Origin of the sequence: Micromonospora sp. NPDC023644 (genome assembly GCF_040640115.1) — a bacterium.
Taxonomy (GTDB): domain Bacteria; phylum Actinomycetota; class Actinomycetes; order Mycobacteriales; family Micromonosporaceae; genus Micromonospora.
This window is the reverse complement of sequence record NZ_JBFABA010000017.1, coordinates 1-55,990: the sequence shown is the minus strand read 5'-3', so window position 1 is coordinate 55,990 and position 55,990 is coordinate 1. Positions and strand designations below refer to the sequence as shown.

54 protein-coding genes, 4 tRNA genes, 1 pseudogene and 1 riboswitch (1 of these 60 cut by a window edge) are annotated in these 55,990 nt (G+C 73.5%); of the genes and pseudogenes, 35 read left to right on the top strand and 24 right to left on the bottom strand.

The genetic code is table 11. The features are described 5' to 3' along the window. From AB0G08_RS15655 to AB0G08_RS15645, 3 genes are all read left to right on the top strand, one after another. A protein-coding gene (locus AB0G08_RS15655) for a helix-turn-helix transcriptional regulator (protein WP_358087698.1) crosses the window boundary here: on the top strand, positions 1 to 229 show its end. It extends 578 nt beyond the left edge of the window; 229 of the gene's 807 nt are visible here — the last part of the coding sequence; the start codon falls outside the window, past its left edge; the stop codon is at positions 227 to 229. Continuing rightward, positions 216 to 407, top strand: coding sequence for a DUF397 domain-containing protein (locus AB0G08_RS15650; RefSeq protein WP_358087695.1), 192 nt, complete (start codon positions 216 to 218; stop codon positions 405 to 407). Before AB0G08_RS15655 ends, AB0G08_RS15650 begins: the two co-directional genes overlap by 14 nt. Positions 408 to 551: 144 nt before the next feature. Continuing rightward, positions 552 to 623: transfer RNA gene (locus AB0G08_RS15645), tRNA-Lys, on the top strand. 12 nt (positions 624 to 635) lie between these two features. Here the strand turns inward: AB0G08_RS15645 and AB0G08_RS15640 are convergent. From AB0G08_RS15640 to AB0G08_RS15630, 3 genes are all read right to left on the bottom strand, one after another. Further along, on the bottom strand, positions 636 to 986 hold the full coding sequence (locus AB0G08_RS15640) for a hypothetical protein (protein ID WP_358087692.1): 351 nt from the start codon (positions 984 to 986) through the stop codon (positions 636 to 638). Positions 987 to 1,345: 359 nt separating this feature from the next. Next, the gene (locus tag AB0G08_RS15635) at positions 1,346 to 1,672 is read right to left on the bottom strand and encodes a hypothetical protein (RefSeq protein WP_358087689.1); all 327 of its coding nucleotides are present in this window, start codon (positions 1,670 to 1,672) and stop codon (positions 1,346 to 1,348) included. Positions 1,673 to 2,156: 484 nt separating this feature from the next. After that, positions 2,157 to 2,450, bottom strand: a complete 294-nt coding sequence (locus AB0G08_RS15630; RefSeq protein WP_358087686.1) for a helix-turn-helix transcriptional regulator — start codon at positions 2,448 to 2,450, stop codon at positions 2,157 to 2,159. A 76-nt stretch (positions 2,451 to 2,526) separates the two neighbouring features. Here AB0G08_RS15630 and map point away from each other — a divergent pair, with 76 nt between their 5' ends. After that, the gene (map, locus tag AB0G08_RS15625; protein WP_358087684.1) at positions 2,527 to 3,345 is read left to right on the top strand and encodes a type I methionyl aminopeptidase; all 819 of its coding nucleotides are present in this window, start codon (positions 2,527 to 2,529) and stop codon (positions 3,343 to 3,345) included. A 19-nt stretch (positions 3,346 to 3,364) separates the two neighbouring features. On the opposite strand, the gene AB0G08_RS15620 is transcribed toward map, so the two are convergent. The 6 genes from AB0G08_RS15620 to AB0G08_RS15595 form a co-directional block, all read right to left on the bottom strand. Next, positions 3,365 to 3,889 carry an SMI1/KNR4 family protein gene (locus AB0G08_RS15620; protein ID WP_358087681.1) on the bottom strand — a complete coding sequence of 175 codons (525 nt, stop codon included), beginning with the start codon at positions 3,887 to 3,889 and terminating at the stop codon, positions 3,365 to 3,367. Between the two features lie 104 nt (positions 3,890 to 3,993). Continuing rightward, positions 3,994 to 4,764, bottom strand: a complete 771-nt coding sequence (locus AB0G08_RS15615) for a hypothetical protein (RefSeq protein WP_358087679.1) — start codon at positions 4,762 to 4,764, stop codon at positions 3,994 to 3,996. A gap of 219 nt (positions 4,765 to 4,983) precedes the next feature. Next, on the bottom strand, positions 4,984 to 5,658 hold the full coding sequence (locus AB0G08_RS15610) for a hypothetical protein (RefSeq protein WP_358087677.1): 675 nt from the start codon (positions 5,656 to 5,658) through the stop codon (positions 4,984 to 4,986). Positions 5,659 to 5,792: 134 nt separating this feature from the next. Beyond that, positions 5,793 to 6,212, bottom strand: coding sequence for a MerR family transcriptional regulator (locus AB0G08_RS15605; RefSeq protein ID WP_358087675.1), 420 nt, complete (start codon positions 6,210 to 6,212; stop codon positions 5,793 to 5,795). Next, positions 6,212 to 7,711 (bottom strand): SulP family inorganic anion transporter, encoded by a 1,500-nt coding sequence (locus AB0G08_RS15600; protein WP_358087672.1) that lies wholly within the window; start codon positions 7,709 to 7,711, stop codon positions 6,212 to 6,214. The genes AB0G08_RS15605 and AB0G08_RS15600 overlap by 1 nt, the downstream gene beginning before the upstream one ends. 310 nt (positions 7,712 to 8,021) lie before the next feature. Next, the gene (locus tag AB0G08_RS15595; protein ID WP_358087670.1) at positions 8,022 to 8,888 is read right to left on the bottom strand and encodes an SDR family oxidoreductase; all 867 of its coding nucleotides are present in this window, start codon (positions 8,886 to 8,888) and stop codon (positions 8,022 to 8,024) included. Between the two features lie 117 nt (positions 8,889 to 9,005). Between AB0G08_RS15595 and AB0G08_RS15590 the strand changes: the two genes are divergently transcribed. Beyond that, the gene (locus AB0G08_RS15590) at positions 9,006 to 9,623 is read left to right on the top strand and encodes a TetR/AcrR family transcriptional regulator (protein ID WP_358087667.1); all 618 of its coding nucleotides are present in this window, start codon (positions 9,006 to 9,008) and stop codon (positions 9,621 to 9,623) included. A gap of 135 nt (positions 9,624 to 9,758) precedes the next feature. Further along, positions 9,759 to 10,265: a hypothetical protein gene (locus AB0G08_RS15585; RefSeq protein ID WP_121397180.1), complete on the top strand. Its 507-nt coding sequence runs from the start codon at positions 9,759 to 9,761 to the stop codon at positions 10,263 to 10,265. Here AB0G08_RS15585 and AB0G08_RS15580 read toward each other — a convergent pair. Further along, positions 10,209 to 10,700, bottom strand: a complete 492-nt coding sequence (locus tag AB0G08_RS15580; protein WP_358087664.1) for a GNAT family N-acetyltransferase — start codon at positions 10,698 to 10,700, stop codon at positions 10,209 to 10,211. The genes AB0G08_RS15585 and AB0G08_RS15580 overlap by 57 nt on opposite strands. Positions 10,701 to 10,732: 32 nt before the next feature. Then, positions 10,733 to 13,048 carry a glycosyl hydrolase family 65 protein gene (locus tag AB0G08_RS15575; protein WP_358087836.1) on the bottom strand — a complete coding sequence of 772 codons (2,316 nt, stop codon included), beginning with the start codon at positions 13,046 to 13,048 and terminating at the stop codon, positions 10,733 to 10,735. Positions 13,049 to 13,310: 262 nt separating this feature from the next. Between AB0G08_RS15575 and AB0G08_RS15570 the strand changes: the two genes are divergently transcribed. Beyond that, positions 13,311 to 13,949, top strand: a complete 639-nt coding sequence (locus tag AB0G08_RS15570) for a phosphatase PAP2 family protein (RefSeq protein ID WP_358087661.1) — start codon at positions 13,311 to 13,313, stop codon at positions 13,947 to 13,949. Positions 13,950 to 13,977: 28 nt separating this feature from the next. On the opposite strand, the gene AB0G08_RS15565 is transcribed toward AB0G08_RS15570, so the two are convergent. Beyond that, complete coding sequence (locus AB0G08_RS15565; RefSeq protein WP_358087834.1) at positions 13,978 to 14,730, bottom strand: A24 family peptidase; 753 nt, start codon at positions 14,728 to 14,730, stop codon at positions 13,978 to 13,980. A 601-nt stretch (positions 14,731 to 15,331) separates the two neighbouring features. Here AB0G08_RS15565 and AB0G08_RS15560 point away from each other — a divergent pair. The 12 genes and pseudogenes from AB0G08_RS15560 to AB0G08_RS15505 form a co-directional block, all read left to right on the top strand. Continuing rightward, complete coding sequence (locus AB0G08_RS15560) at positions 15,332 to 15,898, top strand: hypothetical protein (protein ID WP_358087658.1); 567 nt, start codon at positions 15,332 to 15,334, stop codon at positions 15,896 to 15,898. Further along, positions 15,892 to 16,821: a hypothetical protein gene (locus AB0G08_RS15555; RefSeq protein WP_358087655.1), complete on the top strand. Its 930-nt coding sequence runs from the start codon at positions 15,892 to 15,894 to the stop codon at positions 16,819 to 16,821. Before AB0G08_RS15560 ends, AB0G08_RS15555 begins: the two co-directional genes overlap by 7 nt. Before the next feature lie 55 nt (positions 16,822 to 16,876). Continuing rightward, on the top strand, positions 16,877 to 17,533 hold the full coding sequence (locus AB0G08_RS15550; RefSeq protein WP_358087652.1) for an SAF domain-containing protein: 657 nt from the start codon (positions 16,877 to 16,879) through the stop codon (positions 17,531 to 17,533). 2 nt (positions 17,534 to 17,535) lie between these two features. Continuing rightward, entirely contained in the window at positions 17,536 to 18,336 is an 801-nt protein-coding gene (locus AB0G08_RS15545; RefSeq protein ID WP_358087649.1) for a ParA family protein, read from the top strand. Further along, positions 18,326 to 19,858, top strand: a complete 1,533-nt coding sequence (locus AB0G08_RS15540; protein WP_358087647.1) for an ATPase, T2SS/T4P/T4SS family — start codon at positions 18,326 to 18,328, stop codon at positions 19,856 to 19,858. The genes AB0G08_RS15545 and AB0G08_RS15540 overlap by 11 nt, the downstream gene beginning before the upstream one ends. After that, entirely contained in the window at positions 19,819 to 20,763 is a 945-nt protein-coding gene (locus AB0G08_RS15535; protein WP_358087644.1) for a type II secretion system F family protein, read from the top strand. The genes AB0G08_RS15540 and AB0G08_RS15535 overlap by 40 nt, the downstream gene beginning before the upstream one ends. 117 nt (positions 20,764 to 20,880) lie before the next feature. Next, positions 20,881 to 21,753 carry a type II secretion system F family protein gene (locus tag AB0G08_RS15530; RefSeq protein WP_358087831.1) on the top strand — a complete coding sequence of 291 codons (873 nt, stop codon included), beginning with the start codon at positions 20,881 to 20,883 and terminating at the stop codon, positions 21,751 to 21,753. A gap of 25 nt (positions 21,754 to 21,778) precedes the next feature. Further along, positions 21,779 to 21,982, top strand: a complete 204-nt coding sequence (locus AB0G08_RS15525) for a hypothetical protein (protein WP_358087641.1) — start codon at positions 21,779 to 21,781, stop codon at positions 21,980 to 21,982. A 9-nt stretch (positions 21,983 to 21,991) separates the two neighbouring features. After that, a complete protein-coding gene (locus AB0G08_RS15520; RefSeq protein WP_358087638.1) occupies positions 21,992 to 22,504 on the top strand; it encodes a TadE family protein in 513 nt (170 codons plus the stop codon). Further along, a complete protein-coding gene (locus AB0G08_RS15515; RefSeq protein WP_358087635.1) occupies positions 22,489 to 22,968 on the top strand; it encodes a TadE/TadG family type IV pilus assembly protein in 480 nt (159 codons plus the stop codon). The genes AB0G08_RS15520 and AB0G08_RS15515 overlap by 16 nt, the downstream gene beginning before the upstream one ends. Further along, on the top strand, positions 22,965 to 23,396 hold the full coding sequence (locus AB0G08_RS15510) for a hypothetical protein (protein ID WP_358087633.1): 432 nt from the start codon (positions 22,965 to 22,967) through the stop codon (positions 23,394 to 23,396). Before AB0G08_RS15515 ends, AB0G08_RS15510 begins: the two co-directional genes overlap by 4 nt. Positions 23,397 to 23,411: 15 nt before the next feature. Further along, positions 23,412 to 24,527 (top strand): annotated as a pseudogene (locus AB0G08_RS15505) (LysM peptidoglycan-binding domain-containing protein); the annotation flags it as partial. Positions 24,528 to 25,145: 618 nt separating this feature from the next. Here the strand turns inward: AB0G08_RS15505 and AB0G08_RS15500 are convergent. Both AB0G08_RS15500 and bluB read right to left on the bottom strand, forming a co-directional pair. Continuing rightward, positions 25,146 to 25,997 (bottom strand): Rieske 2Fe-2S domain-containing protein, encoded by an 852-nt coding sequence (locus tag AB0G08_RS15500; RefSeq protein WP_358087631.1) that lies wholly within the window; start codon positions 25,995 to 25,997, stop codon positions 25,146 to 25,148. 235 nt (positions 25,998 to 26,232) lie between these two features. Further along, the gene (gene bluB, locus AB0G08_RS15495; RefSeq protein WP_358087629.1) at positions 26,233 to 26,862 is read right to left on the bottom strand and encodes a 5,6-dimethylbenzimidazole synthase; all 630 of its coding nucleotides are present in this window, start codon (positions 26,860 to 26,862) and stop codon (positions 26,233 to 26,235) included. A gap of 38 nt (positions 26,863 to 26,900) precedes the next feature. Beyond that, positions 26,901 to 27,099, bottom strand: a riboswitch (cobalamin riboswitch). An 89-nt stretch (positions 27,100 to 27,188) separates the two neighbouring features. On the opposite strand from bluB, the gene AB0G08_RS15490 reads away from it, so the two are divergent. Both AB0G08_RS15490 and AB0G08_RS15485 read left to right on the top strand, forming a co-directional pair. Beyond that, positions 27,189 to 28,106, top strand: a complete 918-nt coding sequence (locus AB0G08_RS15490) for an EamA family transporter (RefSeq protein ID WP_358087626.1) — start codon at positions 27,189 to 27,191, stop codon at positions 28,104 to 28,106. A 42-nt stretch (positions 28,107 to 28,148) separates the two neighbouring features. Further along, the gene (locus AB0G08_RS15485; RefSeq protein ID WP_358087624.1) at positions 28,149 to 28,913 is read left to right on the top strand and encodes a crotonase/enoyl-CoA hydratase family protein; all 765 of its coding nucleotides are present in this window, start codon (positions 28,149 to 28,151) and stop codon (positions 28,911 to 28,913) included. 224 nt (positions 28,914 to 29,137) lie between these two features. On the opposite strand, the gene AB0G08_RS15480 is transcribed toward AB0G08_RS15485, so the two are convergent. The 8 genes from AB0G08_RS15480 to AB0G08_RS15445 form a co-directional block, all read right to left on the bottom strand. After that, complete coding sequence (locus AB0G08_RS15480; RefSeq protein WP_358087621.1) at positions 29,138 to 32,830, bottom strand: discoidin domain-containing protein; 3,693 nt, start codon at positions 32,828 to 32,830, stop codon at positions 29,138 to 29,140. 177 nt (positions 32,831 to 33,007) lie between these two features. Then, entirely contained in the window at positions 33,008 to 35,887 is a 2,880-nt protein-coding gene (locus AB0G08_RS15475; protein WP_358087618.1) for a discoidin domain-containing protein, read from the bottom strand. 136 nt (positions 35,888 to 36,023) lie between these two features. After that, complete coding sequence (locus tag AB0G08_RS15470; RefSeq protein WP_358087615.1) at positions 36,024 to 37,700, bottom strand: glycoside hydrolase family 13 protein; 1,677 nt, start codon at positions 37,698 to 37,700, stop codon at positions 36,024 to 36,026. Positions 37,701 to 37,797: 97 nt separating this feature from the next. Next, a complete protein-coding gene (locus tag AB0G08_RS15465; RefSeq protein WP_358087612.1) occupies positions 37,798 to 38,685 on the bottom strand; it encodes a carbohydrate ABC transporter permease in 888 nt (295 codons plus the stop codon). A 12-nt stretch (positions 38,686 to 38,697) separates the two neighbouring features. Then, positions 38,698 to 39,654, bottom strand: coding sequence for a sugar ABC transporter permease (locus AB0G08_RS15460; protein WP_358087609.1), 957 nt, complete (start codon positions 39,652 to 39,654; stop codon positions 38,698 to 38,700). 80 nt (positions 39,655 to 39,734) lie between these two features. Next, positions 39,735 to 41,114 carry an extracellular solute-binding protein gene (locus tag AB0G08_RS15455; protein ID WP_358087607.1) on the bottom strand — a complete coding sequence of 460 codons (1,380 nt, stop codon included), beginning with the start codon at positions 41,112 to 41,114 and terminating at the stop codon, positions 39,735 to 39,737. Between the two features lie 526 nt (positions 41,115 to 41,640). Continuing rightward, positions 41,641 to 42,642: a LacI family DNA-binding transcriptional regulator gene (locus tag AB0G08_RS15450; protein ID WP_121397202.1), complete on the bottom strand. Its 1,002-nt coding sequence runs from the start codon at positions 42,640 to 42,642 to the stop codon at positions 41,641 to 41,643. Between the two features lie 115 nt (positions 42,643 to 42,757). After that, entirely contained in the window at positions 42,758 to 44,233 is a 1,476-nt protein-coding gene (locus tag AB0G08_RS15445; protein ID WP_358087605.1) for an FAD-dependent oxidoreductase, read from the bottom strand. 93 nt (positions 44,234 to 44,326) lie between these two features. On the opposite strand from AB0G08_RS15445, the gene AB0G08_RS15440 reads away from it, so the two are divergent. Next, positions 44,327 to 45,391: a serine hydrolase domain-containing protein gene (locus AB0G08_RS15440; protein ID WP_358087603.1), complete on the top strand. Its 1,065-nt coding sequence runs from the start codon at positions 44,327 to 44,329 to the stop codon at positions 45,389 to 45,391. 40 nt (positions 45,392 to 45,431) lie between these two features. On the opposite strand, the gene AB0G08_RS15435 is transcribed toward AB0G08_RS15440, so the two are convergent. Then, complete coding sequence (locus AB0G08_RS15435; RefSeq protein WP_358087600.1) at positions 45,432 to 46,370, bottom strand: phytoene/squalene synthase family protein; 939 nt, start codon at positions 46,368 to 46,370, stop codon at positions 45,432 to 45,434. A gap of 65 nt (positions 46,371 to 46,435) precedes the next feature. Here AB0G08_RS15435 and AB0G08_RS15430 point away from each other — a divergent pair, with 65 nt between their 5' ends. From AB0G08_RS15430 to AB0G08_RS15375, 12 genes are all read left to right on the top strand, one after another. Next, positions 46,436 to 47,590 carry a polyprenyl synthetase family protein gene (locus AB0G08_RS15430; RefSeq protein WP_358087597.1) on the top strand — a complete coding sequence of 385 codons (1,155 nt, stop codon included), beginning with the start codon at positions 46,436 to 46,438 and terminating at the stop codon, positions 47,588 to 47,590. Positions 47,591 to 47,619: 29 nt separating this feature from the next. Next, entirely contained in the window at positions 47,620 to 49,098 is a 1,479-nt protein-coding gene (gene crtI / locus AB0G08_RS15425; RefSeq protein ID WP_358087594.1) for a phytoene desaturase family protein, read from the top strand. A gap of 34 nt (positions 49,099 to 49,132) precedes the next feature. Then, positions 49,133 to 49,753: an isopentenyl-diphosphate Delta-isomerase gene (gene idi / locus AB0G08_RS15420; RefSeq protein ID WP_358087591.1), complete on the top strand. Its 621-nt coding sequence runs from the start codon at positions 49,133 to 49,135 to the stop codon at positions 49,751 to 49,753. After that, a complete protein-coding gene (locus AB0G08_RS15415; RefSeq protein WP_358087589.1) occupies positions 49,743 to 50,693 on the top strand; it encodes a MerR family transcriptional regulator in 951 nt (316 codons plus the stop codon). The genes idi and AB0G08_RS15415 overlap by 11 nt, the downstream gene beginning before the upstream one ends. Positions 50,694 to 50,845: 152 nt before the next feature. Further along, complete coding sequence (locus tag AB0G08_RS15410; RefSeq protein ID WP_358087587.1) at positions 50,846 to 51,643, top strand: polysaccharide deacetylase family protein; 798 nt, start codon at positions 50,846 to 50,848, stop codon at positions 51,641 to 51,643. A gap of 153 nt (positions 51,644 to 51,796) precedes the next feature. Beyond that, positions 51,797 to 51,869 (top strand) — tRNA-Glu (locus AB0G08_RS15405). 32 nt (positions 51,870 to 51,901) lie between these two features. Continuing rightward, positions 51,902 to 51,978 (top strand) — tRNA-Asp (locus tag AB0G08_RS15400). A 98-nt stretch (positions 51,979 to 52,076) separates the two neighbouring features. Continuing rightward, positions 52,077 to 52,150, top strand: a tRNA-Phe gene (locus AB0G08_RS15395). 313 nt (positions 52,151 to 52,463) lie between these two features. Beyond that, a complete protein-coding gene (locus tag AB0G08_RS15390; protein WP_358087585.1) occupies positions 52,464 to 53,042 on the top strand; it encodes a DUF4303 domain-containing protein in 579 nt (192 codons plus the stop codon). Positions 53,043 to 53,198: 156 nt separating this feature from the next. Then, entirely contained in the window at positions 53,199 to 53,549 is a 351-nt protein-coding gene (locus tag AB0G08_RS15385; protein ID WP_358087582.1) for a metalloregulator ArsR/SmtB family transcription factor, read from the top strand. Next, on the top strand, positions 53,546 to 54,232 hold the full coding sequence (locus AB0G08_RS15380; protein ID WP_358087579.1) for a cation transporter: 687 nt from the start codon (positions 53,546 to 53,548) through the stop codon (positions 54,230 to 54,232). The genes AB0G08_RS15385 and AB0G08_RS15380 overlap by 4 nt, the downstream gene beginning before the upstream one ends. Positions 54,233 to 54,234: 2 nt before the next feature. Further along, positions 54,235 to 54,840: an isoprenylcysteine carboxylmethyltransferase family protein gene (locus AB0G08_RS15375; protein WP_358087576.1), complete on the top strand. Its 606-nt coding sequence runs from the start codon at positions 54,235 to 54,237 to the stop codon at positions 54,838 to 54,840. A 49-nt stretch (positions 54,841 to 54,889) separates the two neighbouring features. On the opposite strand, the gene AB0G08_RS15370 is transcribed toward AB0G08_RS15375, so the two are convergent. Continuing rightward, positions 54,890 to 55,216 carry a hypothetical protein gene (locus AB0G08_RS15370; RefSeq protein WP_358087573.1) on the bottom strand — a complete coding sequence of 109 codons (327 nt, stop codon included), beginning with the start codon at positions 55,214 to 55,216 and terminating at the stop codon, positions 54,890 to 54,892. A 94-nt stretch (positions 55,217 to 55,310) separates the two neighbouring features. Between AB0G08_RS15370 and AB0G08_RS15365 the strand changes: the two genes are divergently transcribed. Continuing rightward, entirely contained in the window at positions 55,311 to 55,745 is a 435-nt protein-coding gene (locus AB0G08_RS15365; protein ID WP_358087571.1) for a VOC family protein, read from the top strand. Positions 55,746 to 55,990 lie beyond the last annotated feature (245 nt).

The following is a 55,990-nucleotide window of genomic DNA, read 5'->3' as shown; positions in this document are numbered from 1 at the left end:
GAGGAGCGGCCTGCACGTCGGCCTGTCGGGGCCGTTCGCCCTCGCCCGCTCCCGCGACGGGGTGTGGGTCGGGCACCTCGAGAACCAGCTTGCCGGCGTCGTGGTGGACAAGGACGACGACGTGGCTGCGCTTCAAGCCAGGTGGGAGAGCGTGCGGAACGAGGCTCTGCCCCGCCGGCAGTCCATCGACCTGCTCAAGGAAGTGGAGAGCCTCCATGGACCTCAGTAGCGCTCAGTGGCGAAAGTCCACCCGTAGCGGCGCGAGCGGCGGGAACTGCCTCGAGGTGGCCGCCAACCTGCCCGGCATGATCGCCGTCCGCGACTCGAAGGACCCGACCGGCCCCGCCCTGACCTTCGCCCCCACCGCCTGGCGCGCCTTCGTCGCCCGCACCGCCGGGCGAGCCTGACCCTCTTCCGTACGACCGGAGGTGCCCGCCCGGACAGGCCGACGCCTCCGGCGGCGTTGCTGGCCGACCCCTGACCTGCTCGTATCGACGGCGACAGGAAAGCCGAGAGTCGGAACCAGCAGCCTTCCGGTAACCTGAGCGCGCGGGCCGCTAGCTCAATGGCAGAGCTGTGGACTTTTAATCCATAGGTTCAGGGTTCGAGTCCCTGGCGGCCCACTCCTCCGCAGTTCAGCGGCCCCGACCGGGTTCGCTTGTGCCATGATCTGGGGCGGTGCAGTGGCCCCCGTAGATCTCGACGGGACCGTCCGAGGGCTCCAAGCGGGACAGGTCCAAGGGTCCACGACCCGACCGGGAGATGACCGCGGCCACGGCTTCGTCGAACCCTTCGGTCATGTTATTGATCTCCACGAACTCTCCCGACACATGCGTGGCATCCATCCATACGAGGCGCTGATCGTCAGGAGGCAGCACGGAGGCGTACACGGAGACGCCGGTTACTTCCGCCCAGGGAAGCCCTACGGTCCCGTGAGGGTGCATGATCCAGATTCCCAGGTCGTCGACGGACACGCGTTCGGCCATGGAAGCGGACTGTAGCGGCTGTGCCGTCGGAGCCGTCGACAGCAACGAGCCCGGACGTGGGCAGCCGCAGCCAAGGGCCTCAGAACGATCGCCAATAGCCGGCGACGCGGACGGACGCCGCCGAACGGGGGGCGCAGGGCCCATTAGCGAGACTCTTCCGAATCAGACCAGACTCCGACGTCGTCGAGGAGTTCGCGTCGCAGAGTCCGATGGACCGTTCGGCCTGCCGATGGTGGTCGGTGGGCTGGGCTTGGTCTTGAGGGTGCGAACGGCCCGTTCTCCGACGGCTCGGATGCGGGCGTGGCGCGGTTGACAGCCCAACGCACACCCATGACCGGCACCGTCACGACGAAAAGGGATCAGTTCTCAAGCTGTCCGCGGAAGCGCTCCTCGTCGGCCCTCTTCCGGTTCTTGACGACCTCCACCGCGTTGATCTGCGGATCGCTCCTGTCGAAGACAGCCTTCTTTCCGTCAGGGCGGACGAGCAGCGGTACCGTGGCGCCGACCGCGACCCCGAGGGTGTGGTGGTCCTCCAAGACCTCGAGCTTGGTTTTCTGTCCGTTCGGCCCTGCGAACTGCACGATGTAGGCCCACCTCGCGTTCGAGTTCCGGACGCTGTGGAGCCGCGAGTCGACCACGCGACCGGTGGCCGCGACCCATTTGCGGTGAAAGAAGCGGAAGAACATGGGGCCCATTTCTGCGACAGGTCGTTGATCGGGGACTCACTGTTGGCGTTGAGTGACAGCCATTGTCAGGGTCCCGGTCAATGCCCGCGACGAGCGTGCCTGTTGCGAACGCGACGACGCTCGCGCCCTGGTCGTGGCACGGCTGCGCGCCACCACCGCGGTGTGGCACGCGTGTCCGAACCGCACTGTGCACCGGGAGCGACCGCCCCAGTAGGGCCGGAGGGGCGGCCCTCGGTGCCCACTCCGTGATCATCGGACGCGGGTCCGGTACGACCGCGCCGGGAGAGCCTGCAAGCACGTCGAGAGGCGGTGGAGGGCGCAGCCCTGGCCAGGGCCGAATCTGCCCGGTTCAGGAAGATCTATCGGCGGCGTCCTGCCTTCAGGGTTCGAGTCCCGGGCGGCCCACCGTCCACCCTTCCCGGGCTGCGGATCCGCTGAGAAAGACCATCAGGCACAACCTGGCTGCGCTCTCTGAACGGATCTCCTACTGGAGCACCTGGGCGGCGGGTCTCCGGGACGCCATGCGGATCGGCATGTCGGCCAGCCAGACGTCGGCCAGGTCGCTGAGGGGAACGTCGAGGGCCTGGCTGAGGCAGACCACGGTGCCGAAAGCCGGCGCGGGAAGGCGGCCCGCCTCGATCTTGCGCAGCGTCTCGGGGGAGATGCCGGCCGCCAGGGCCACCTCGACGAGGCTGCGACCGGCCCGCGCGGCCCGGAGGGCGACCCCGAGGCGCTGGCCCGCTGCGATCTGTTCAGCGGTGAGTGGTTGGCGAACCATGCCAGCAGGATATCCCTCCCCAGCGCCGCCGACCTGGCGTGGTATAAAAATACCGCACACGGAGAGGGAGGCAGTCGTGATCGAACTCAAGTCCGCCGAGGAGATCGGCCGGATGGCGGTGGCCGGCCAGTTCGTCGGCGAACTGCTCGCCGAGCTGAGCGGCATCGCCGCAGTCGGCGTCAACCTGATGGACCTCGAACACCACGCCCGCCGCCGGATCAAGGAACGCGGCGCCGAGTCCTGCTACTGGGACTACGCCCCTTCGTTCGGGCGCGGCCCGTTCCGTAACGTGCTGTGCCTGTCGGTCAACGACGCGGTGCTGCACGGCCTGCCGCACGACTACGTCCTGCGGGACGGTGACCTGCTCAGCATCGACATGGCGCTCGGCATCGACGGCTGGGTCGCCGACTCCGCGCTCTCCGTCATCGTCGGCACCCCCGACCCGGCCGACCTCAAGCTGATTGAGGCCACCGAGGCCGCGCTGGAGGCCGGAATCGCCGCCGCCCAGCCCGGCGGCCGCCTCGGCGACGTCTCCGCCGCCATCGGCGGGGTCGCCCGCTCCTACGGCTACGGCGTCAACGGCGAATTCGGCGGCCACGGCATCGGCCGCACCATGCACGAGGCCCCGCACGTCGCCAACGACGGCCGCCCCCGCCGTGGCCTGAGACTCGACCCCGGCCTCACCATCGCCATCGAGCCCTGGTTCTGCCGCTCCACCGACAAGATCAGGTTCGACAGCGACGGCTGGACGATCCGGTCCGCCGACGGCTCCCGCACCGCCCACTCCGAACACACAGTCGCCATCACGGCTTCCGGCCCTCAGGTCCTGACCCGCCGCCCCGCTCACGGCGCCACCTCGACCGACCCCACCAGGAAACCCGCCGCAGCCCGCTGACCAACTGCTGCCACGCTGACTAGCGGCAGAGCGAATCGATCAGCTCCGCGAAGTCGGGGAACTCCGCCCGTGCCGCGGTGATGGCCTCGGCAGGCGAGGTGCGGCGGGACGGCGCCCAGCGTTCCGCGACCTCCGTGAGACGTGCGTCCGGGCGAGAATCGTGCATGTGGCGGGGGTACATCGTCGCATCCAAGGGGCCGAAGCCGCCGGCGAGCAGCCACAGGTAGGCACCCAGGTCCTGGGCGACGACCGCCGTCTCGCCCTCCGACCCGAGGAACACCACCGGTTGCCGATCGAGCGGCTCGTCCCGGCGCACCAGCCAGAACGCGGCGAGGCCACCGCTGCCGTCCTGACCGAAGATCCGGAACTCGGCTCCGTCGAGGTCACGGTTGCCCGTCCACGCCTGCACCCAGTCGGCCGTTTCGCGCTCATCCAGAAAGCCCGGGTACGGCTCGAAGTCGACGCCGGCCCCGTCCCGGTAGTCGAAGTCGACCTCATGCGCTTCGGACAGCGGAGGCGGCACCGTACGACGATCATCGTCCACGGCAGCACCCTAACGCCGGGGACCGACGTGACCTGCCCAAGGACCGCACCGAACGGCCTCGGCGCACTCGGTCACCGACGCGTCGGCAGCAGGTCGGTCCCCGCCTACGCGGGGAGGGTCCGCACGATCGCCGCCGCGAGGGTCGTAGCCTCTTCCTTGGCCATGGCGGTGATTTCGGCAGCGGAACTCAGCTTGCGGGGCCAGAGCGTGAGCGCCTCGACGCTGATCAGCAGTGGCCCGTGCGCGAAGATCAGTCGCGCATCGCCGGGTAGGTACGTCATCCCGGCTTCGATTCCCGGGTCCACCCGGTCCACCGTTGCCGTGGTCAGCCTCGCGCTCGTCGAGCCGATGGGCACCGTGCGCGCGGCCCATCTGGCGCTGGCCTGGCCGATGACGAGGCGGAACTCGCCGCCCGGGCACCTCGCGGTGCGCACCGTGGTCGCGGCGGCACCGGCCGCAGCGGCATCGGGCAGCCTGGCCACCCTGACGTCCAGGACGGTTGTCGGGCGCCCGATGCTGCCGAAGGACGACATGGGGTTGACCTCGAGGCTGGCGGCCCACACCGCGTCGAGCGGCAACCCGCCCCCCTGCGCCCGGTTTGGCTCGGCGATGAGCAGGTCGCAGGGTTCGTATCGCGCCTCGCCGGTCTCGATCTCCCCCTGCCGAATGTCGTCACCCACACCGGCCTGTTCGGCCAGCCCGCGAATGGTCGTCATCAGAGCCTGCGGGTCGTCGGGCAGCGCGGACGGCACGGGGTTCACCGACGGCGGTGGGGGTGGCTGCGGAACGGGCTGTTCCACGCAGCCGGCGAGCCCCGCCATTACCAGCACGCTCGCGATGAACGTTCCACCGCGCGCCCGATCACCCGAATTCATCGACCCCCGCTTTCGTCAGGGGCGCAGCTTACTGTTTTCCGCCGCCGACAGTTGTCCGTGTCGACGCACGCCATCCGGGTGCTCGCCGACCGCCGCACAATTGACGACCGGCGGCGACCGGATCGGGTCGGGAAGGCGTGGTGACGTAGTTGGGCCTCGCCCAACTACGTCACCACGACCGGCACGGCGCCGCCACCCACCGACGCCGGGCTCAAAGCCTCAGGGCGTGTACGGAGCGTCCGTGTGGCTGACCTCGACGAGCCGGCTGCCGCTGAGCTGGTAGACGGCCGTACGCCGGATGGCGACCTCCGCCGAGGACGCGTCCTCGGGGCGGGTCAGGTAGACCACCGTCGCCCGTCGTGAGCTGATCGAGACCGACTCGACCGGCGTCCGGTCGCCGATGTCGAGCATGGTGACGTAGACCGGCTTGCCGTCGATGTTGCCGTACATCACGACCTGCCAGAACTTGCCGGTCCCGCCGCCGTCCATCAGCACCGGGACCAGCGCGTCGGCCGCCTCGTCGCCGGTCAGGTCGCCGATGGCGCAGGGCTGTTGCATGTGGACGACGACGCCGTCCTCGCCGGACCACATGCCGTCGACCAGCGGGATCGGTTCGGCGTAGCCGTTGTACCGCTCGGTCCCGTTACCGAGCGCGGCGGTCTTGAGCTGCTCGCAGGTGAGGGCCCGCAGCGGGTCGGGCGCTTCGGGTGTGTCCGGCGCGGCCGACGGTGCCGCGTCGGGGCTCGCTGTCTCGTCGTCCACCACACTGGTGCTGGCCGTCGGTCGTCCGGCGGCCGCCGGGTCCGGGTCGTCCGCCGGCGCGGTGATGGTGATGCATCCGCTCAGCGCAGCCACCAGGGCCAGAGCCGCGACGGGCAGCAGGGTCCTACGCATTGATCTTCCCTCTCCTCCAGGTGGCCCGGAGCGTAGTGCGCCTCCGCCACGGTCGACCCCGTCCGTGGGTGGCGCTGTCAGCTCCCGCCGGAGCGAAGTGGACGGACAGCGCACGGGAGCTGGCCCCGGGCCGATCAGGAGGGCGGGCCGCCGTGCTGGTGGAGCCGGTCGCGGAGCGTGTCGGCGAACCCCTCGGCCGTGGCGAGCTGGTCGCGCAGCGCGCCGACGCGGGCGGTGGCGGCGGCGTGGAACATGCCGAGCCGATCGAGCAGGGCGGCCCGGTCGGCGCCCTCGGCCGTGTCGAGGGCGTCGAGTACGGCGAGCAGGTCGCGCATCTCGTCGAGGGTGAAGCCGAGGGGCTTCATCCGCTTGACCACGGCGAGCCGGTCGAGGTCGGGTTCGGTGTAGAGGCGGAAGCCGCCGTCGCTGCGGGCCGAGGGCACGATCAGGCCGACGTCCTCGTAGTGCCGGATGGTGCGGATGCTCAGCCCGACCCGCTCGGCGGCCTCACCGATCTGCATGAGTCGGCCCTCCGTACGGTTGCCGGCGGCCATCAGTGGCCGACGCCGAGCCGGCCGGCGAGGGTGCCGTGGATGTGGGCGCTGGGACGGTTCAGCTCGACGATCTCCACGGTCTTGCCCCGGCTGGCGTACTTGGTGGTGATGGCGTCGAGGGCGGCGACGGAGGAGGCGTCCCAGACGTGGGCGTGCGTCATGTCGACGACCACGCTGTCGGGGTCGTTCGCGTAGTCGAACTGGTGCACGAGGTCGTTGCTGGAGGCGAAGAACAGCTCGCCGCGCACCGAGTAGATCCGGGTCGTCCCGTCGGGGTCGAGGACGCTGGTGACCTCCACCAGGTGGGCGACCCGGCGGGCGAAGATCACCATCGCGGTGAGCACGCCCGCGACGACGCCGACGGCGAGGTTGTGGGTGGCCAGGGTGGTGCCGACGGTGGTCAGCATGACGATCGTCTCGCCGTACGGCATCCGCTTGAGCGTGGCCGGGGCGACGGAGTGCCAGTCGAACGTGGACACCGCGACGATGACCATCACGGCCACCAGGGCGGCCATGGGGATCACCGCGACCACGTCGCCGAGCGCGACCACCAGGATCAGCAGGAAGACGCCGGCCAGGAAGGTCGACAGCCGCGTACGGGCGCCGGACGCCTTCACGTTGATCATCGTCTGGCCGATCATCGCGCAGCCGCCCATGCCGCCGAAGAAGCCGGTGACGATGTTGGCCACGCCCTGCCCCCACGACTCCCGGGTCTTGCTGGACGGGGTGTCGGTGATGTCGTCGACCAGCTTCGCGGTCATCAGCGACTCCATGAGCCCGACCAGCGCGATCCCCAGGGCGTACGGGGCGATCAGGGTCAGGGTGTCCATGGTCCAGGGGATCTGCGGCAGGCCGAGCGTGGGCAGGCTGTCCGGCAACGCCCCCTCGTCGCCCACGGTCGGCACCGCCGCGTGGGTGGTCACCGTGACCACGGTCAGCACCACGATGGCGACCAGCGGCGCCGGGACGGCCCGGGTGAGCCGGGGCAGCCCCACCATGATCGCCAACGCGACGGCCACGAGCGGATACACCAGCCACGGCACCCCGAGCAGGTGCGGCACCTGGGCGGCGAAGATCAGGATGGCCAGGGCGTTGACGAAGCCGACCATCACGCTGCGCGGGATGAACCGCATCAGCTTCGCCACCCCGAGCACCGCCAGCAGGATCTGGATCGCGCCGCCGAGGATCACCGCCGCGATCAGGTGGTCCAGGCCGTGCTCCTTCGCCAGCGGCGCCACCACGAGGGCGATCGCGCCGGTGGCGGCGGAGATCATCGCCGGCCGCCCGCCGCAGATCGCAATGGTGACGGCCATGGTGAACGAGGCGAACAGGCCGACGCGCGGGTCGACCCCCGCCAGGATCGAGAAGGAGATCGCCTCCGGGATCAGCGCCAGGGCGACGACGAGGCCGGCGAGGACCTCGGTGCGGAACACCTTCGGCGACAGCCAGGACGGACGGGACAGGCGCGGGCGGGAGGCCGCGGACAGCACAGACGACATGGAGCCATTTCCACTCGGGGGGCGCGGGCGCACCGCGCCCGCCCGGCAGGGGGCGGGTCGGGTCGGGGTCGCATCGCGTACGGGCACGGCCACCGACGTCGGCCGGGCGTCGTTGCCCGGTTGCCGCGCACAGGGGGTCGCGCGGCACGGCGGCCCAGCGGACTCTACTCTTCCGTGACGGAAGAGTTCGCACCCGCGTGTCGACCATCACGGCCCGCCGGCGCCCCGGCCGGCGACGGCACATCCTCGTCGAGACCGCCCGGCCGGTCAGGTCGGCGGCGGCACGTCCTCGTCGAGCGCGTCCGGCCGGTCAGGTCGGCCCGGCGCCGGGGGCCGGGACGGCCTTTTCGGCGGCGCGGCTCACCTCTTCCCAGCCCGCCCAGACGTCCATGCGTCGCTTCGATATGTCGAAGGCGAGGTCGTAGACCATGCTGCCGAGCAGCAGCCGCAGCGGCGGGTCGTCGCTGGCGACCAGCTTCAGCAGCGCCTCGGCGGCCAGCCGGGGCTCGCTGTCGACCGACCCCTCCGCCCACTGCCGCGCCAGCTCCTCCCGCAGCGGGTCGTAGGCGGGGTCCGGGGTGGCCGTCGTGCTGCTGGTGTAGAGGTCGGTCCAGTAGCCGCCCGGCTGGACGATGGTGACCCTGACGCCGAACCGGGCGGCCTCGGCGGCCAACGCCTCGCTCATGCCCTCCAGCGCGAACTTGCTCGCGCTGTAGAGCCCCGTGCTGGGGAAGCCGCCGAGCGCGCCGATGCTGGAGACCTGCACGACGTGCCCGCCGCCCTGGGCGCGCAGCTGCGGCAGGACGGCCTGGCTGACCCAGAGCGCGCCGAAGAAGTTGAGGTCCAGCTGGGCGCGGGCCTCGGCCTCGGTGAACTCCTCCACCATGCCCATGAAGAGGGCGCCGGCGTTGTTCACGACGACGTCGAGCCGCCCGAAGTGCCGGACCGCGCGGGCGACGACGTCGAAGACCGCCGCGCGGTCCGTGACGTCGAGGCGCAGCGCCAGCAGGCGGCCGGGGTGTCGGGCGGCGAGGTCGTCGAGCGGCGAGACGTCCCGGGCCGCGCCGACGACCCCGTCGCCGGCGGCGAGCGCGGCCTCGGTGAAGGCGCGACCGAGGCCGCGGCTGGCCCCGGTGATGAACCAGACCCGCGGTACGGCGGTGGCTGGGGCTTCCATGGGACCTCCGTCCTTGACGAGACGGACCGTCTCGTCTTGTTGATGAGGAGACCATACCCGACCACGCCGCACTGTCAAGACGGACCGTCTCGTCTCAGCTCTTGCTAGATTGGGCCCGTGCCCCCGCAGAAGGTCGCCCCCGACTCCAGCCGTCGCAGCGAGACGGCGCGCCGCGCCATCCTCGCCGCCGCCTTCGACCTCGTCGGCGAGGTGGGCTACGCGAAACTCAGCATCGAGGGCATCGCCGCCGCCGCCGGCGTCGGCAAGCAGACGATCTACCGCTGGTGGCCCTCGAAGGGCGCCCTGCTGTTCGACGCCTTCCTCGCGCTCACGACCGACGGCGGGCAGGACGGCCAGAGCGGCGCCCTGCCCGACACCGGCGACCTGGCCGCCGACCTGAAGCTGGTCCTGCGGGCCATCGTCGACGAGCTGAACGACCCGCGCTACGACCAGCCGATGCGCGCCCTGCACACCGAGATCGTCCACGACCCCGCCCTGGCTGCCGACTACGCGAAGCGGCTGGACGGGCCCATGCGGGAGCTGAAGAAGGAGCGCCTGCGCGCCGCCCGGCGCGCGGGGCAACTGGCCGAGGACGTCGATCTCGACGTGGCCGTCGACCTGCTGTTCGGTCCGGTCCTCAACCGGTGGCTCCAGCGCACCGGCCCCCTGACGCCCGAGTACGCCGACCAGGTGGTGGACACCGCGCTGCGCGGCCTGCGCCCCCGCCACCCGTAGGCCCCACGGCCGCACGCGGACGGGTCCCGCGTCACCGGGGGGCGACAACACCTGACCCCCGGTCGTCGTTGATCCGGTCGTACCCGCCCCACCCGCCACGACGGTGCGGGCGCCGACCGTGGAGGAGGCACGCCGATGACCAGTCAGCGCGAGACCGTGGAGGTCGACCCGGTCCTGTTCCGTGCCGTCTACGACTCACCCGCCTCGCTGCCCGGCAGGCACCGGTGGACGACCCCGGAGTCGGACGTGCGGCGCATCGAGAAGCTGCTCGGCATGCCGCTGCGCAGCATCGGCGCCCCGCTCTGGGTCAGCGGGGACGAGCCGGACTGCCCGAAGTGCGGCCGGCGGGTGAACTGGTACGACATCGTCTCCTCCGCCCTCTCCGGCGTACACGACCGGATGATGATCGCGACGGTCATCCTCGGCGACCGCAGGTACGTCAACACCGAGGTCCCGGACGCGATCGCCGGGGTGCGCTGCACCGACTGCCGCACCGCGATCGAGGGGCTGCGCAGCTTCAAGTGCCACAACTGGGCGTACGCCTTCGAGGCGCTGGAGACCGTCCGGCAGCGGATGTCCGGCGCGTCAGTCGTCGGCCGTCAGCTCTCGGGCGAGCCGCAGCCCGGGGCGCCCGTCGAGTGACACCTCGCCGACGGGCGTGAACCCGGTGCGCCGGAGCACCGCCCGCGAGCCCGCGTTGTCCATGGTGGTCTGGGCGGTCAGCCGGCGCAGCCCGTACGCCTGGCGGGCGAGTGCCACGACGCGGCGGACGCCGTCGGTCGCCACCCCGCGCCCGGCGGCCCGCTCGGCCACCCGGTAGCCCAGCTCGGCCTCGCCGTCGGCAACGTCGACCAGGTTGAACCGGCCCAGCACCGCCCCGTCCGGCTCGACCAGGACGTGGAAGTGGCAGCGGCCGGTCTCCTGCTCGGCGAGCAGCCCCGCGTGCCGCGCGGCGAAGTCGGCGAAGTACGCGTCGCCCCGGTCCGGCACCGACCGCGCGAACCACTTCCGGTTCTCCCGCTCGAAGCGCAGCAGCGCGGCGGCGTGGTGGGCGGCGAGCCGCTGGAGATCGGGCACCGCGCCACCCTACCCAGGCGCCCCCGCGCTCCTCAGCGTTCGCCGGCGGAGCGGCGGGTGGGGCGGCGGCCGGGCGGGGAGGGCGGCTCCGGGCCGGGGTCGGGCACCGCGGGCATCGGCCGCGTCACCGGCGTGGCCCCGGTGACCCGGAGCGGCTCGCCGTGGTGCCACACCTCGATGCCGGTCTCCGGGTCGGCGTCCGGCAGCTCGTAGCGGGCCTCGTCGGAGGTCAGGGTGACCCGCAGCCGGTGGCCGTGCCAGCGCAGGCTGAAGGCGAGCCGGTCGATCGCCGCCGGCAGCCGGGGGTCGAAGGAGAGCACCCCCCGGTCGTCGCGCAGCCCGCCGAAGCCCTGCACCAGGGCCAGCCACGCCCCGGCCAGCGACGCCAGGTGCAGCCCGTCGCCGGTCTTGTCGCCGAGGTCCGCCAGGTCCTGGAGCACCGACTCGGCGAACAGGTCGTACGCCAGGTCGAGGTGCCCGACCTCGGCGGCGAGCACGGCCTGCGGGGAGGCCGACAGCGACGAGTCCCGGACGGTCCGCGCCTCGTAGTAGGCGAAGTTGCGGGCCTTCTCGTCGGCCGTGAACTCCCCCGGGCAGCGCTGCATGGCGAGCACCAGGTCGGCCTGCTTGACCACCTGCCTGCGGTACAGCTCCAGGTAGGGGAAGTGCAGCAGCAGCGGGTAGCCGTCGTCGGAGGTGTTCGCGAAGTCCCACTCCGGCTGCTCGGTGAAGCCGGCCGCCTGCTGGTGCACCCCGCGCTTGCGGTCGTACGGGACGAAGACCGCGTCGGCCGCGGCCCGCCACGCCGACACCTCGGCCGGCTCGACCCCGAGCCGGGCCGCCGCCTCGGGCTGCCGCTCGGCGGCGTCGGCGGCGCCGCGCAGGTTGCGCCGGGCCATCAGGTTGGTGAAGACGTTGTCGTCGACCAGGGCGCTGTACTCGTCGGGGCCGGTCACGCCGTGCAGGTGGAAGGTGCCGGTGTCGGACCAGTGGCCGAAGCCGTGCCAGAGCCGGGCCGTCTCGACCAGCAGTTCCAGCCCGGGGCCGGCGAGGAACGCCTCGTCGCCCGTGGCGGCGACGTAGCGCAGCACCGCGTCGGCGACGTCGGCGTTGAGGTGCAGGCCCGCCGTGCCGGCCGGCCAGTAGCCGGAGCACTCGCGCCCGCCGATGGTCCGCCACGGGAAGGTCGCCCCGGTCAGCCGCAGCTCCGCCGCGCGCTCGCGCGCCTCCGGCAGGTGCGCGTGCCGCCAGCGCAGCGCCGAGCGGGCCAGCGGCGGGTCGAGGTAGGTCAGCACGGGCAGCACGTAGCCCTCGGTGTCCCAGAGCACGTGCCCGTCGTAGCCGTTGCCGGTCAGGCCCTTGGCGGGGATGGTCCGGTCGCCGTCCCCCCGGCCCGCCTGGAGCAGGTGGAACACCGAGAACCGGATGGCCTGCTGGAGTTCGGCGTCGCCGTCGAGCTGCACGTCGGCGGTCTGCCACGCGACGTCCAGCGTTGCGCGCTGGCCGGCCAGCAGGGCCTCGAAACCCTCCGCGCGGGCCGCGTCCGCCTCCGCGACGACCCGGCGCGCCAGCTCCTGCGGGGGCACGCCGTCCACCGGGGTGCAGTCGTACGCGGCGAACTTGGTCAGTTGGAGCCGCTCGCCGGCGCGCAGCGTCCCGGTGAACGTGAGGCGTAGCCGGTCCGGGGTGCAGTCGACGCCGGGGGCGAAGCCGTCCGGGGCCCGCACCTCGTGCGCGACGGCGACGGCGACCCGCTGCCCGCTGCGCCCGGTGCGGTGGACGAGGACGCCGTCGTGCCCGTTCGAGTGGCGGTACTCGGCGGTCAGCGGATCGGTGATCACCGAGGCGGCGCGGGGGTCGTCGGAGCGCTCGGGCACCCGCTCGTTGGCGAGCAGGTCGGCGCAGACCCGCACCTCGACCGGCCCGTCCAACGGCTCGACGGACCACCGGACGGCGGCCACCGCCCGCCGGGGCAGGGAGACCAGCCGGGTGCTGCGGACGCGTACGCCGTGCCCGCCCGGGGAGGTCCACTCGGTGTGCCGCTCGACCACCCCGGCGCGCAGGTCGAGCACCCGCTCGTGGGTGCGCAGGGTGCCGGTGCGCACGTCCAGCGGCTCGCCGTCGACCCAGAGCCGGATCAGGGCCGCGTTCGGCGCGCTGATCACCGTGTCGCTGAACTGCGGGAAGGCGTACCCGTCCTCGGGGTAGTTGAGCTCGCGCCGCTCGTGGAAGCCGTTGAGGTAGCTGCCGGGCATGCCGTAGGGCGCGCCCTCGTCCAGGGTGCCGCGCCAGCCGACCCAGCCGTTGCCCAACGCGAAGATCGACTCGGTCTCGGCGAGGCGGTCCATGTCCGCCTCCGTACGCCGGATCCGCCAGGCCTCGTCCTCCCCCGTGGCCTGCCCGGTCGGCGGCCGATCGGCGATGGGGGTGTCGTGCACAGCGCCTCCAAGGAAGTCCGACTTACCAGGCCAATCGAAGCAGACCGGGCTGAGAGGTCGCTGAGACGAAAGTCGGGGTCGCCACCCGACCAATGCACACTGCGCCCGGCTTCCAGGTGTTCCAGGGTTGTCTGCGAGCTAAACGAGGTATGAACGATGAGTGAGGTGAATCATGATTGATGCGGACAGGCCGGACGCTCCGGAAATCAGTGTCGAGTGGTACCAGGACATCGTCGACTTCGCGGCAGACACCCCGCAACCGGTGCAGTGGTTCGCCGAGCACTTCACCGAGGGCGCCATCCTGCTGCTCGGCGCGCTGTGGCTGATCGCGGCCGTGTCCCGGCTCCGGGGCGGGCCGCGCGACCGGGCGTACGCCCTGGTGTCGCCGGCGCCGGTGGTGCTCGCGTACGGGTTCAGCGAGCTGTTGAAGACGGTGGTGGACCAGGAACGCCCCTGCCGGGCGCTCGCCACCGAACTCGCCATCGTCGCCGCCGAGTGCCCGCCGACGGGCGACTGGTCGTTCCCCAGCAACCACTCGACGATCGCGGGCGGCCTGGCGGTGGCGACGCTGCTGCTGTCCCGCCGGGTCGGGCTGGTGGCGCTGCCGCTGGCGGCGCTGGCCGCGTTATCCCGCGTCTTCGTCGGCGTGCACTACCCCCACGACGTGGTCGTCGGCGTCCTGCTCGGCGCCCTGTTCGCCGCGCTGCTCACGCCGCTGTTCGCCCGCCCCGCCGCCGGGCTACTGCACCGCCGCGCCCGCGAGGCCGAGCGCCCCGTCCCCGACCCGGCCACCCCGACGTCCCGCCGCTGACCGCCCCGGGACGGGGAGCCCGCCCGGGTCAGGGAAGGAGGAGGGCGGCGAGGGCGCCGAGGACGAGGAACGGGCCGAAGGGGAGGTGGCTGCGCCAGCCGACGCGGCGGGCGGCCAGCAGCGCGACGCCGACCACCCCGGAGAGCAGCAGGGCGAACACCAGCCCGGCAACCAGCGCGGCCCAGCCGTGCCAGCCCAGCAGCGCGCCGACCCCGAGCGCCAGCTTCGCGTCGCCGAGGCCGAAGCCGCGCCGGCCGAGCAGCAGCGTGGTGGCGGCGAAGAAGAGCGCCAGCGCGACGCCCGCAGCGGTGGCGCGCAGCCAGGGCGCCGGGCCCGCCCCGGCGAGGGCGGCCAGCCCCAGCAGCAGCCAGGTCCCGCCCGCGGCGGGCCAGGTGAGCCGGTCCGGCAGCCGGTGCACCACCGCGTCGACGAAGACCAGCGGGATCGCCCAGCCCAGCCACCAGGCCGTGGCGACCAGCACGGCCACGGGCGGCCCGACCAGCAGCAGCACCCCGACGGCCGCCGCGACGGCGAGTTCCACCGTGCCCGGCGGCGGGCCGACGCGCGCCCCGCACCGCCCGCACCGCGCCGTCGGGCCCAACGCCGGCCAGGGCCGGGCCAGCCCGATCGGGGCGCCGCACGCGTCGCACCCGGTCCGGGTCGCCACCCCCGGCGGTACGGCGTGCCGGAGCACGGCGAGCCGGAGCGCCGGGGCGAGCGCGAGGACGGCCAGCAGTCGCGCGCCGCGCGTGGCGGCCCTCGGTGCGGTCGGCTCCGCCACCGCCGGCGACCCGGTCAGCGCCACGGTCGCTCCCGGAGCCCGGCACCGGAGGCAACCACACAGAGTAGTTGCGCTAGCGTCTGTCGGTAACGAGCGGAACGGCCCGCACCCCTCCCGCACGAGGCGTGGAATTGCGCGCGGGAATGGCGCTTCCGCGTGGGCGGGAATCCCATGTCGACGGAATGCCGATGCGCCGACCCGGGGGACGGATCGGACCAGCCGGCACGTCCGGGACACGCACCGACCGCCGCGTCGATGCCACACCCACCGGTCGCGCCTCCCACGCCGCCGCCCCGCCGGGCCTCGCCGCCTCTCCCGCCCCCACCAGCCGAAACCACCCGCCGCCCACCACCCGTCATCACTCACAGTGTTTGAATGAATTGCCTCTGTTGCATCGCCGAACGTCAGCCTATGCTCGCCCCTTGGGTGTGGTGCAACCCACAACCACACGACAGGACGACGCGAGACATCGCATTCGCAGAGATCCACAACGGTAAATGCAGCGGCAGTTTCGACGGGTCCGGACAATCCCATCCGGCCGCGCCGCCGCATGCCCGGAGACCGGCACGCCGGCCCCGGGTGGCCACCGAGGAGGCACGACGTGCGCGGACGGCGGTTCAGCCGATGGGCAACCTGCCTGCTCGCCATCGCGGCGCTCGGCGCGGCCCCGGCCTGTGGCGCCGAGCCCGGAACCACCCCCCGGGCGGCGACCGCCGGGAACGCGCCCGCCCCCACCCGACAGGCCGCCGACGAACAGGCGGCGAGGAAGGCGGCGCTCGCCGCGTACGCCGGGTATCTCGCCGCCTCCCGCACGGCGAGCGGGCGCGGCGACCCCCACCATCCGGAGCTGTCCCGGTTCCTCGCCGACCCGCTGCTGACCCGGGTCCAGCTGGCCATCCACGAGGCGAGGGAGCACGGCGCGATGCGTACCGGCACGTTCGTCTCCGACCCCACGGTGACCTCGGTGAGCCTGGATTCGAGCCCGCCCACGGTCGAGATCCAGGACTGCCTGGACGCCACCCGCTACCGGCTCGTCTACACCAGGGACAAGCGGGTCGTGCCCGGCACCGGCGGAACGCGGCACCTGGCCACCGCCACCGCCACCCGCTACCCGGACGGCCGCTGGCTGATCAGCGCCGGCGCCGCCCACGAGGACCTGCCGTGCTGACGGCGGCGGCCCGCCGGTCGCTCGCCGGCGCCGGCCTGGCCCTGCTGCTGGCGCTCGGGGCGGCCGTGCCCGCGATCGCCGCGGGGCGCGCGGATCCCGGCGCGGAGTGCCCGCCGGGGCAGAGCGACTGCAGCGTCTGGGACGACGATCCCGGCACCCCGGGCGATCCCGGCGGCGGGGACGACGGCGGGGGCGGCGACCCCGGCGGTGGGGGCGGCGGCGGCAAGTGCCAGTGGAACGGCCGCACCGTCGACTGCTACAACGACTTCCTCGGCTGGTTCAACAACGGCGACGGCTGCTACTACAAGATCGCCACGCCGCAGCAGGAGGCCCCCGAGGGCAAGCAGTGGTACGTGCGCACCTGCAACGGCGGCGACCTCGGCACCCAGACCACGGTCCTGCTCGACGCCCCGCCGCCCGGCTTCGGCGCGCCGCCCGATCCGGAGGAACTCGCCCGGCGGGCACTGGCGAAGATCACCATCGCGACGCCCCGGATCGCGGTCGCCCCCCGCCGCAGCAAGGGCCCCGGCCTGGTCGGGCTGCCGGTCTGGATGTGGGGCAGCAACGGCGACGACCCCAGGTACTTCGGGCCGACCCAGCAGGCGTCGGAGACCGACCGGGGCCTGACCGTACGGATCACGGCGACGTTCGACCGGATCGTCTGGGACATGGGCAACGGCCAGCAGGTTTCCTGCTCCGACGCGGGGACCGCGTACCGGGCCGACGGCCCGCACGCCGGCCGCCGCTCCCCCGACTGCGGCTACCACAGCGGCTACCCGAAGGCCGGCGACTACCGGGTGCGGGCCACGACGCACTGGACGGTGACCTGGGCGGGCGGCGGCCAGAGCGGCGTCATCCCGGTCAACCGGCCCACGGGAACGATCCCGGTCCGAATCAACGAACTACAGGTGGTGGCCCAGTGAGCGCGAGGAGTGAGCCGATCTTGCGAGCCCCGCAGTCGCGAACGGAGACGACCCAGTGAGTGTGGCGACCAGGAACGGGACCGGGCCGGTGGACGCGCCGGTCGCCCCGCCCAGGGTGGTCCGGCAGCGCCGGATGCGGCCCGGGCTGCTCGGCCTGGCCGTGCTGCTGATCGCCCTCGGCGGCCTGGGGGCGGCGTTCGCGGTCACCTCGGTACGCGCCACCGGCAGCTACCTCGCGGTGGCCCGCCCGGTCGAGGTCGGTCGGCAGGTCAGCGCCGACGACCTGGTCCCGGTGCAGGTAGCCGGCGGTCAGGGGCTCTCCCCCGTGCCCGCCGGCCGGCTCGACGAGGTGGTCGGCAAGCGGGCCGCCGTGTCGCTGACCCCCGGCACGCTGCTGACGATGGCCCAGCTCACCGACGACCCGCTGCTCGGGCCCGGCCAGCAGCAGCTCGCGCTGGGCCTGGGCCCCGCCGAGGTGCCCGCCCGAAAGCTCCACCCCGGCGACAAGCTCCTGCTGGTGAGCACGCCGGACGGTGACGACGACCGCCCGGCTGCCGCCGCCACCCGGTTCGAGGCGACGGTCATCGACACCGTCGCCTCCGACGACGACGAGGTGGTGGTCTACCTGGCGCTCGCCGTCCGGGACGTGCCGGCCGTCGTCGCGTTGTCCAGCCAGGAGCGGATCGCCCTCGTACTGACCGAGGCGGCCTGACGATGGCGATCGTCGCGCTGGTGTCGGCGAAGGGCTCCCCGGGCGTCACCACCGCCGCCCTGGCCTGCGCCCTGACCTGGCACCGGCGGCTGGTGCTCGCCGAGTGCGACCCGGCCGGCGGGTCGATCCTCGCCGGCTACCTGGGCGGCGCGCTCGACGGACCCCGGGGCATCGGCGAGCTGGCGGTCGGCGAGTTGCGCGACGGCAACCTGGAGTCGGCGTTCTGGTCGCAGTTGGTCGACCTGGACGCGCCGAAGCGGGAGCGGCTGCTGCTGCCCGGCGTCGTCGACCCCGCCCAGGCCGGCAGCGTCACCCCGCTCTGGCAGCGGTTCGCCGACTTCTTCGGCAGCCTGGAGGGCGGCGACCCACCGTACGACGTGGTGGTGGACTGCGGGCGGCTGCACGTCGTCGGTCCACCGTGGCCGATCCTGCGCGCCGCCTCGGTGGTGCTGCTGGTCAGCGGCGCCCGGCTCCCCGACCTCTCCGGCACCCGGGCCATGGCCAAGGCGATCGAGCGGGACTTCGCCGAGCACCGGGTGCCGCCGGGCACCCTGCGGCTGCTGCTGGTCGGCGACGGCCACGGCAGCGGCGAGGTCAGCAAGGCGCTGCGGCTGCCGGTCATCGCCCGGATGCCGCACGACCCGCGTACGGCCGAGGTGCTCGGCCTCGGCGGCACCGTGCGGGCCGGTCGGCCCCTGATGCGCGCGGCCGGGGCCCTGGAGGTGCCGGTCGGGGCGCTGCTCGAACGCCGGCGCGCCCGGCTGGCCTGGCCCGTGGCGCAGGGGGTGCCGGATGCGGTTTGAACCGGTCTCCGGCGACCCGCGCCGCCAGCTGCCCGGAGCCACCTCCACCGCGCCGCCACTCGCCCCGCCCAACGGGCGGCACCAACCCGTCCCGCTGCCGGTGCCGGTCACCGCGCCGCGGCCGGAGCCGCCGCCGCGCCCCCGGGTCGACTTCCAGGTGGTCCGCGAGCTGCGTCGGGAGCTCAGCGAGCGGCTCGCCCTGTGGCAGCGCGGCCGGGAGTTCACCGTCGACGAGGAGGACACCGAGCGCGCCCGGCTCGCGGTGGCGGTGGTGGCCGAGTACGCCGACGCGGTGCGCCGGGCCGGCACCCCGATGGCGGCCGGCGAGGAGCGGATCCTGCTCGACCAGGTGACCGCCGAGCTGGCCGGACTCGGCCGCCTCCAGACGCTGCTGGTCGACGACACCATCGAGGAGGTGCACATCCTCGGCTGCGACCAGGTGCGCGTCACTCGGCACGGCGGCGGGGTCGACTGGGTGGAGCCGATCGCCGACAGCGACGACGAGCTGGTGGAGATCCTCCAGGCGGCGGCCCGCCGGGCCGGGGCCACCGAGCGCTCGCTGTCGACGTCGAAGCCCACCCTGGACCTGCAACTGCCCGACGGCAGTCGGCTCGCCGCGGTGTTCCTGGTCAGCCACCGCCCGTACGCGGTGATCCGCAAGCACAACACGCTGGACGTGAGCCTCGACGACCTCGCCGGGGGACGGGGCGACCTGGACGAGATGATCGACCCGCTGGTGCGCGACTTCCTCCGCGCGTCCATGCGCGCCGGGCTGAACATCATGGTGGCCGGCCTCGCGGGCGCCGGGAAGACCACCGTCATCCGGGCGCTGATGGACGAGATCCCGGCCGACGAGCCGTACGTGCTGCTGGAGGAGAGCCGCGAGCTGCTGCCGGCCCGCCGCCGGCTCAAGCACCGGGCGGTGATGAGCTTCGAGGCCCGGGAGGGGCACGGCGAACGCGGGGCGGACGGCCGCCCGGCCGGCGAGGTGAGCATCGCCGACCTGATCCCGGTCTCCCTGCGGATGGGCGTGCTGCGGATCATCGTCGGCGAGGTCCGGTCCCGGGAGATCGTCCCGATGCTCCAGGCCATGACGACCAGTCGCGGCTCGATGTGCACCATCCACGCGCGTACGCCCGCCGGGGTGAGCGAGCGGATCATCGAGCTGGCGCTCGCGCACGGCCGGGAGATGACCGTCGACCAGGCCCGCCGCATGGCCGGCAACGCGCTGGACCTGATCGTCTACGTCACCGTCGAGGACGAGACCGCGATCGGCGGGCGCAAGCACCGGTTCGTCTCGCACGTCGAGGAGGTCATCGGGGTAGGCGACGGCAACCGGATCACCACCACCCAGGTGTTCGGGCCCGGGCCGGACGGGCGGGCCGTACCCCTGCACCTGCCCGAGCGGGTGCGCGCCCAGCTCCTCCGGGTCGGCTACGACGCCCGGCTGCTCAGCCGGTGGATCGAGGCCGGCACGGGCGCGTGGCGGCGGCCCCGGCACACCCGGCTCGGACGGCGGTGACGCCGGTGCTGGACAACGTCGAACTCGTCGCGGTGGCCTCCGGGGCCGCCTGTGTCGCGGGGCTGCTGCTGGCGGTCGTCGCGCTGGTCGGCACCCGCCGGCCACCCGGCGGGCCCGGCGCGGGCCGGGGCCTGGACCGCCTGTGGAAGGGCTCGGGCGCCACCGCGCGCGAGCAGCGGGCGCACCAGGCCCTGCTGGTGGGCGCCCTGGTCGCGGGTGCGTTGGCCTTCCTGGTCACCGGCCTGCCGGTGGTCGGCCTGCTGGTCGCCGTGGCCGTTCCGGGCGCCCCGTGGCTCTTCTCCGTCGGCAGGGCCGAGCAGCGGGCCATCGCCCGCATCGAGGCGGTCGGCGAGTGGACCCGCCGGCTCCGCGACGTCTCCGCCACCGGCCAGGGGCTCCAGCAGACGATCATCGGCACCGTCGCCACCGCGCCCGAGGAGATCCAGGAGGAGGTACGGCTGCTCGCCGCCCGCCTCCAGGCCGGCTGGCTGGCCCGCTCCGCGCTGCTCGCCTTCGCCGACGAGATCGGCGACCCGGTCTGCGACCAGGTGGTGGCCGCGCTGATCCTGCACGTGACCGACCGGGGCGAGCGCCTCGGCGACGTGCTCGGCTCGATCGCCGGGGCGGCGGCGGCCGAGGTGGCCACCCGCCGGGAGATCGAGGCGAAGCGCACCCAGCCGCGCTTCGCGGTCCGCTTCCTCACCGGGATGACCCTGGCCACCGTCGCGTACGGGCTGCTCAACACCGAGTACATCAGCCCGTACGGCACGCCCTTCGGGCAGCTCGTGATGGCGGCGCTCGGCGCGGCCTTCGTCGGCCTGCTGGCCTGGGTGCGGTCGATGAGCCAGCCCCGCCGGCCGGCGCGCTTCCTGCCCGCCCCCGACCCGGAGGAGGTGCTCGCGTGAGCGCGAGGAGTGAGCTTGCGAGCCCCGCAGTCGCGAACGAAAGGCAAGCCCCGTGAGCGCGAGGAGTGAGCTTGCGAGCCCCGCAGTCGCGAACAAAAGGCAAGCCGCATGAGTGCGATGGCCCTCAACTGGCAGCTCGCGGTCGCCGTCTCCGGCGGGGCGGCGGTCGGGCTCGGCGCCTTCCTGGTGGTCCGCGAGCTGGTGCCGGCCACCCCCGCGCTCGGGCCCGCGCTGCGCCGGCTGCACCAGCCGCCGGGCGGCGGGCAGCTCGCCGCGCCCGCGGACCGGCGGCTGGAGTGGCTCACCGGCCTGTCCCGCTGGCTGCGGCCACCGCACCGGCAGCTCGCCCTGATCGACCGGACCCCCGAGCAGTACGCCCTGTCGATGCTGCTCTCCGCGCTGATCGGGCTCGCCGCACCGACGCTGCTCGGCGCCACTCTGTTCGCCGTCGGCATCCGGCTGCCGGTGGTCGTACCCGTGCTCGGCAGCCTCGGGCTGGCGCTGCTCTGCGCCCTGATCGCGCACCGGTCGGTGCTGGACCGGGCGGACCGGGCGCGCGACGAGTTCCGCCAGGCGGTCTGCACCTACCTCGACCTGGTCGCCTTGCAGCTCTCCGCCGCGCACGGACCGGTGCAGTCGCTGGAGCGGGCGGCGGCCGTCTGCGACGGCTGGGTCTTCGACCGCATCTCGGAGGCCCTGCGGATCGCCCAGATGCAGATGCACTCGCCCTGGGACGAGCTGCGCGACCTCGCCGAGCGCATCGGCATCGCGGAACTGGGCGACGTCGGGGCGATCATGCGCTCCTCCGGCAGCGAGGGCGCGCAGGTGCACGAGACCCTGCGCAGCCGCGCCGACTCGCTGCGCGACCAGATCCGCACCGACAACCTGGCCCGGGCCGAGGGAGTGACCAGCCGGCTCGACATCCCCGGGGCGCTGCTCGTCTTCGTGCTGCTCGGCTTCGCCGTCTACCCGTTCATCGCCCGCCTCTGATCCACCCCGAGAGAAGGAGCACGTCATGTCCGTCATCAACCGCCTGCACGTCGCGCTGACGACACGCCTGGCCGAACTGCGCGAGGACGGCGAGCGGGGCGACAGCCCCGTACCCACCGCCGTGATCATCTTCGGCCTGGTCGCCGTGGCGATGGCGGTCACCGCCGCCGCCCTCGGCGCCGCGAACGACTGGATGGACAACATCCCCACCCACCAGGACCCGAAGTAACGCCGGGCCGTGCGCCGAGCAGACTCCGTACCGGGGCGCCGGGCGGTCGCCGCCACCCGGCGTCCCGGGGCGGCCGCCGCCCGGCACCCCGGTCCGACCGCCGCCGGGCGGCTCCGCTCCGCCGTCGCCCGGCGGCTCGCGGTCGGCGGGGTCGACCGGGGGGCCAATCCGGTCGAGCTGGCGGTGGTGATGCCGCTGATCCTGCTGCTGCTCTTCGCCTCGATCCAGGCCGCGGCCTGGTTCGTCGCCCGCTCCACCGCGCTCAACGCCGCGCAGAGCGCGGTCAACGCGCAGCGGCTGCACCAGGCGCCGGCCGGGGCCGGCGAGGCCCGGGCCACCCGGTTCCTGCGGGCCGCCGGCGGCTGGCTCGTCGGCTGGGACGATCCCGCCCCGAGCTGCCAGACCACGGCGACCGAGGTGACCTGCACGGTGCGCGGGCGGTCCCTGTCGGTCGTCCCCGGGGTCAGCTTCCCGGTGCGCCAGACCGCCCACGGAACCGTCGAACGGTGGACCACGCCGTGAGCCGTACCGCCGAGCGGGGCTCGGTCTCGATCGAGGTGGCGGTGCTCGCCCCGGCCTTCATCGCGCTGATCGTGCTGGCGGGCGTCGCCGGACGTACCGCCGTGGCGGCCGAGGCGATCGACGCCGCCGCCCACGACGCCGCCCGCGCCGCCTCGATCTCCCGGGACGCCCGCACCGCCCGCGCCGAGGCCCGGGACGCGGCCCGCCGGCAGCTCGACTGGCGCGGCCTGAACTGCGCCGGCACTCCCGAGGTGACGTTCAGCGGCGCGGTGGGCGGCGCCCCCACCAGCTTCGACGCGGCGTTCCGCAGCCCGGCCGGGCGGGAGGCCTCGGTCACCGTCCGGATCGCGTGCACGGTCTCCTACGAGGACCTGCGCCTGTCCGTCCTGCCGGCGATGCCCGCCGGCAAGCGCGTGTCGGCGAGCTTCACGTCGCCGCTGGACCGCTACCGGAGCCGGGGATGACCGCCGTCGCCGGCCGGCGCGACCAGGGCCGGGTGAGCATCTTCCTCGCGGTGGCGATGACCGGCGTCCTCGCCGTCATCGGCATGGCCTTCGACGGCGCGGGCCAACTGCGCACGCTGCAGCGGGCCGACAACCTCGCGGCCGAGGCCGCCCGCGCCGGCGGCCAGGCCATCGACCGGGCCACCGCCATCGCGGGCGGGCCGCCCCGAATCGACCGCCCTCAGGCCCGCCAGGCCGTCGCGGACTACCTCGCCGCCGCCGGTGCCGCCGGCCACACCGTCAGCTTCCCGGTCGTCGACGGGGAGACCCGGGTCCGCGTACGCGTCACCGTCACGCACCACAGATCCATGCTCGGCCTGTTCGGCTTCGACGAGACCGTCACCGTCTCCGGCGAGGCGACCGCGCGGCCGCTCACCGGGGCACCGTAGGAAGGGAAGGCAGCCATGGCCGCATCGGGGCGTTCCGCCGTACGACGGACCGGACGCATCCTGACCGGGTTCGGCGCGCTGGTCGTGCTCTGCGCGGTGCTGGCCGGCGCGCCAGTGGCGCTGCTCGCCCTGGCCGGCAACCCGTTGCCCGACCACCTGCCCACCGTCGCGGAGATCGGCTCGACGCTGACCAGCCGCGACGACGGGCGGCTCTTCCTGCGGGCCCTGGCGCTGGCCGGCTGGTTCGGCTGGGCCACGTTCGCCTTCTCCGTGCTGGTCGAGCTCTGCGCCCAGGCGCTGCGCCGGCCCGCGCCCCGGCTGCCGGGGATGAGTCGCCAGCAGCGGGCCGCCGCCGCGCTGGTCGGTTCGGTCGCGCTGATCCTCGCGGCCAGCCCGGCGGCGAGCGCGGCGACGGCGGTCGCCGGCCCGTACGCCCTGCCGGCGGCACCGGCCGCGTCCGCGCAGACGACCGGTACGGAGGCCGCCCGGTCCGCCCCGGTCGCGTACACCTGGTCCGCCTCGGCCGCTCAGGCCGCGCGACCACTCTCGGCCGCCCCGTCCGCCCCGACGGCTGTTCCGGTAGCCCGGCCCGCCTCGACCGCCTCCGCCGCTCCGGCCGCTCCGGACGAGGGCGGCGCGGTCTACCGGGTGGCCAGGGGCGACCACCTGGGCGCCGTCGCGCAGCGCTACCTGGACGAGTTCGCCGACTACCGGGAGCTGGCCGAGCTGAACCGGCTCGGCGACCCCGACCGGATCCACCCGGGTCAGCTGCTGAGGCTTCCCGGGGACGCCGAGGACCGGGGTGCCCGCCGGCACGCCACCGGCCGCCTCGTCGCCCGCCCGACCCCGCCCGCGCCCGCCCGACCGGCCCCGCAGCCGGCGCCCGGCCAGGCCGCTCCCGGGCGGGCGACGCCGCCCCCGCCGGCGGCGGAGGCCCCGGTGCCGCCACCGGCGGAGACGGACGCCGGTCAGGCCCCGACGGTGACGGTGGGAGCCGCCCGGGCCGGCGAGCCCGATCGGGTGAACCGACCCCTAGCGGTCTCCGCCGTCCTGGCGGTGGCGAGCATCGTCGGCGCGCAGATCGGCGCGGTCCTGGGCCTACGCCGCCGCCCGGGCCACGTGCCGGCCGGCGGGGCCCGGACCACGGCCGCCGCCCGCCGGGGCACCGCAACGCGCGGTGGCACCACCACGAGCGGGCGCGGCGCGGGTTACCGGGACACCGGCACCACCCCACGCGGCAGCGCGACCGCGGCCGACCGTGGCAATCAGGACACCGGCACCCACGACACCGCACGCCCGATCGGTCGGGGCTCTGGGCACCCCACCGGCCACGGTCGCGCGGGCACGACCGTCCCCGGCACCGCCACGGCACCCGGCGCTGGCACCCACGAGCGCGGACTGACCGGCCACGACCGGGCCCACCCGGGCTCGCCCCGCGACACCCCGATCGGCCGCCACCGCCGCCCCTGACCCCACCACCGCCCCGCACCCCACCGACACCGACACCGCCTCGGTGATCAAGAGGTTTAGTCATTCCAGGGAGATCGAACTCGACCCAAACCTCTTGATCGACAGCGGAGTGCCGGAAGGCACGGCGGCCGGCAGGCACGGCAGTCGGAAAGCCGGAAAGCCGGAAGGCACGGCGGCCGGCAGGCACGGCAGTCGGAAAGCCGGAAAGCCGGAAGGCACGGCGGCCGGCAGGCACGGAGGCCGGAAGGCACGAGGGCCGGCAGGGCGGGTGGCGTGCGGTCAGGGGAGGCGGGTCTCCAGGACGCCGTTGACGACGCGGGTCGGCAGGACCTGCTGGTCGTTGCCGGACGGGCCGTGCACGACCTCGCCGCCGTTGAGGCGGAACGCGCTGCCGTGCCACGGACAGACCACGCAGTCGTGCCCGTCGATCTTCTGCACCTCGCCCTCGCCCAGCGGACCGCTCTGGTGCGGGCAGCGTTCCAGCATCACGGTGACCTCGTCGCCGTGCCGGTAGAGGATCACCGAGACGTCGTCGACCTCCCGGGTGATCAGCTGGCGCTCCGGCAGGGCGGACATGTCCGCGATGGAGTGCCAGCCGTCGCTCATCCGGTGCAGCTCGGAGATGCTCTGGTTCACCTGCGCGCCCTGCTTGTACGCCAGGTGCCCGCCGAGGTACGCGCCCATGCTGGCGGCGCTGAGCCCGAGGAAACCGAGCGTACGGCCGAGGTTGTGCCGGCCGGTCATCCGGGCGGCCACCGAGCCGGCGTAGAACGCCAGGCCGACGCTGTTGGACGCGGCGTGCACCAGGCCGATCCGGCGCTGGTCGCGAGCCAGTGCCGCCCAGTCGTTGAGGCCGGCGACCGCGGCCGGGAGGGCGCTGACGGTGCCCACCGCGCACAGCGTGGTGGCGGCCCGGCGCTGCCCCGGCATCAGGTCCAGCACGGCGGTACTGATCCACGCGCCGACCGGCACCTGCACCATCGCCGGGTGCAGCGGGTGGCCCAGCCAGACGCCGTGCAGCAGGTCGCGGACCCGCTGTGGTCGGAGGGTGGCCTGGACGGCGCGCTGCAACCGGTCGCCGACCCGGTCCAGGCCGGATGCCTGCTCGATCTTCGTCAAGAGTGCTCGCACCCGTACCGACTTCCCGGCAGGAGCCGTCGCAAACCGGTCGGCCGTGACGGATCCGCAGCGGTACGTGACGAGGCCCCCGCCGACCCGTAACGGGACGCCCCGGGCACCGCCCCGCCGCGCTCGCGGACCCGCCACACCGACGCCGGCCGACCGGTCAGCCTCCGGCGCCCTCCGGCCGGTCAGCCCTGCGACGCAGGCGGGCTGCCCGGTCAGCCCTGCGATCCCGGCCGACCGGTCAGCCCTCCGGCGCCGTCCAGCGGTCGTGGTGGATCGCCTCGACCAGTGGGCGCTTCTGCCGCCAGCCGTGCCGGGCCAGGTCGGGTACGGACTCGAAGTGGGTGACCGGCCCGAGGCAGAGCCACGCCACCGGCCGGATCCCGTCGGGGATGTCGAGCAGGTCGGCGAGCCACGGCTCCCGGTAGAACGACACCCAGCCCACCCCGAGCCCTTCGGCGGTGGCGGCGAGCCAGAGGTTCTGGATGGCGAGGCAGGTCGAGTAGAGCCCGGTGTCGGCGATGGCGTGCCGGCCGAGCACGGCGGGGCCGCCCCGGGCCTGGTCGTGGGTGACCACCACCGACAGGGTCGACTCCAGGACGCCGTCGATCTTGATGCGGGCGAACCGTTCGGCCGCCTCCCCGTCGAGCGTCGCGGCGAAGGCGTCCCGCTCGGTGTGGACGTGCTCGTGGAAACGGCGGCGCAGCTCCGGGTCGCGCACCAGGACGAAGTCCCAGGGCTGCGAGTAGCCGACGCTCGGCGCGGCGTGCGCCGCCGCCAGCACCCGGTGCAGCGTCTCCTCGGGCACCGGCGCCCCGGTGAACTGGGCGCGTACGTCCCGGCGGCGGTAGATGACGTCGTACAGATCCAAGGCAGGCTCCCGCTGCGCTCGGCCCGCGCCACGTCGGACGCGGGCACCGGACGCGAGGCCGGTCTTCGGACTCCCGGATCGACGCCTGGCCGTCCGCCTTCCCGGCCCGGGCGGGCCAGTGGCTGCGCGTACGCGTGGACGGTGGCTCCCCGGTCACCGCGGCGGGCCCGTGCCGGATTCGCACCGGCTTCCCGATTCTCCCCGCTCGCGCGGGGCACCTCACATGATCGTGCCGTCGGGGATGCTAGCGCCGCCCGGCCCGCCCCGGTCCGGCGGGCGTGGAAATCCGGTCGCGGGCCGCCCCGTCCCCGGCCACTGTGGTCCGGGTGTACGCACTCTCCTCCCGCCCGCTGCCAGCCGCCCGGCCGGCGACCAGACTGACCGTCGCGCTGGGGCAGCCCCGGGCCGTGCCGCCCCCGCTGCTGATGCTGCTCGGCATGCTCTCCACCCAGGTCGGGGCGGCCGTCGCCAAGCAGCTCTTCGGCAGCACCAGCGCCGGCGGCACGACCACGCTGCGGCTCGGCTTCGCCGCCCTCATCCTGCTGGTCCTGGTCCGGCCGGGGCTGCGCCTGGGCTGGCGCACCGCCGGCCTGGTCGGGGCGTTCGGGCTGGCCCTGGCGGTGATGAACCTCGCCTTCTACGCGGCCCTGGAACGGGTGCCGCTGGGCGTCGCGGTCACCATCGGCTTCGCCGGGCCGCTGCTGGTGTCGCTCGCCGGCAGCCGCCGGCTCGTCGACGTGGCGTGGGCGGCGCTGGCCGGCGGCGGGGTGCTGCTGATCAGCGGGCTCGGCGGGACCGGGGTGGACCGGGTGGGGCTGCTGTGCTGCGTGGCCGTCGCGGTCGGCTGGGCGGGCTACGTGCTGCTCGGCAAGGCGGTCAGCGCCAGGGTGTCGGGCAGCCGGGGCCTCGCGCTGGGGATGGCCGTCGCCGCGCTGGCCGTGCTGCCGTTCGGGATGGCCGGCAGCGGCACGGCGCTGCTCGACCCGTGGACCCTCGCGCTGGGCGCGGCGGTGGCGCTGCTGTCGTCGGTGCTGCCGTACTCGGCGGAGATGGCGGCGCTGCGGCGGATGCCGGCCCGGGTCTTCGCGATCCTGCTCAGCCTGGAACCGGCGATCGGGGCGCTGGTCGGGCTGGTCCTGCTCGGCGAGCTGCTGGCCTGGCCGCAGGCGGCCGGCGTGGCCTGCGTGGTCGGCGCCGCGCTGGGCGCCACCCTGGTCCGCCCGGGCCGCCCCGACCCGCGCTGACACCCCTGGCGCCGCCGGCACCGCCGAAGGCATGCTGTCGGAATGGGGGTACGCGTCGAACGCGCCGCGGCGGTGACCACGGTGATCCTGGACCGGCCGGCGGCCCGCAACGCGGTCGACGGGCCGACGGCCCGGGCGCTGGCCGACGCGTTCCGCGCCTTCGAGGCCGACCCCGACGCCTCGGTGGCCGTGCTCTGGGGGGCCGGCGGCACGTTCTGCGCCGGGGCCGACCTGAAGGCCATCGGCACACCGAGCGGCAACCGGGTCGAGGCGCAGGGGGACGGCCCGATGGGCCCGACCCGGATGACGCTCAGCAAGCCGGTGATCGCCGCGATCTCCGGTCACGCGGTGGCCGGCGGGTTGGAACTGGCGCTCTGGTGCGACCTGCGGGTCGCCGAGTCCGACGCGGTGCTCGGGGTGTTCTGCCGCCGCTGGGGGGTGCCGCTGGTCGACGGGGGCACGGTCCGGCTGCCCCGGCTGATCGGCGAGAGCCGGGCGATGGACCTGATCCTCACCGGCCGTCCGGTGCCGGCCGAGGAGGCGTACGGCATGGGGTTGGTGAACCGGCTGGTCGCGCCGGGTGAGTCCCGGGCGGCGGCCGAGCGGCTGGCCGCCGAGCTCGCCCGGCACCCGCAGACCTGCCTGCGCAACGACCGGGCGGCGCTGCTCGCCGGCGCCGGCCTGCCGGAACCGGCGGCGCTGGAGGTCGAGCTGGCGTACGGGATGGAGTCGCTGGCCGCCGACGCGGCGGCGGGGGCGGCCCGGTTCGCCGCCGGCGCCGGTCGGCACGGCGCCCCGGCCCACTGACCGGGCGCAGGCCCGACCGGCCTGGCGCCCCGGCCTGCCGACGGGACGGAAGGCCCCGACGGGCCGGGCGGGGGGGGGGGGCGGGGGGGGGGGGGGGGCGCCGGCGGGGGCGGGGGGCCCGCCGGGGGCGCCCGCCCGGGGGGGGGGGGGGGGGGGCCCCGCGGCCGGGGGCCCCCCCCCCACCGCTCGGGAGACCGGCCGCCGCTCGGGCGGCCGGGGGTGGGTCAGTAGCGGTTGATGGTGAACGTCGAGGTGGTGTTCTGGATGTCCACCGCGTTGTTGCTCAGGCGGAGGTTGTTGAAGGTGACCGAGCCGACGGCCGGCCCCTGCCCCGCCTCCGGCATCTGGTTGGCCCAGATGCCGAAGCCGGACTTCGCGTCGTAGGCGTCACCGCTCTTGCGGGCGCCGCTGATGGAGACGTTGGTGAAGACCGTGTCGGTGATGGGGAACTGCGGCTGCCCCCCGACGTAGTTGGTCTGGAACATGATGCCGCTGTAGGTCGGGTCGACGATGTCGACGTCGCTGACCCGGATGCCCTGGAACACCTTCGAGGCGGAGAAGACCCAGATCGCCGGGAAGGTCTGCGCGCCCCAGAAGTGCCCACCGGCCCGGACGATCGAGATGTTCTCGAACCGGGTGGGCGGGCTGGCGCCGAAGCCGTTCATCGGGTAGCCGAAGTCGAGCGAGCTGATGGTGATGCCGGAGTAGACCAGCGTGTCCGCGATGTAGATGTTGCGGAACGTGTTGCCGTAGCCGCCGTAGACCGCGACGCCGGCGGCCCGCCAGGTCAGGGTCGAGGTCAGGTTCTCGTAGACGTTGTCCTTCATGTCCGCGCCGCCCGCGTCGATCGCCGAGAAGAGCGCGAAGCTGTCGTCGCCGGTGGCCCGGGCGTCGTTGTTGCTGACCAGGTTGTTGGTGCTCCCGTTGGTCATGTTGATGCCGTCGGCGAACATGTTCCGGATCCGGGAGTTCTTGATCGTCATGTAGTCCGTGTTCGCGCCCCAGTAGAGGCACACCATGTGCTCGTTCCAGATGTTGTCGATCACGATGTTCGACACGTTGGAGAAGTCGAACACCTTGCCCGGCCCGTCGATCCGCGACGTGTAGTTGCCGAAGTAGGCGAAGTTCGCGAAGGACGACCCGGCCGCCGAGTTCTCGGCCCGGAAGCCGATGTCGGTGTTGTCCTGGCCGGAGGGCGCGTTGAACCGGGTGTACCAGGGTCCGGCCCCGGTCACCTTGACCGCCTTGCCGTACACCTGGAACTTCGACGCGGTGGTGTAGTTGCCGGCCGGCAGGTACACCCCGACGAGGTTGCCGGTGGTGTCCATCCGCACCCGGTCCAGGGCGTTCTGCACGTCGGAGTGACCGAAGCCGGTCGGCGTGACGTAGCGCGCCGGGTCCGGGTTGGCGATCGGGGCCACCTGCTCGGTGTTGATGAAGTCGATCGCGTACGTGGTGGTGTTGGCCGGGTCCTTCTGGAGGCGGATCCTGCTGCCCGCCGGCACGGTGCCGTTGAGCATGACGTTGGCCTCGTCGTAGATGTGCCGCGGTGCGCCCGCGCTCGGCGAGTTGCCCGGGCTGGCCTCGTTGCCGTAGAGCCAGACGTACCGGGACGTCAGGTCGATCGCCTTGTGGAACGCGCCGTTGACGTAGACGTTCAGCGTCGAGTTGATCCCGCCGCCGCCCGGGGCGTCCGGGATGGAGAAGCGGGTGACCAGGGTGTTGGTGCTGGCCCGGGTGGTCCACTCGACGTAGCTGCCGGTCGAGTTGAGGGTCACCGCCCGCCGGCCGGACGCCTCACCGGCGAGGTCGCCGACGGTGCGGTTCGGCCCGACGACGCTCGCGCCGCCGCCGACCACGCCGTCCTCGGCCTCGTACATGTCGTACGGCATGTTGGCGCCGCGCCCCACGAAGAGCGCGCGGTCGCTGGTGTTGTTGGCCTGCTTGACCGGCAGCTCGTTGCCGTCGGCCGCGAGCACCACCCGGACGGTGTACTTGCCGTTCGCGGCGGTCCAGGTGCCCAGGTTGACCGGGCCGACCGTGGCCCCGGCGTTGATCACACCGGAGTAGGAGCCGGTCAGGGTACGCACGACCGTGCCCGCCTCGTTGAGCACGGTGAGCGTGATGCCGTGCGCGCCGGAAGCGGAGGCGATGCTGCCGGCGTTGCGGATCGACACCGAGAAGGTGACCGTGTTGCCGGCCGCCGGGGTGCCCGGCGACCAGGCGACCGCGGCGGCGACCAGGTCGGAGCTGGCGACCGGGCTGACCACCAGCCGGCTCGGGTTGGTGTAGCTGTTGTTGGTGTCGTCCTGCTCGACGACGGTGTTGGACTCGTCGACCTTCGCGCTCAGCGGGTAGCTGCCCGCGTCCCGGGTGCCGATGTTCGCCGACACCGTGGCCGAGGCGCCGGCCGCCAGGCCGCCGACCGGCGCGGTGCCCACCCGGTTGGTGCCGAGGTAGAAGTTGACGTTGGTGGCGCCGGAGGCCGCCGAGCCGGCGTTGCGGACGGTGGCGGAGAGCGTGACGGCGCTCGTCTCCACGGGCGCGGACGGGCTGAACGACATGCCGGTCACGGTCAGGTCCGGGTTGGGCGCCGGGGTGCCGATGACCTGGAACTCGGCGACCTGCCCGGCCGGGGCGCCGGTGTTCGAGGCGATCGAGAGCCGCACGTCGGCCGCCGCGCCGGAGACCGGGATGGTCACGGTGTTGCCGCTGGCCGGGCTGAAGCTGTAGTTCGCCGCACCGACCAGGGTGGTGAAGGTCGAGGAGCCCTGGTCCCGGCCGAGCACGGTGATGTTCTGGGTACGCGCCCCCCAGGCCGAGTCGGGGTTCAGCTTCAGCACGACCTGGCTGAGGCTGGCGTTGGCCCCGAGCTGCACGGTCAACGTGCTCGGGTTGCCGTTGCCCTCCCAGTAGGTGGCCACGTTGTTGTCGTTGGCGTTGGTGGCCACGAACGTGTGCACGTGCCCGGAGGCGGTGATCGGCTTGCCGACCGCCAGGTTGCTGCCGACCGGCGGGGTGCCGGTGCCGGTCCGGGTCACGGTGTTGCTGTTCGCCGACTGGTTGCCGGCCGCGTCCCGGGCCCGGACGTGGTACGAGACCGTGGCGCTGTTCGGCTGGCTGTCGGTGTACGTCAGCGTGGAGCCGTTGACGCTGGCGCGCAGTGCGCCGTTGGCGTAGACGTCGTATCCGGTCACCCCGACGTTGTCCGTGGACGCGGACCAGGTCAGCCGGATCTGCCCGCTGGCGGGCTGGGTGTACCCCAGGTTCCCGGGGACGCTGGGCGCCTGGGTGTCGGGGTTGCCGGCGGCACCGTAGACCTCGACCTCGGAGAGTTGGGCGGCCGGCCAGCCGGTGTTGCCGGTGACCTGCACCCGCACGTACCGGGTGCTGGTCGCGGCGAAGCTGACGGTCACGGTGTTGCCGGTGGCCGGGTCGAAGGTGTGGCCGCCGGACGCCTTGAGGGTGGTGAACGACGAGCCGGTGGTGGAGCCGAGCACCGACAGCGTCTGGGTACGGGTCTGCCACGCCGACGACGGCGGCAGCTTGAGCACCACCCGGTCGACGGTGACCGTGGCGCCGAGGTCGGCCTGGATCCACTGCGGGAACGCGTTGTTGGCGCTCTCCCAGTAGGTGTCGGCGTTGCCGTCGTTGGCGTTGCCCGCCACGTAGTCCTGGGTGTGGCTGCTGGCGGTCATGGTGGCCGAGAGCCCGGCGAGCAGGGCGGCGCGGGCGGCGGTCGCGGCCGGGTCCGCCGGTGGCGCGGCGGCCGCCGGGGTCACGGCCGGGACGGCGGTGAGGAGCAGCCCGGCGAGCACGCCGGCGAGCAGCCGTCGGTGGGCCGAGCGGGTGGATCGGGGGGCGGGATCGGGCGCGCCGGTCGGCGCGGTGCCCTGTCTGGTGCCGAGTCTGGACATGGCGGTACCTACACCTCTTTCGGGGGTGGTGTGTGGGTGCGTTGCCCGGCGACGGGCGCAGGGGTACGCCCGTCGTGCCGCGACAGGTGGGGGACGGTGCGGTGCGGGACGGGGGCCGGGCCACACTGCGCCGGCCGACCGGACCGGCGGCCCCCGCCCGGGGCGGGGGCCACCGGGCTAGCTGGAGTAGACCTCGAACTCGCTGAGCTGACCGGCGGGCCAGCTGCTGTTGCCGGTGAACGTCAGCCGCAGGTACCGCTGGCTGGTCGCCGCGAAGGTCACGGTGACCGTGTTGCCGGTGGCCGGGTCGAAGGTGTGGCCGGCGGACGCCTTCAGGGTGGTGAACGACGAGCCGGTGGTGGAGCCGAGCACCGACAGCGTCTGGGTACGGGTCTGCCACGCCGACGACGGCGGGAGCCTCAGCACGACCCGGGACACCGACCGGCTGGTGCCCAGGTCCACCGTCAGCGACTGCGGGAAGGCGTTGTTGGCGCTCTCCCAGTAGGTGTTCGCGTTGCCGTCGACCGCGTTGGCCGCCACGTACACGTCGGCGTGGCTGGTCTCCGCGGCCGGTCGCCCGAGCGCCAGGTTCCCGGTCGGCGGCGGGGTGGTGGGCGGCGGGGTCGTCGGCGGCGGGGTGACGGGGCCGCCGCCGTAGACCTCGAACTCGGAGAGCTGCGCCGCCGGCCAGCCCGTGTTGCCGGTGACCGTCAGCCGGACGAACCGGCGCTCACCGGCCGGCAGGCTGATCGACACCGTGTTGCCGCCGGCCGGGTCGAAGGTGCGCCCGGCCGACCCGGCGAGGGTGGCCCACGACGAGCCGTCGGTCGAGCCGAGCACCGACAGGGTCTGGGTCCGGCGCTCCCAGCCGGCGGGCAGCTTCAGCACCACCCGGTCGACGGACCGCGCCGCGCCCAGGTCGACGGTGAGCGCCTGCGGGAAGGCGTTGTTGGCGCTCTCCCAGTAGCTGGCCGCGTTGCCGTCCACCGCGTTCGCCGCGCCGTAGTTCTGGTTGGTGCTGGTCGCGGTCGCCGGCCGGCCCTGCGCCAGGTTCCCGCCGGTCGGGGGCGGGGTGGTCGGCGGAGGCGTGGTGGGCGGCGGGGTGGTCGGCGGCGCGGTGGTCGGCGGCGTCGTCGTCGGGGGCGGGCTGGTGGGCCCGCCACCCCACTGCGGCTCGGGCCACGGCCCGCAGTACGGCGTCGACGTGTACCAGCCGGAGTTGCCGGTGCCCTGGGTGATCTGGAAGCCGCTGCCGACGCAGTTGTGCATCGGGTTGGCCTGGGCGATTCCGGTGGCCCGCACGTTCGTGAAGGACACCTGGCTGGGCGCCTGCACCTGGAGGGCGTACGTGCCCGCGCCGTCGATCCGTACGTTGTTGAAGCTGATCCCGCTGCTCTGCCCCTCGATCCAGTGCAGCGCCGCGTACGAGCTGTCCAGGATGTCGGTGTCGGTGACGTTGATCGCCGCGCCCTGGATGGGCTCGTTGAGCGCGGAGAACCAGATCGCGCCGACGCCGAAGCGCCAGTTGTAGTCGGAGTTGCCGTTGCGGATCAGGGTGTTCCGGGCGACGGTGATCGTCCCGGAGACGGCGGTCGGGCCGGTCACGCCCGGGTAGCGGTTGGCGACGTGGATGCCGCCGCCGTTGGTCACCGAGTCGGCCGTGACGTTGTCGGTGATCTTGATGTCCCGCCCGCCGTAGGTCACCAGGTGGTTGGCGAGGATCGTCACGCCGATCGTGTTGCGGGTGAACGAGTTGTTCACGTTCGGCACGCTCTGCGCCCACATCGCGAGGGCGTCGTCGCCGGTGTTGCGCACGAACGTGTTGGTCACCGTGGAGTTGGTGACGCCCCAGTGGAAGTTCACCCCGTCGGCGGTCTGGTCGAGGATCCGGCTGTTGCGGATGGTGAAGTTGTCCATCGGGCCGTCCATCCAGGCCCCGACCTTGGTGTGCTGCATCCAGACGTTGTCGACCACCGAGTTCGACATCGCCCCGCCGATGGCGTTGACCTGGTCCTCGTCCACCCGTTCCCGGATGTCGCCGATGACGGCGAAGTCGCGCAGCGTGACGTTGCGGCTGGGCCCGCCGGCCTCGTGCGGCCGGATCTCGCCGCTGTAGCCGCCGCCGGGGACGTACTTGCCGTAGATGCCGGCGGCCCGCTTGCGGTCGGTCGGGTGCCGCCCGCCGAGCACGGAGTACCACGGTCCGGCCCCACGCAGGGTCACCCCGTCCACGACGACGTGGTCGAAGAGGGTGAACGTGCCGGTCGGGATCCAGACGGCCCGCCCCTGGGCCCGGCCGGCGTCCACCGCCGCCTGGAACTTCGCGGTCGAGTCGGTCGCACCGGTCGGGTCGGCGCCGAAGTCGGTGACCACGTCGAGCACGCCGACCGGCTTGGCGATGGGCGCGCCGACCAGCTCGAAGTCGGCCAGGTCGATGGTGAAGGTCGGCGACTGGGCGGTCGAGGAGACCTGGAGCCGGATCTTCGTGCCGGCCGGGTAGGTGGTCCCGAACATGGTCCGGGTCTCGTCGTAGAAGTGGTGCGGGTTGGTGTCGCCCGGGTTGTTGTTGAACGGGTAGCCGCCGTAGTACCAGCCGTACCGCGAGGTGACCGGCACCGCCTTGACCAGCGCGCCGTTGGCCCGCAGGTCGATGCTGGCGTCCCGGCCGGTGCCGGCGGCGTTGTCCGGCAGGCTGTAGCGGAAGGTGACCGCGTTGGCGGGCGCGGTGAGGGTGAACTCGACGTACTCGCCGACGGCGTCGAGGGTGACCGCCTCCCGGCCGGACGCCTCGGACGGCAGCGTGCCGTAGCGCCGGTCCGGGCCGATCCTCGTGCCGGTGTGCGCGACCTCCTCCGCCTCCTGCTCGACGAACGGGACGGTGGCGCCCCGCCCCGGGATGTCGAACGGCGAGAGTCCCGCCGCGTGGGCCGGGGTCGCGGTGGTGCCCAGCGCGACGACGGAGATCGAGGCCGCGGCGAGGGCGGTGCCGGCGAGGGCGGCCAGCCCCGCGCGGATCCGGTGTTTTCGCTGGTGGTGCGGGGTGGTGTGGTCGGCCATGAGCGGCGCTCCCTTTCCTCGGTTGGCCAGGTCCCCCGTGTCGTGCGGTGCGGTGTGGTGCGCGTACCTCCCGGTCGGCCTCGGCTGGCGGGTGGGCGGTGCCGGCGGCCGGGACGGGCCGCCGGCGACCGTCGGGTCAGGCCGGTCCGGGCCGCGGGTCCGTCCCGGCCGTCGGGGCGGGCGTCGCCTCGGCGGTACGCAGCCAGACGGCGGTGTCCGGGGGCAACCGGTCCTCGTCGAGCGGCCCGCTGGCCAGCAGCCGGTCGGTGTGGGGCGGCAGCGGGACCGCCGCGTCCGAGAGGTTGACCACGCAGGCGAAGCCGGGTGCCCGCCGGAACGCGAGCACCCCCTCGGGGGCGGGCAGCCAGGTCAGCTCCCCGTCGCCGAGTGCCGCCTCGGCGCGGCGGACGGCGAGGGCGGCCCGGTACAGCTCCAGCATCGAGCGGGCGTCGCCGGTCTGGGCGCTGGCGGTGCGGTCCTTCCAGTCGGCCGGCTGGGGCAGCCAGGGTGCCGCCGTCGCGTCGTCCGGGCTGAAGCCGAACGGCGGCGTCTCGCCGGACCAGGGGATGGGGACGCGGCAGCCGTCGCGGCCGGGATCGACCCCGCCGGAGCGGAAGTGCATGGGGTCCTGCCGCAGCTCACGCGGGATGTCCTCGACCTCCCAGAGCCCCAGTTCCTCGCCCTGGTAGACGTACGCGGCGCCGGGCAGCGACAGCGACAGCAGCGCGGCGGCCCGGGCCCGGCGGGTGCCCAGCTCCAGGTCGGTGGGGGTGCCCTCGCGCTTGGCGGCGAAGCTGAACGTGGTGTCCGCCCGGCCGTAGCGGGTGACGTGCCGGGTCACGTCGTGGTTGGAGAGCACCCAGGTGGCCGGGGCGCCGACCAGCGCGTGCGCGCTCAGCGTCCCGTCGATGCTCTCGCGCATCTTCGAGGCGTCCCAGGCGCAGCCGAGGAAGTCGAAGTTGAACGCCGCGTGCAGTTCGTCCGGGCGCAGGTAGTTGGCGAACCGCTGCCGGTCCGGCATCCACACCTCGCCGATCAGCGCCCGGTCGCCGGGGTACTCGTCGGCGATCCGCCGCCAGGAGCGGTAGATGTCGTGCACCCCGTCGAGGTCGCGGAACGGGTGCGGCCGGTCCGGCAGGGTCTCGGGCAGCGTCCCGTCCTTGACCAGCAGCCCGGCCGAGTCGATCCGGATGCCGTCCACCCCCCGGTCGAACCAGAACCGCAGGATGTCCTCGAACTCGGCCCGCACCCTGGGGTGGTCCCAGTTGAAGTCCGGCTGCTCCGGGGCGAAGAGGTGCAGGTACCAGTCGCCGGGGGTGCCGTCCGGGTTGGTGGTCCGGGTCCAGGTCTCGCCGCCGAACTCGCCGACCCAGTCGGTGGGCCGCTGGTCGCCGTTCGGGCCCCGGCCGGGGCGGAACCAGAACAGCTCCCGCTCGGGTGCGTCCGGCCCGCCAGCGAGTGCCGCCTGGAACCAGGGGTGCCTGTCGGAACAGTGGTTCGGCACCACGTCGACGATGGTCCTGATGCCGAGGGCGTGTGCCTCCGCGATCAGCTCCTCCACCTCGGCCAGCGTGCCGAAGACCGGGTCGATGTCGCGGTAGTCGGCGACGTCGTAGCCGGCGTCGGCCATCGGGGAGGGGTACCAGGGGCTGAACCAGATCGCGCCGATGCCGAGCGCCGACAGGTAGTCCAGCCGGGACCGGATGCCGGCGATGTCGCCGGTGCCGTCGCCGTTGCCGTCGGCGAAGCTACGTGGGTACACCTGGTAGATCACCGCTCCACGCCACCACGGACCGTTGTCTGCTCTGGACACGAGCACCTCTTTCTGCGTCAGTGCGTCGGCGGGTTCGCCGGACCTTGATGTGTCTCGGGCGAACAGTCGTTGTTCGCCGCGGGGGAATCGCTGAGGGCTATCCCTTGAGGCTGCCCGTGGTGAGGCCGGACATGATGTTCCGCTGGAAGAGCAGGAAGACGACGACGGTCGGGATCGCGGCGATGACCGACGCGGCGACCACGACGTTCATGGGCGTACCGCCGGAGAAGGCGTAGATGCCGACGCTGACCGTCCGGGTCTCGGGCGAGGGCATGACCAGCTTCGGCCAGAGGAAGTCCTTCCAGACCGCGGTCACGGCGAAGATCGAGACCACGCCGAGGATGGGGCGCGACATCGGCAGGATGATCGACCAGAGCGTGCGCAGCGGGGTCGCCCCGTCCATGAGGGCCGCCGCCATCAGCTCCTCCGGGATCGAGTCGAAGAACCGCTTCAGGAGGAAGATGTTGAACGCGTTCGCGACCAGGGGCAGCCAGATCGCGAACGGCGAGTCGAGCAGGTTGACGTGCAGGATCGGCAGGTCGATCACGGTCACGTACTGCGGGACGATGAGGACCATCGCCGGGATCATCAGCGTCGCCAGCATCAGGCCGAGGATCACGTTGCCGAAGATCGGGCGGAGCTTCGACAGGGAGTACGCCGCGGCGGTGTCGAGGACGAGCTGGAACAGCACCGCGCCGGTCGCGTAGTAGAAGGTGTTGAACAGCAGCTTGGCGAGATCCAGGTTGTTCCACGCGTCGACGTAGTTCTGCCACTGGGGGTCCCGCGGGAACAACGACGGCGGGGTCTGCGCGATCTCCTGGCCGGACTTGAGCGCGCCGGTGACCATCCAGTAGAGCGGCCCGAGGAAGACGAGCGTGAATCCCGCCACGACGACGGCGAGCAGCGCCCAGTAGATCACCCTGCCGCGTCCCCGCTTGAGCTGGGCGTGGGAGACGAGTGTCCGGGTCCCGGAGTCCTGTGCCATTCCGCGTCCGTCCTAGTCCTGTTTCGCAGTCAGCCGCACGTAGACGGCGGAGAAGCCGGCCAGCACCACGAGCATGATCACGCCGAGCGCGGCGGCGCCGTTGAGGTCGTTCTGGAAGAAGCCGTGCTGGTAGATGAGGTACGCCACCGAGGTCGCCGAGTCCTCGGCGCCCGCGCCGTTGGCGAGGATCAGCGGCTCGATGAAGACCTGCATGGTGGCGACGATCTGCATCATCGCCAGGAGCGCGAGGATCAGCCGGGTCTGCGGGATGGTCACGTGCCGGATCCGCCGCCAGATCCCGGCGCCGTCCAGCTCGGCCGCCTCGTAGAGTTCGCCGGGGATGTTCTGCAACGCCGCCAGGTAGATCAGCACCGCGCTGCCCATGTTCATCCAGGTCGACGCGAGCACCATCGCGGGCATCGTCATCTCGGGCGACTGCATCCACTGCGACGTCGGCAGGTGCAGCGCCTTGAGGATCGCGTTGAAGAGTCCCGCGTCGCTGGGGTCGTACGCGTAGAACTTGAACAGGAAGAGCGCCGAGGCCGGCGGCAGCATCACCGGCAGGTAGACCAGGATCCGCAGGTACCCCTTGGCGTGGCGGAACTCGTTGAGCAGGACCGCCACGAAGAACGGCACCACGTAGCCGAGGACGAGCGCGAGGACCGTGAAGGAGAACGTGTTCCTCCAGGCCGTCCAGAAGCTCGGGTCGTCGATGATGCGCGTGTAGTTGTCCCAGCCCACCCAGGTGGTCTCGCCGCGCCGGGTGCGCTGGAAGCTCATCACGATGCCGCGGATCATCGGGTACCAGGAGAAGACCGCGAAGCAGAGCACCGCCCCGACCAGGAACGCGTGGCCGGTGAGGTTGTCCCGCACCTTGCGGCCGAGGCTCGTACGCTGCGGCCCCACCGGGGACGGCGGTGTGGGGCGACCCGTCTTCCTGGTGGTCCCCGGGGCGGAGAGGATTGCCAAGGCAACTCCTGGTGAGTCAGTGACCGGACGTGCGGCGCGGAGGGGGTGGGGGCCGGCCCGCCGGCCCCCACCCCGTCGGATCAGCTCTCCGCGGCGAGGAGCTGGTTGACCTTTTCTTCGGCCGTCTTGAGCAGCGCGTCGATGTTCGCGTTCGGGTTGGTCAGCACCCCGGACATCGCCGCGTCGAGCACCGCGTAGATCGCCTGCGCGTTGCGCGGTTCGCCCTTGATCGGGACCGGGGCGGCCTCGAAGAGCGCGAAGTTCGCGGTGTCGACGTTCGCGTTCGCCTTGCGCAGGTCGAGCTCCTGCTTCTGCGCTTCGCTCCCGTTGGTGAAGAGCAGCGGCTGGGGCAGGCCGACCGGGTAGTTCTGCGGCTTGGCCCGGACGTAGTCGAACTGGCCCTTGCCCGGCGTCAGCTTCTGGTAGGCGATCCACTTCAGACCGGCCTTGACCTGCTCCGGAGAGAGGCCCTTCTTGAAGAAGTAGCCCTCGCCACCGCCGAGCGTCGCCTTCGCCGGGCCGTCCTGGCCGGGCAGCGGGGCCATCGCCCAGTCCTGGAACTTGCCCTGGAACTGGCTGACGATCGCCTGGGTGGCGTCCGGCGCGCCGATGAACATGCCCACCTTGCCGGCGGCGGCGTTGGTCAGCAGGTCGCCCCACTGGAGCAGCTGGCGGCTGCCCATGCTGTTGTCGCCGTACCGCATGTCCTTGAGGTTCTGCAGGACCTGCTTGCCCATCGCGTTGTTGAAGTCGGCCTTCTTGCCGTCCGCGGTCAGCACCTGGCCGCCCTGCGAGTAGAGCAGGGAGGTGAAGTGCCAGCCGCCGGTGTTGCCGGCGCTGTACTCCGAGTAGCCGGCGATCCCGTTGCCGAGCGCGGAGATCTTCTTGGCGGCCGCCCGGACCTCGGGCCACGTCTTGGGCGGGTTGTTGACGTCGAGCCCCGCCTGCTGGAACAGGACCTTGTTGTAGACCAGGCCCATCGAGTAGTTCTTCGCCGGGACGGCGTAGAGCTTGCCGCCGTCGCTGAAGACCTCCTTGAGCGCCGGGTCGACGCTGTCCCAGGTGGGGACGGTGTCCTTGTTGGCGTACTCGGTGATGTCCATCGCCTGGCCGGAGTCCAGCACCTGCTGGAGGTCGGTCATGTAGCCGTAGAACAGGTCGGTCACGGTGCCGCCGGCCAGGCGGGCGGTGAAGTCCGGCGGGTTGTTGCACTGCTCGCCGACGCTCACGCTCTTGATGACGATGTCGGGGTTCTGCCGCTGGAACTCGGCGACGTCGTCGTTCCAGTTCTGCAACAGCTCTTTCTGGGAGCCGACCGGCTGGCAGTCGACGGTGACGGTGACCTTGCCGCCGGCACTGCCGGTGGCGTCGTCGCTCTTCGTGGAGCAGGCCGCAAGGCTGAGCCCCAAGCCGGCCACAAGCGCCAACGCCGCAGCCTTCCGGTACTGCGGTACGGACATCTGTCCATCCCTTCGGGAACGGGTGTCTCCATGACCTGCGCTGAGGCCCGGTGGTCGTCACCGCGCCGACACGCCGTCGCTGATCTGCATCTGCCAAGCGACCTGACCCCGGGTAGCTGCGTCGAGGCCAGGTGTGAGTGGGGTCACTGTAGCCAGGCGAACTTGTTTCAGCAAGGTATCGATCCCGTGATGAAAAAACGAGACTTGGTAGCCGGCAGATTTAGACAGGATCTTGGAAGGCGGTCGAGTTGCGGGGCTTCGCCCCGATTCGCACCCCGCCGGCTCGCGCCCCGTCCAGGACCAGGGGCCACCGGCGCCGCGAGCGGCGCTCGTGATCGGTTGACGCTCCGCCGGGCTCCGCGCGGCCCTCCGTCCGGGCCGACGCCAACGGATCATGGGACCCGACGCGGCGCTACGGGTGCAGGCAACGACGAAACGGCCGCCGACCGCAAGCAGCGGTCGACGGCCGGAGCGTCGATTGGTGGCCGGGGCGGACCCGATTCAGCGGTCGCGGCGGAGACGGAGGTCAGCGGCCGGGAGCGGGCGCGGTGGAACCGCGCACCACCAGTTCGGGCTCGAACAGCAACTCGTCGTGCAGCACGCCGGCGCCCTCGATCTGGGTGACCAGTAGGTCCACCGCGGCCTGCCCCATCGTCTCGATCGGCTGCCGCACGGTGGTCAACGGCGGGTCGGTGCAGGTCATGAACGCGGAGTCGTCGAAGCCGACCACCGACACGTCGGTCGGCACCACCCGACCCAGCCGCCGGGCGGCCCGGATGGCGCCCAGGGCCAGCACGTCGCTGGCGCAGATGATGCCGGTCACGCCCCGCTCGACCAGCTTGGTCGCCGCGACCCGCGCCCCTTCCATGGAGAAGCTGGAGCGCTCGACGTACGCCGTGTCGTCGCCCCAGCCCGCCGCCTGGGCCATCGCGTCCAGCTTGCGCCGGGACGGCACGTGCCCCTCCGGGCCGAGCACCATCCCGATCCGGTCGTGCCCGAGCGAGCGCAGGTGCCCGTACGCCTGCTCGACCGCCACCGCGTCGTCCGTGGAGACCCGGGGGAAGCCCAGCTCGTCGACGCCCGCGTTGACCAGCACCACCGGCAGGCCCCGGTCGGTCAGCCGGCGGTAGTGGTCGTGCCGGGCGTCGGCGAGCGCGTACGAACCACCGGCGAAGATCACCCCGGAGACCTGGTGGTCGAGGAGCATCTCCACGTAGTCCATCTCGGAGACGCCCCCGATGGTGCGGGCGCAGAGCGCCGGGGTGAACCCCCGTTGGGCGAGCGAGCCAGTGACCACCTCGGCGAGCGCCGGGAAGATCGGGTTCTGCAGCTCGGGCAGCACCAGCCCGACCAGCCGGGCGCGCTCGCCGCGCAGCTTGGTCGGCCGCTCGTAGCCGAGCACGTCGAGCGCGGTCAGCACGGCCGTCCGGGTCGCCTCGGAGACCCCGTCCCGACCGTTGAGCACCCGGCTGACGGTGGCCTCGCTGACGCCGGCCTTCTTGGCAACTTCGGTCAACCGCTTCGTCACGGCCGCAATCGTACGTCATGAGACTGAAAGAAATGAGCAGCCGCCTGCCGGGCGATTGCCGTGCGCTGCCGTGTGCTGCCCGCCGCCCGGCATCCGACGCGACGGGGCGGCACCGTCAGGACATGTCGCGCAGCGCGTCCTCGATCGCCCGGTGGAAGGTCGGGTACGCGTAGATCATCTGCCGGAGCCGGGCGAGCGGCACGGCCGCGTGCACCGCGACCACCAGGCCGGAGAGCACCTCGCCACCGGCCGGTCCCACCGAGGTCGCGCCGATCAGCACGCCCTGGTCGGCGTCCGCGACCAGCTTGACGAAGCCCTCGTTGCCGGCCTTGTGGATCCAGCCCCGGGCCGACGACGGCACCCGGGCGAGGCCGACCTGCACGTTGACGCCCCGCTCGCGGGCCTGCCGCTCGGTGAGGCCGACCGCGCCGACCTCGGGGTCGGTGAAGGTCACCCGGGGCAGCGCCCGGTAGTCGGCGCGCGGCACCGCACCGGCGGAACCGCCCGACCCCGTGGTGCCCGACGCGCCGACCGCCCCGGACGCGCCACCCGTCGCGCTCGCGGTGCCGCTGGGGTCGGCCCCGCCGTCGGCGCGCCAGGCGTGGTCGAGCACGTCGGCGACGACGATCCCGGCCTGGTACATCGCGACGTGCGTGAACGCCCCCTCGCCGGTCACGTCGCCGACCGCCCAGATCCCGTCGGTGACGTGCAGCCGGTCGTCCACGGCCAGGTAGCGCCGGCCGGCGTCCACCCCGACGGTGTCCAGGCCCAGCTCGTCCAGGTGGGCCCGGCGACCGGTCACCACGAGCAGCCGCTCGGCGGTGAACTCCGCCCCGCCGGCCCCGTGCAGGGTGAAACCGCGCCCGTCGTGGCTGACCCGCTCCGCCCGCACCCCGGTGTGGATCTCCACCCCGTCGGCGCGCAGCGCGGCGGCGGCCACCTCGGACGCCTCCGGCTCCTCGACGGCGAGCACCCGGTCCAGGGCCTCGACCACGGTGACCCGGACCCCGAACCGGGCGAACACCTGCGCCAGCTCCAGCCCGATCGCCCCGCCGCCCAGCACCAGCAGCGACTCCGGCAGCTCCTCGACCTCGATCGCCTGCCGGTTGGTCCAGTACGGCGTGTCGGCCAGCCCGTCGACCGGCGGCACGGACGGCCTGGTGCCGGTGCCCAGCACGATCCCGTGCCGGGCCTGGAAGACCCGCTCGCCGACCCGGACCCGGCCGGGGCCGTCGAGCCGGGCGCTGCCCCGGACGAACCGCCCGCCCTTGCCGGTGAACCGCTCCACCGCGACCGTGTCGTCCCAGGTGTCGGTGGCCTCCTCGCGGATCCGCCTCGCCACCGGCGCCCAGTCGGGCCGGACCTCGGCGGTGCCCGCGAGCCCGTCCACGCGGCGGGCCTCGGCGATCGCGTTGGCCGCCCGGATCATCATCTTGCTCGGCACGCACCCCCAGTACGGGCACTCCCCGCCGACCAGGTCGCGCTCGACGCCGACGACGGTCAGCCCCGCCTCGGCGAGCCGCCCGGCCACCTCCTCGCCGCCGACCCCGAGCCCGACCACGACCACGTCCACCAGTTCCGGATCCGCCATCCCGCCAGCATCGCGCACCGTTCGGCGGCCGGCCAGCCCGTCGCCGGCGGAAATCCGCTCCCCGCCGGCATCGGGACCTCCTACCGTGGCCGGATGCGCACACGCTTCGCCGCCGTCCACGACTGCTTCGCCGGGCTGCTCGCCGAGGGCCGGGAGACCGGGGCGGGCCTGGCGATCTGGTACGACGGCGAGCCGGTGGTCGACGTCGTCGGCGGCGAGCGGTCACCGGGGCGGCCGTGGCTGCCGGACACGCTGGTCAACGTCTACTCCGCCGCGAAGCCGGTCGCCGCGCTCTGCCTGCTGGCGCTGGTCGACCGGGGCCGGCTCGACCTGGACGACCCCGTCGCCGACCACTGGCCCGGCTTCCGCGCCCCGGCCACCGTGCGCCAGGTGTTGACGCACACCGCCGGGCTGCCGGCCTTCCCGGTGCCCCGGCCGGCCGCCGCCGTCGCCGACTGGGACCTGCTCTGCGCCGACCTCGCCGGCGCCGAGCCGGAGTGGCCGCCGGGGTCCGTCGCGGGCGAGCACGCCTGGACGTACGGGCACCTGGTGGGCGAGCTGGTGCGGCGCGTCGACGGGCGGTCGGTGGGCCGTTTCCTCGCCGAGGAGATCGCCGGCCCGTGGCGGCTGGACCTCGGCTTCGGCCTCGGCGAGGCGGACCAGCGGCGCTGCGCCGAGCTGCGGTACGGCGACCCGGGGTGGCCGGAGCGGGTGGCCGGCGAGCCGGGCTCGCTCTGGGCGCGGGCGCTGGACAACCCGCCCGGCGGCCGGGACCTGTCGGTGGTGAACGGCCCGCTCTGGCGCGGCGCCGAGGTGCCGGCCGTCAACCTGCACTCGACCGCGGGCGCCCTGGCCCGCCTCCACGCGGGCCTGCTCGCCGGCGGCGTCCTCGACGGCGTGCGGCTGTTCAGCCGGGAGCTGGTGGCCGAGGCGACCCGGGTCCAGTACGACGGCGACGACCTGCTGCTCGGCCGGCGGACCCGGTGGACGCTCGGCATGCAGTGGGAGGAGGACGGCAGCTGGGGCATGGGCGGAATCGGCGGCAGCTCCGCCTGGGCCGATCCCGGACGCGGCTACACCTTCGCCTACGCCACGTCCCACCTGGCCGACCACGACCGGGTCGACGCCCTGGTGGACGCCCTGCACTCCTGCCTCTGACCCGACGAGGGCCCGTCGGACGGTCAGCGGCAAGGGGCCGTCAGGGGGTGGACAGGGCCAGCGGGCCGGGCACCAGGGCGGGCCCGGGAACCACCACCGGCGTGCCGACGGGGGTGAGCAGGGCGCGGGCGGCCACCGCCATGCGGCGGCGCTGCGGCACCAGCGCCCGGTCGGCGAAGACGTCGTAGTCCCGCGCGGCCACCTCGTCCAGGATCCCGCCGTACAGCGCGTAGGCGGTGCGCATGCAGGCCTGCGAGGCGGGCGCGAGCAGGGTGATCCCGGGGGCCGCGGCGGCGTAGTGCGCCTGGGCGCGGGTCACCTCGTACGCGATCAGCTCCCGGATCCGCGACGTGGCATGGCGCCGGGCGCGCGCCTCGGCCAGGTCCTCGCGGGTGACGCCGAAGCGGGCCATGTCGTCGTCGGGCAGGTAGGTCCGCCCCCGGTCGAGGTCCTCGGCCACGTCCCGGATGAAGTTGGTGAGCTGGAAGGCGAAGCCGAGCTGGCGGGCCGGCTCCCGGGCCGCCGCCGGGTCCGAGCTGCCCAGGATCGGCAGCATCATGGTGCCGATCACCGCCGCCGAGCCCTCCATGTAGTCGAGCAGGTGGTCGTAGGTGCGGTACGAGGTGACCGTCAGGTCCATCGCCATGCTCTTGAGAAACGACGCGAAGTCGTCCCGGTCGAGATCGAAGACGGCGATCGTGTGCAGCACGGCGGGCAGCAGCGGGTCCTGCACCGGCTCGCCGTGCAGCCCGGCGACGAAGCGGCCGGCCCAGTCGTCGAGGCGCGCGGCGCGCTCGGCCGGGGGCAGTTCCTCGGTCCGGTCGACGATCTCGTCGGCGTAGCGCGTGAATCCATACAAAGCATGCACATGCCGTCGTTTCCAAGCGGGCAGCAGCCGCGTGGCGAGATAGTAGGTGCGGCCGTGCCGTCTGTGCAGCTCACGACAGCGGCCATAGGCAGCGGTGAGATCGGTGTCCACCGGCCCTCCTCAATTATCGACGCATCAATCGACGCAACTCGTAAGCCTAGGGTACGCTCGGGCGCATGGCCAACGACGCAGTTGCGAAGAACTCGCTCCGCGTGGCCCCCGCCGGCCCGACCGACGGGGACGACCCGGTCCGCGCGGTCCTGGCCGCGTACACCAACGACCTGGTCACGGCGGTGGAGGGCACCCTCGCCGCCTTCCTGGCCACCGAGGTCGACGCGCTGAGCGAGATCGACGCGGCGATGGGCGGATTCGCCGCGACGGCGCGCGACTGCGTGCTGGCCGGCGGCAAGCGCGTCCGCCCCACGTTCGCCTACTGGGGGTGGCGCGGCGCGCCGGGCGGCACGGCTCCGCTGTCGTCGGTGCTGCCCGCGTTCGCCGCCCTGGAGCTGCTGCACACCTTCGCCCTCGTGCAGGACGACGTGATGGACGCCTCCGCGACCCGCCGTGGCCGGCCGACCGTGCACATGGCGCTGGCCGCCCGGCACGCCGCCGCCGGCCACCGGGGCGACCCGCGTCGGTTCGGCGAGGCCGCCGCGGTGCTGATCGGCGACCTCTGCATGGTCTGGGCCGACCGGCTCCTCGCGCACGCGGCGCTGCCGCCGGCCCGCCTGCTCGACGTCCGGCGCTGCTACGACCAGATGCGCGTGGAGACGATTGCCGGGCAGTACCTCGACGTGCTCGGCGAGAGCGACGCGGCGAACTGGTCGGTCGACCGGGCGCTGCGGGTCGCCCGCTACAAGACCGCGAGCTACACGGTGCAGCGACCGCTGCTCTTCGGCGCCCGCCTGGCCGGCGTCGGCGGCGACGCCCCGCTGACCGCCGCCTACACCCGCTACGGGCTCGCCGTCGGCGAGGCGTTCCAGCTCTGCGACGACCTGCTCGGCGTCTACGGCGACCCGGCGACCACCGGCAAGCCGGCCGGCGACGACCTGCGCACCGGCAAGCCGACCGTGCTGCTCATGCTGGCCCGGCAGCTCGCCACGCCGACCCAGCGGCGCGCGCTGGACGGCGTCGGCACCGACGTGGGGGACGCGGAGGTCGCCCGGCTCGCCGAACTGGTCGCCGACACCGGGGCCGTCGACCGGGTCGAACGCATGATCTCCGACCGGGTCACCGAGGCGCTGACCGCGCTCGGCACCGCGTCGATCGACGAGACCGCGCGCACCGCGCTCACGGGTCTCGCCACCGCCGCCACCAACCGGCGGGCATGATGGGCAACTTCGCACAAGGAGGTGGTCGCGTGCGCACCGTTGACGGGCGTACGGACCGGGTGGTCGTCGTCGGTGCCGGGCTGGGCGGGCTGGCCTGCGCGCTGCACCTGGCGGGCAGCGGTCGACAGGTGACCGTGCTGGAGCGCGAGCCGGTGCCGGGCGGCCGGGCCGGCCGACTCGGCGTGGACGGCTACGAGTTCGACACCGGGCCCACCGTGCTCACCATGCCCGACCTGATCGCCGAGGCGCTCGCCGCGGTCGGCGAGGAGCTGGACGACTGGCTCGACCTCACCCCGCTCGACCCGGCCTACCGGGCCTACTACCCGGACGGGTCGACGCTGGACGTCATCACCGACACCACCCGGATGGCCGCCGAGATCGCCCGGGTCTGCGGCCCCCGCGAGGCCGACGGCTACCTGCGCTTCGTCGACTACGCGCGCAAGCTCTGGCAGTGGGAGCGCGCCGACTTCATCGAACGCAACCTGGACGCGCCCACCGACCTGCTCACCGGCAACCTGGTCAAGCTGCTGGCGGGCGGCGCCTTCCGCCGGCTCCAGACGAAGATCAACCAGTTCTTCCAGGACCCGCGCACCCAGCGGATCTTCTCCTTCCAGGCGATGTACGCCGGCCTCGCGCCGCACGACGCGCTGGCCATCTACGCGGTCATCGCGTACCTCGACTCGGTGGCCGGGGTCTACTTCCCGCGGGGCGGCATCCACGCGGTCTCCCGCGGCATGGCCGGCGCCGCCGAGAAGCACGGCGTCGAGATCCGCTACGACACCACGGTGACCCGGGTGGAGACCGCGAACGGCCGGGCCACCGGCGTGGTGACCGCCGACGGCGAGCTGATCCCGGCCGACGTGGTCGTGCTCAACCCCGACCTGCCGGTCGCCTACCGCGACCTGCTGCCGCCGAGCCGTCCGCGCCGGCTCACCTACTCCCCTTCCTGCGTGGTCCTGCACGTCGGTTCGACGCAGGGGTATGGGAAGATCGCCCACCACAACATCCACTTCGGACGGTCGTGGAAGGGCACCTTCGATGAGGTCATCCGGCGGGGCCAGCTGATGAGCGACCCGTCCCTGCTGGTCACCAACCCGAGCCGGACCGACCCGTCGGTGGCGCCCGCCGGGCGGCACACCTACTACGTCCTCGCCCCGGTGCCCAACCTCGACCGGGCGCCGTTCGACTGGCGGGGCGACCTCACCGGCCGCTACGCCGACCAGCTCGTCGAGACCCTGGAGGAGCGCGGCTACGTCGGCTTCGGCGCCGGCGTCGAGGTGCTGCGGGCCGTGACCCCGGCCGAGTGGGCGGAGCAGGGCATGGCCGCCGGCACCCCGTTCGCCGCCGCGCACAGCCTCTTCCAGACCGGCCCGTTCCGCCCGTCGAACCTGCACCGGACGCTGCCGAACGTCGTCTTCGTCGGCTCGGGCACCCAGCCCGGCGTCGGCGTGCCGATGGTGCTCATCTCCGGCAAGCTCGCCGCCGGCCGCATCACCGGGGAAGCCTGATGGCCCTCCCCCTCGGACCCGGGAGACACCTGCCGTGACCACCCGCGAAGAGCATCTCGTCGAGCTCGTCGACGACACCGGGCGGCCGCAGGGCGAGACCACCGTGTCCGTCGCCCACCAGCCCCCGGGCCAGCTCCACCGCGCCTTCTCGGTGCTGCTCGTCGACCCCGACGGCCGGGTGCTGCTGCAACGGCGGGCGCCGGTGAAGACCCGCTTCCCGCTGCGCTGGGCCAACTCGTGCTGCGGCCACCCCGCGCCCGGCGAGTCCCTGGTCGAGGCCGCCAACCGCCGGCTGCGCGAGGAGCTCGGCGCCGACCCGGTCGAGCTGACCGAGGTCGGCGTGTACGTCTACTACGCCGAGGACCCGACCACCGGTCGGGTGGAGTTCGAGTACGACCACGTCCTGCGGGGCGAGTTCCGGCCGGACAGCCCGCTGCTGCCCGACCCCGACGAGGTGGCCGAGCTGCGCTGGGTCGACCCCGTCGCGGTGGTGGCCGACCTCGACGCCGATCCCCGCGCGTACGCACCGTGGCTGGGCGGGGTGGTGAACCGGCTGCTGGCCCCCTCGGGGCCGACCGCCGGCCCCCCGGACCCGGCCGTCACCCCGCCCGGCCCGCCGGCGAACGACGCGTCGGAGCGGTCGGGTGGCCGATGAGGCGCTGAGCGCGGGAGCCGTCGCCCGACGGCTGGGCGTCGCCGTGACCACCCTGCGCACCTGGCACCAGCGCTACGGCCTCGGGCCCAGCGAGCACGTACCCGGGCACCACCGGCGCTACACGCCGGCCGATCTCGCGCGCCTGGAGATCATGCGACGGCTCACCGCCCAGGGGGTCACCCCGGCGGAGGCGGCCCGCTGGGCCCGCCGGGCGCCGGACGCCGTGCCCACCGACGCCGGCGTACGCCCACGGGTGCGCGCCGTCGCCGGCCGGGACGGCGGCGGGTCGACGATCCCGGTGGGCCGGGCCGGGCCGGCGGCCCGAGGGCTGGCCCGCGCCGCCATGCGGCTGGACTCGGTCGCGATCGGCGAGACGATCGCCCGGGCCGTCCAGGCGGACGGCGTGATCGCCACCTGGGACGGGTTGCTGCGCCCCGTGCTCTTCGGCATCGGGGAGCGGCACGCCGCCACCGGCGGCCTGATCGAGGTCGAGCACCTGATGTCGCGCTGCGTCTCGGAGGCGTTCGCGGTGGTGGCCCGGGCCGGCGCGCCCGCCGGGCCGGCGCGCATCGTGCTCTCCTGCGCCGACGAGGAGCAGCACACCCTGCCGTTGGAGGCGCTCGCCGCCGCGCTCGCCGAGGCCGGGGTCGGCTACCGGATGCTCGGCGCCCGGATGCCGCTGCCCGCGCTGCTCGAGGCCGTCAACCGGACCGGACCGGCCGCCGTGGTGATCTGGTCGCACGCCCGGGCCACCGCCGACCCCGCCCAGCTCAACGCCCTGCTCGCCGCGCCCCGCCGGCCGCTGCTGGTGCTCGCCGCCGGGCCGGGCTGGCGGGCGGACACGCTGCCCGCCGGGGTGGTGCGGCCGGTCGACCTCACCGAGGCGGTCTCGTTGGCGCTGGCCCTGCGCGACTCGCTGGACCAGGCGACCTCCGACTGACCGGACCACCTCCGACTGACCAGGCCACCTCCGACCGACCGGGCGGCCTTCGACGACCGGGGTGCCGGGGCGGGCTGACCGGGGGTGCCGGGGCGGAACGCCGTCCACTAGCGTCGGGAGGTCCGCCGACCCCGACCCTCCGGGAGCGAACGATGCGCCCACGCGCCGTGCTGGCCGCCGGCCTGACTCTGCTCCTCCTCCTCGGCGGCTGCGGCGAAGCCACCGCCACCGGTCCGCAGGTCGTCGGCCCCAGGCCGGTCGCCTCGGCCCCGCTGCCGGACGAGCCGGCTCCGTCGGCCAAGCCGCGGCCGACCCGCAGCACCCCGCCCAGGCGCCTGGTCCGCCCGCTGCCGACCACACTGCCGGCGGGGCTGCGTCGCACCACCGGCGTACGGGCGGTGGCGTTGACCTTCGACGACGGGCCGGACCCGGCCTGGACGCCGAAGGTCCTCGACCGCCTCCGGGCGGCCCGGGTCACCGCCACGTTCTGCGTGGTGGGCACCCAGGCCCGGCGTCACCCCGAGCTGGTCCGGCGGATCGTCCGGGAGGGCCACCAGCTCTGCAACCACAGCTGGAACCACGACCTCCACCTCGCCCGGCGGCCGGTCGCCGAGATCCGGCGGGACCTCGTCCGCACCAACGCGGCTATCCGGGCGGCGGTGCCGGGCGCCAAGGTGCCGTTCTACCGGCAGCCGGGCGGCCGGTGGACGCGCGAGGTGGTGACGGTCGCCAGCCAGCTCGGCATGCGGTCGCTGCACTGGAACGTCGACCCGCAGGACTGGGACAAGCCGACCGCCGCGACGATCGTCAAGCGGGTACGCGCCGCGGCCCGGCCCGGCTCGGTCGTGCTGCTGCACGACGGGGGCGGCGATCGGGCGGCCACGCTGGCCGCCTGCTCCCGCCTGATCACCGACCTGAAGCGCCGCTACGGCGTCGCCCGGCTGCGCTAGAGGCGTCTGACCTGCGGTTTTGCGCGTCGCTGTGGCTAGGGCCATACCGGTTTGGTCGAGAGACCGATCATCACGTAAGCTATCCAAGCCTCCGGCGGGGCCGGATGGGAGCAAGTCCGCTTGAAGTTGCGAGTGTGCAATGATGGCGGGGCCGCCCTCATCGTCTAGCGGCCCAGGACGCCGCCCTTTCAAGGCGGTAGCACGGGTTCGAATCCCGTTGGGGGCACGGTCCGGCTTCGGCCGGAGGCAACAAAGCTAGGTCCTGTGGAGCAGTTGGAGTGCTCGCCGCCCTGTCAAGGCGGAGGTCGCGGGTTCAAGTCCCGTCAGGACCGCCAGCGCAGAACGCCGCGCCATGCGCGGCGTTCTGCGTATCGGGGCATGTGACCCTCCCGGCGGAGAACCCGCCGTGCGGGTAGCATGAACCGAGCAACACGGCCAGGTAGCTCAGTTGGTACGAGCGTCCGACTGAAAATCGGAAGGTCGGCGGTTCGACCCCGCCCCTGGCCACATAGCCTTTCGCCGGGCTACAGGAGCGCCGATCAGCGGAAACGCCGGTCGGCGCTCCGCTTTGCGCCCTGGGGAACCCGGCTGTCCGGTCCGACCCCTCGTCGACCCGGAAAAATCCCGCCGCCGGCCCGGACCCCCTGTCGCACGCGGTTCGCACGGCCAGCCGTCGTCCCGGCCGGCCGGATGCGCGTCGCCAGGCGGATCTTCTCGGTCGGGTTCGCAGACCGCCGCGCGGCGACGCCCCTGCTACGTTGCGTCCTCCTGGGGCCGGCTTCCGGCGACCAGGACTGAGGCTGCCCCCGGGAGGAACGCGGTGCCCACCGTCGACATGCCTGCACTGCGCGAGCGGATCGTCGCGAGCATCTGCGCGACGATCGGCCCGATGCTCGAGCGACGCCCATCGGAGGAGCTGTACGCGGTGGCGCTCACCACGGACAGCGACGTCATCACGGTGAACATCCTGGCGCACACCGAAGAAGCCCTCGATGTGCTTGTCGAAGCCGACGATTCGTACGCCGACGGCTACCGCTGGTGGCCCGACGAGTGGGTCGTCGCGGATGACGACGGGACGCCCGGGCATGGTGTCGAGTCGATGGTCCAGATCAGCCGGGACATGTTCGACACCCACCTCTCCCTCGGCGACGACGCCGAGGCGCACGGCGAATGGTGTGTCCGGGCCCGCGCGACGCTCGAAGAGGCCCTGGGCGACCAGCGCGTCCGGGCGAGCATCGCCGACGTCAACCCCGCCTGGCACCCCGTGCTGTTCGTCACGGAGACGGACGGCAACTCGCATCTCACGGTGCGCAGCATCGACCTCCTCAACAGCGGCCACCCGAACCCCGGCCTCGTCGCTTCCGCCCGCGACTTCTTCGACGAGACGGACGACGACTGACGGCGAAGGATGACGACCGTCGACGGGTGACGGCGCACGGTTGCTCACGCCTTGCCAACAGGCGGCGTCCGGCGACCGCACACGACGAGCCCCGTACCCCCGAGCCGTCCGCGACCCACCCCGGAACCAATCGCCGTATCCGGCTATCATCGCGCAATGGCGATTGGTTGTACTCCCGGGCTGGCTCCCGCCGCGGCGCTGTTCCGGTCACTCGGTGATCCCACCCGGCTGGCCATCCTGCGCCGGATCGCCACCGGAGAGGCGCGGGTGGTGGACCTGACCAACGAGCTGGGGCTGGCGCAGTCGACGGTGTCGAAGCACCTGGCCTGCCTTCGGGACTGCGGCCTCGTCGACTACCGGGTGGCGGGCCGCCAGTCGTTCTACGCGCTGACGCGACCCGAACTGCTGGATCTGCTGCGGTCGGCGGAACAGGTTCTCGCTGCCACGGGCGAGGCGGTCGCCCTGTGCCCGGTCTACGGCGCGCCGGCCGGTGCGGTGACCACGTGAGCGTGTCGCTGCTGACCCCGGAGCGTCGGGCGCTGCTGTCGCGGCGCAGCCTGTGGCTGGCCTACGCCACGGCCGGCTACAACCTGTTGGAGGGCCTGATCGCGATCGCCGCCGGCGCGGCGGCCTCGTCCACGGCGCTGGTCGGCTTCGGCCTGGACTCGTTCGTCGAGGTGTCCAGCGCTGCCGTGCTGATCTGGCAGTTCCGCTCACGGGTGCCCGAGGACCGGGAGCGACTGGCGCTGCGGCTGATCGCCGTGTCGTTCTTCGCCCTGGCCGCCTGGGTGACGTTCGACGCCGTCCGCTCGCTGTCGACCGGCGGGGACGCCGACGCCAGCCCGGTGGGTATCGGCCTTGCCGTCGCGTCGCTGATCGTGATGCCGCTGCTCGTACGGGCCAAGCGGCGCACCGGCCGGGAACTCGGCTCGGCGACAGTCATGGCCGACTCGACGCAGACCATGTTGTGCACGTACCTGTCCGCGGTGCTGCTCGTCGGCCTGGTCGTCAACGCCGTCTGGGGATGGTCGTGGGCGGACCCGATCGCCGCGCTCGTGATCGCCGGGGTCGCGGTGAAGGAGGGCGTCGAAGCCTGGCGCGGGGAGCACTGCGACGACTGCGCGCCCCTGCCCGCCGCCGGCCAGGGCTCGGACTGCGCCGACGCCTGCTGCACCGACGGGAAAGCCTGACGATGCCCTGGCTCGCGCTGCTGCTCTACCTGCTGGGCCTGCTGCTCGCCTTCGGCTGGCGCACCCTGACCCAGTGGCGCCGCACCGGCGACACCGGCCTACGCCTCGACGCCGGCCCGCCCGGCACCCTGCGGTGGTGGGCGAAACTGCTGTTCGTCGCCGCCCTCGTGCTCGGCTCGGCCGGTCCGGCCGCCGCCCTCGCCGGCCTGCCGCCGCTGCCCGTCCTCGACAACCGGCCCCTGCACGTGGTCGGCCTGGTCGTCACCGTCGCCGGCATCGGGGCCACGCTCGCCGCCCAGCTCGCCATGGGTGCCTCGTGGCGGATCGGCGTCGACCCCGACGAACGCACCACCCTGGTGACCAGCGGCGCGTTCGGGCTCGCCCGTAACCCCATCTTCACCGCCATGGCGGCCACCACCCTCGGCCTGGCCCTGATGGTGCCCAACGCCGTATCCCTGGCCGCCTGGCTCGCCCTGCTCCTCGCGCTGCAGCTGCAGGTCCGCGCCGTCGAGGAGCCGTACCTGATCGCCACCCACGGCGACGCCTACCGCCGCTATGCGGCCAGAGTGGGCCGATTCCTGCCCGGCCTGGGCCGGATCGGCGCGTAGAGGCGGCTCCCGAGCGCCTGACCCGTAGGTGGGAGACGCAGCCCCGGGTCTAGCGCCGGAACAAAACGAACCAGCCCGCCCCGGCCACGGCGAGAAGGAGCGCCACCACGAGCAGGGTGCGCCCGGCCAGGGAGGGCATGGGCAGGAGAAACGGTGCCTGCTGGAGCAGCAGACACGCGCCGAGCAGCGCCTGGCCGCCGCCGAGGCGGACTGGTTGGAGCCGCTGGCTCGCCGTGAGGCGGGCGACCCGCGCCCACACCGGGGGGAACCGACGCGTCACGGCGACCCGCAGACCGAAGACGATCATGGCCAGGCTGAGGACCACGATCACGAGGCGCGCGGCGGTCCACACCGGGTCCGGATCACTCGGGCTCATGCGACCCATCGTGCGAGGGGCGTCAAGGCCGACAGCGGCGTCGGCAGCGGCCCGCTCAGCCGCTGCTGTCGCAGGTGCGCGGTACGGTCCCGCCATGGCAGCCAGAATCAGCCTGACCCTCGACTGCAGGGACGCGAAGCTCCTCGGCGAGTTCTGGAAGACGGCACTGGGTTACGTGGACGAGCCCCCGCCCGCCCCCTTCCAGAGCGTCGAGGAGTGGCACGCGAGCTTCAACCTGCCGGAGGACGACCCGGTGGACGACGTCGCATGGCTGTGCGATCCCGACGGCGTCGGACCCGCACTCTCCATCCTCAAGGTGCCCGAGCCGAAGACAGCGAAGAACCGACTGCACATCGATGTCCGGGTGCCGGGGCACGGCACCCCCGACGAGCGGTGGGCGCGGATCAGGGCCGAGGCCGAGCGGCTGGTGGAGGCGGGCGGAACCGTCCTGGAGGACTTCACCGGCCACCACGTCGTCATGGCCGACCCGGAGGGCAACGAGTTCTGCGTCGCCGCGTCCTCGGCATGACGGCGCACCCCGTCCGCCCGCCCCGACCGCTGTCGACGGACGGATCTGGGACAGCGGTGGGCCGCTCGGCTCTGCCAGGCTGACCACCGACCCGCCCTGGTGTGCCGTGTGCGGCGGGCCGGCGCGACGGGGGGGGGGGGGGGGGGGGCCGGGGGGGGGGCGGCCCCCCCCCCCCCGGGGGGGCCCCGCCCGGGCGGGGGGGGGTTAAACGGGGCCCCGGGGGGGTGGGACAAAGGGGGGTGGTG

Bases quoted from the DNA above. Each gene is read 5' to 3' on its own strand.
- AB0G08_RS15650 (WP_358087695.1), top strand. From the start codon at position 216: ATGGACCTCAGTAGCGCTCAGTGGCGAAAGTCCACCCGTAGCGGCGCG.
- AB0G08_RS15640 (WP_358087692.1), bottom strand. From the start codon at position 986: ATGGCCGAACGCGTGTCCGTCGACGACCTGGGAATCTGGATCATGCAC.
- AB0G08_RS15635 (WP_358087689.1), bottom strand. From the start codon at position 1,672: ATGTTCTTCCGCTTCTTTCACCGCAAATGGGTCGCGGCCACCGGTCGC.
- AB0G08_RS15630 (WP_358087686.1), bottom strand. From the start codon at position 2,450: ATGGTTCGCCAACCACTCACCGCTGAACAGATCGCAGCGGGCCAGCGC.
- AB0G08_RS15615 (WP_358087679.1), bottom strand. From the start codon at position 4,764: ATGAATTCGGGTGATCGGGCGCGCGGTGGAACGTTCATCGCGAGCGTG.
- AB0G08_RS15610 (WP_358087677.1), bottom strand. From the start codon at position 5,658: ATGCGTAGGACCCTGCTGCCCGTCGCGGCTCTGGCCCTGGTGGCTGCG.
- AB0G08_RS15605 (WP_358087675.1), bottom strand. From the start codon at position 6,212: ATGGCCGCCGGCAACCGTACGGAGGGCCGACTCATGCAGATCGGTGAG.
- AB0G08_RS15600 (WP_358087672.1), bottom strand. From the start codon at position 7,711: ATGTCGTCTGTGCTGTCCGCGGCCTCCCGCCCGCGCCTGTCCCGTCCG.
- AB0G08_RS15595 (WP_358087670.1), bottom strand. From the start codon at position 8,888: ATGGAAGCCCCAGCCACCGCCGTACCGCGGGTCTGGTTCATCACCGGG.
- AB0G08_RS15585 (WP_121397180.1), top strand. From the start codon at position 9,759: ATGACCAGTCAGCGCGAGACCGTGGAGGTCGACCCGGTCCTGTTCCGT.
- AB0G08_RS15575 (WP_358087836.1), bottom strand. From the start codon at position 13,048: ATGGACCGCCTCGCCGAGACCGAGTCGATCTTCGCGTTGGGCAACGGC.
- AB0G08_RS15570 (WP_358087661.1), top strand. From the start codon at position 13,311: ATGATTGATGCGGACAGGCCGGACGCTCCGGAAATCAGTGTCGAGTGG.
- AB0G08_RS15545 (WP_358087649.1), top strand. From the start codon at position 17,536: ATGGCGATCGTCGCGCTGGTGTCGGCGAAGGGCTCCCCGGGCGTCACC.
- AB0G08_RS15540 (WP_358087647.1), top strand. From the start codon at position 18,326: ATGCGGTTTGAACCGGTCTCCGGCGACCCGCGCCGCCAGCTGCCCGGA.
- AB0G08_RS15530 (WP_358087831.1), top strand. From the start codon at position 20,881: ATGGCCCTCAACTGGCAGCTCGCGGTCGCCGTCTCCGGCGGGGCGGCG.
- AB0G08_RS15525 (WP_358087641.1), top strand. From the start codon at position 21,779: ATGTCCGTCATCAACCGCCTGCACGTCGCGCTGACGACACGCCTGGCC.
- AB0G08_RS15510 (WP_358087633.1), top strand. From the start codon at position 22,965: ATGACCGCCGTCGCCGGCCGGCGCGACCAGGGCCGGGTGAGCATCTTC.
- AB0G08_RS15485 (WP_358087624.1), top strand. From the start codon at position 28,149: ATGGGGGTACGCGTCGAACGCGCCGCGGCGGTGACCACGGTGATCCTG.
- AB0G08_RS15480 (WP_358087621.1), bottom strand. From the start codon at position 32,830: ATGTCCAGACTCGGCACCAGACAGGGCACCGCGCCGACCGGCGCGCCC.
- AB0G08_RS15475 (WP_358087618.1), bottom strand. From the start codon at position 35,887: ATGGCCGACCACACCACCCCGCACCACCAGCGAAAACACCGGATCCGC.
- AB0G08_RS15465 (WP_358087612.1), bottom strand. From the start codon at position 38,685: ATGGCACAGGACTCCGGGACCCGGACACTCGTCTCCCACGCCCAGCTC.
- AB0G08_RS15455 (WP_358087607.1), bottom strand. From the start codon at position 41,114: ATGTCCGTACCGCAGTACCGGAAGGCTGCGGCGTTGGCGCTTGTGGCC.
- AB0G08_RS15445 (WP_358087605.1), bottom strand. From the start codon at position 44,233: ATGGCGGATCCGGAACTGGTGGACGTGGTCGTGGTCGGGCTCGGGGTC.
- AB0G08_RS15440 (WP_358087603.1), top strand. From the start codon at position 44,327: ATGCGCACACGCTTCGCCGCCGTCCACGACTGCTTCGCCGGGCTGCTC.
- AB0G08_RS15430 (WP_358087597.1), top strand. From the start codon at position 46,436: ATGGCCAACGACGCAGTTGCGAAGAACTCGCTCCGCGTGGCCCCCGCC.
- AB0G08_RS15410 (WP_358087587.1), top strand. From the start codon at position 50,846: ATGCGCCCACGCGCCGTGCTGGCCGCCGGCCTGACTCTGCTCCTCCTC.
- AB0G08_RS15385 (WP_358087582.1), top strand. From the start codon at position 53,199: ATGGCGATTGGTTGTACTCCCGGGCTGGCTCCCGCCGCGGCGCTGTTC.
- AB0G08_RS15375 (WP_358087576.1), top strand. From the start codon at position 54,235: ATGCCCTGGCTCGCGCTGCTGCTCTACCTGCTGGGCCTGCTGCTCGCC.
- AB0G08_RS15370 (WP_358087573.1), bottom strand. From the start codon at position 55,216: ATGAGCCCGAGTGATCCGGACCCGGTGTGGACCGCCGCGCGCCTCGTG.
- AB0G08_RS15365 (WP_358087571.1), top strand. From the start codon at position 55,311: ATGGCAGCCAGAATCAGCCTGACCCTCGACTGCAGGGACGCGAAGCTC.